The 57,671-nt window shown below is 72.4% G+C and carries 41 protein-coding genes (1 of these 41 running past the window's edge); 20 read left to right on the top strand and 21 right to left on the bottom strand.

Translation table 11 applies throughout. The features are described from left to right. Both AB0O21_RS07080 and AB0O21_RS07075 read right to left on the bottom strand, forming a co-directional pair. Window positions 1-838: the 5' portion of a SpoIIE family protein phosphatase gene (locus AB0O21_RS07080; protein WP_365167235.1), read on the bottom strand. Its footprint begins 1,244 nt before the window's first position; only the first 838 of its 2,082 coding nucleotides appear in the window; its start codon is at window positions 836-838; its stop codon lies off the left edge, out of view. Between the two features lie 117 nt (window positions 839-955). Beyond that, window positions 956-2,398: an amidohydrolase family protein gene (locus AB0O21_RS07075; RefSeq protein WP_365167233.1), complete on the bottom strand. Its 1,443-nt coding sequence runs from the start codon at window positions 2,396-2,398 to the stop codon at window positions 956-958. A gap of 284 nt (window positions 2,399-2,682) precedes the next feature. Here AB0O21_RS07075 and AB0O21_RS07070 point away from each other — a divergent pair, with 284 nt between their 5' ends. Then, window positions 2,683-3,252 carry a hypothetical protein gene (locus AB0O21_RS07070; RefSeq protein ID WP_365167748.1) on the top strand — a complete coding sequence of 190 codons (570 nt, stop codon included), beginning with the start codon at window positions 2,683-2,685 and terminating at the stop codon, window positions 3,250-3,252. Beyond that, entirely contained in the window at window positions 3,249-3,620 is a 372-nt protein-coding gene (locus AB0O21_RS07065; RefSeq protein ID WP_365167230.1) for a peptidase inhibitor family I36 protein, read from the top strand. The genes AB0O21_RS07070 and AB0O21_RS07065 overlap by 4 nt, the downstream gene beginning before the upstream one ends. A gap of 10 nt (window positions 3,621-3,630) precedes the next feature. Here AB0O21_RS07065 and AB0O21_RS07060 read toward each other — a convergent pair whose 3' ends face one another. Together AB0O21_RS07060 and AB0O21_RS07055 are read right to left on the bottom strand one after the other, a co-directional pair. Next, window positions 3,631-4,362, bottom strand: a complete 732-nt coding sequence (locus AB0O21_RS07060; RefSeq protein WP_365167227.1) for an SDR family oxidoreductase — start codon at window positions 4,360-4,362, stop codon at window positions 3,631-3,633. Window positions 4,363-4,522: 160 nt separating this feature from the next. Beyond that, window positions 4,523-6,340: an IPT/TIG domain-containing protein gene (locus AB0O21_RS07055; protein ID WP_365167225.1), complete on the bottom strand. Its 1,818-nt coding sequence runs from the start codon at window positions 6,338-6,340 to the stop codon at window positions 4,523-4,525. Between the two features lie 418 nt (window positions 6,341-6,758). Between AB0O21_RS07055 and AB0O21_RS07050 the strand changes: the two genes are divergently transcribed. Next, window positions 6,759-7,688, top strand: a complete 930-nt coding sequence (locus AB0O21_RS07050) for a HEAT repeat domain-containing protein (protein ID WP_365167222.1) — start codon at window positions 6,759-6,761, stop codon at window positions 7,686-7,688. 213 nt (window positions 7,689-7,901) lie between these two features. Beyond that, entirely contained in the window at window positions 7,902-8,645 is a 744-nt protein-coding gene (locus tag AB0O21_RS07045; RefSeq protein ID WP_365167220.1) for a hypothetical protein, read from the top strand. Window positions 8,646-8,653: 8 nt separating this feature from the next. Here AB0O21_RS07045 and AB0O21_RS07040 read toward each other — a convergent pair whose 3' ends face one another. From AB0O21_RS07040 to AB0O21_RS07030, 3 genes are all read right to left on the bottom strand, one after another. Continuing rightward, complete coding sequence (locus tag AB0O21_RS07040; RefSeq protein WP_365167217.1) at window positions 8,654-9,838, bottom strand: hypothetical protein; 1,185 nt, start codon at window positions 9,836-9,838, stop codon at window positions 8,654-8,656. 3 nt (window positions 9,839-9,841) lie between these two features. Then, entirely contained in the window at window positions 9,842-11,896 is a 2,055-nt protein-coding gene (locus AB0O21_RS07035) for a DUF6232 family protein (protein ID WP_365167215.1), read from the bottom strand. Window positions 11,897-11,997: 101 nt separating this feature from the next. Beyond that, on the bottom strand, window positions 11,998-12,933 hold the full coding sequence (locus AB0O21_RS07030) for a hypothetical protein (protein WP_365167213.1): 936 nt from the start codon (window positions 12,931-12,933) through the stop codon (window positions 11,998-12,000). A 422-nt stretch (window positions 12,934-13,355) separates the two neighbouring features. Between AB0O21_RS07030 and AB0O21_RS07025 the strand changes: the two genes are divergently transcribed. From AB0O21_RS07025 to AB0O21_RS07015, 3 genes are read left to right on the top strand one after another with little or no spacing between them, the layout of a single operon-like run. Continuing rightward, a complete protein-coding gene (locus AB0O21_RS07025; protein WP_365167211.1) occupies window positions 13,356-13,871 on the top strand; it encodes a sigma-70 family RNA polymerase sigma factor in 516 nt (171 codons plus the stop codon). Further along, complete coding sequence (locus AB0O21_RS07020) at window positions 13,868-15,733, top strand: hypothetical protein (protein ID WP_365167209.1); 1,866 nt, start codon at window positions 13,868-13,870, stop codon at window positions 15,731-15,733. Before AB0O21_RS07025 ends, AB0O21_RS07020 begins: the two co-directional genes overlap by 4 nt. A gap of 28 nt (window positions 15,734-15,761) precedes the next feature. Further along, window positions 15,762-20,354 (top strand): FtsK/SpoIIIE domain-containing protein, encoded by a 4,593-nt coding sequence (locus AB0O21_RS07015; protein WP_365167207.1) that lies wholly within the window; start codon window positions 15,762-15,764, stop codon window positions 20,352-20,354. Window positions 20,355-20,420: 66 nt separating this feature from the next. On the opposite strand, the gene AB0O21_RS07010 is transcribed toward AB0O21_RS07015, so the two are convergent. Genes AB0O21_RS07010 through AB0O21_RS07000 form a run of 3 tightly spaced genes read right to left on the bottom strand, consistent with a single transcriptional unit; the run spans window position 20,421 to window position 22,122 of the window. Next, window positions 20,421-20,762 (bottom strand): hypothetical protein, encoded by a 342-nt coding sequence (locus tag AB0O21_RS07010; protein ID WP_365167205.1) that lies wholly within the window; start codon window positions 20,760-20,762, stop codon window positions 20,421-20,423. Between the two features lie 30 nt (window positions 20,763-20,792). Then, window positions 20,793-21,101, bottom strand: a complete 309-nt coding sequence (locus AB0O21_RS07005) for a hypothetical protein (RefSeq protein WP_365167203.1) — start codon at window positions 21,099-21,101, stop codon at window positions 20,793-20,795. 52 nt (window positions 21,102-21,153) lie between these two features. Further along, complete coding sequence (locus tag AB0O21_RS07000; protein WP_365167201.1) at window positions 21,154-22,122, bottom strand: serine/arginine repetitive matrix protein 2; 969 nt, start codon at window positions 22,120-22,122, stop codon at window positions 21,154-21,156. 164 nt (window positions 22,123-22,286) lie between these two features. Here AB0O21_RS07000 and AB0O21_RS06995 point away from each other — a divergent pair, with 164 nt between their 5' ends. Further along, window positions 22,287-30,791 (top strand): hypothetical protein, encoded by an 8,505-nt coding sequence (locus AB0O21_RS06995; protein ID WP_365167199.1) that lies wholly within the window; start codon window positions 22,287-22,289, stop codon window positions 30,789-30,791. Beyond that, window positions 30,788-33,457 (top strand): right-handed parallel beta-helix repeat-containing protein, encoded by a 2,670-nt coding sequence (locus AB0O21_RS06990; protein ID WP_365167197.1) that lies wholly within the window; start codon window positions 30,788-30,790, stop codon window positions 33,455-33,457. The genes AB0O21_RS06995 and AB0O21_RS06990 overlap by 4 nt, the downstream gene beginning before the upstream one ends. A 29-nt stretch (window positions 33,458-33,486) precedes the next feature. Here the strand turns inward: AB0O21_RS06990 and AB0O21_RS06985 are convergent, their stop codons facing one another. Then, window positions 33,487-34,719 (bottom strand): sigma-70 family RNA polymerase sigma factor, encoded by a 1,233-nt coding sequence (locus AB0O21_RS06985; RefSeq protein WP_365167746.1) that lies wholly within the window; start codon window positions 34,717-34,719, stop codon window positions 33,487-33,489. 2 nt (window positions 34,720-34,721) lie between these two features. Next, complete coding sequence (locus tag AB0O21_RS06980; protein ID WP_365167195.1) at window positions 34,722-35,156, bottom strand: YciI family protein; 435 nt, start codon at window positions 35,154-35,156, stop codon at window positions 34,722-34,724. A gap of 206 nt (window positions 35,157-35,362) precedes the next feature. Here AB0O21_RS06980 and AB0O21_RS06975 point away from each other — a divergent pair, with 206 nt between their 5' ends. Both AB0O21_RS06975 and AB0O21_RS06970 read left to right on the top strand, forming a co-directional pair. Next, on the top strand, window positions 35,363-35,893 hold the full coding sequence (locus tag AB0O21_RS06975) for an EF-hand domain-containing protein (protein ID WP_365167192.1): 531 nt from the start codon (window positions 35,363-35,365) through the stop codon (window positions 35,891-35,893). Window positions 35,894-35,985: 92 nt separating this feature from the next. Next, on the top strand, window positions 35,986-37,230 hold the full coding sequence (locus tag AB0O21_RS06970) for a glycosyltransferase (RefSeq protein WP_365167189.1): 1,245 nt from the start codon (window positions 35,986-35,988) through the stop codon (window positions 37,228-37,230). Here AB0O21_RS06970 and AB0O21_RS06965 read toward each other — a convergent pair. After that, the gene (locus tag AB0O21_RS06965) at window positions 37,162-38,130 is read right to left on the bottom strand and encodes an NAD-dependent protein deacetylase (protein ID WP_365167186.1); all 969 of its coding nucleotides are present in this window, start codon (window positions 38,128-38,130) and stop codon (window positions 37,162-37,164) included. The two genes, AB0O21_RS06970 and AB0O21_RS06965, sit on opposite strands and share 69 nt — an antisense overlap. A 90-nt stretch (window positions 38,131-38,220) precedes the next feature. Continuing rightward, window positions 38,221-38,877, bottom strand: coding sequence for a hypothetical protein (locus AB0O21_RS06960; RefSeq protein WP_365167183.1), 657 nt, complete (start codon window positions 38,875-38,877; stop codon window positions 38,221-38,223). 205 nt (window positions 38,878-39,082) lie between these two features. Here AB0O21_RS06960 and AB0O21_RS06955 point away from each other — a divergent pair, with 205 nt between their 5' ends. The 3 genes from AB0O21_RS06955 to AB0O21_RS06945 all read left to right on the top strand — a co-directional run bounded on the left by AB0O21_RS06955 (window position 39,083) and on the right by AB0O21_RS06945 (window position 43,265). Beyond that, complete coding sequence (locus AB0O21_RS06955) at window positions 39,083-39,604, top strand: hypothetical protein (RefSeq protein ID WP_365167181.1); 522 nt, start codon at window positions 39,083-39,085, stop codon at window positions 39,602-39,604. A 27-nt stretch (window positions 39,605-39,631) separates the two neighbouring features. After that, window positions 39,632-40,594 carry a hypothetical protein gene (locus AB0O21_RS06950; protein ID WP_365167179.1) on the top strand — a complete coding sequence of 321 codons (963 nt, stop codon included), beginning with the start codon at window positions 39,632-39,634 and terminating at the stop codon, window positions 40,592-40,594. Between the two features lie 109 nt (window positions 40,595-40,703). Next, window positions 40,704-43,265, top strand: a complete 2,562-nt coding sequence (locus AB0O21_RS06945; RefSeq protein WP_365167177.1) for a PKD domain-containing protein — start codon at window positions 40,704-40,706, stop codon at window positions 43,263-43,265. A gap of 197 nt (window positions 43,266-43,462) precedes the next feature. Here the strand turns inward: AB0O21_RS06945 and AB0O21_RS06940 are convergent, their stop codons facing one another. Both AB0O21_RS06940 and AB0O21_RS06935 read right to left on the bottom strand, forming a co-directional pair. Continuing rightward, window positions 43,463-43,798: a YnfA family protein gene (locus AB0O21_RS06940; RefSeq protein WP_365167174.1), complete on the bottom strand. Its 336-nt coding sequence runs from the start codon at window positions 43,796-43,798 to the stop codon at window positions 43,463-43,465. A gap of 10 nt (window positions 43,799-43,808) precedes the next feature. Then, the gene (locus tag AB0O21_RS06935; RefSeq protein ID WP_365167171.1) at window positions 43,809-44,264 is read right to left on the bottom strand and encodes a heavy metal-responsive transcriptional regulator; all 456 of its coding nucleotides are present in this window, start codon (window positions 44,262-44,264) and stop codon (window positions 43,809-43,811) included. A 50-nt stretch (window positions 44,265-44,314) separates the two neighbouring features. Between AB0O21_RS06935 and AB0O21_RS06930 the strand changes: the two genes are divergently transcribed. Next, a complete protein-coding gene (locus tag AB0O21_RS06930) occupies window positions 44,315-45,337 on the top strand; it encodes an alkylmercury lyase family protein (protein ID WP_365167169.1) in 1,023 nt (340 codons plus the stop codon). A gap of 12 nt (window positions 45,338-45,349) precedes the next feature. On the opposite strand, the gene AB0O21_RS06925 is transcribed toward AB0O21_RS06930, so the two are convergent. From AB0O21_RS06925 to AB0O21_RS06910, 4 genes are all read right to left on the bottom strand, one after another. Next, window positions 45,350-46,747 (bottom strand): amino acid permease, encoded by a 1,398-nt coding sequence (locus AB0O21_RS06925; RefSeq protein WP_365167166.1) that lies wholly within the window; start codon window positions 46,745-46,747, stop codon window positions 45,350-45,352. A gap of 269 nt (window positions 46,748-47,016) precedes the next feature. Beyond that, window positions 47,017-47,538 (bottom strand): hypothetical protein, encoded by a 522-nt coding sequence (locus tag AB0O21_RS06920; RefSeq protein ID WP_365167164.1) that lies wholly within the window; start codon window positions 47,536-47,538, stop codon window positions 47,017-47,019. Continuing rightward, window positions 47,535-48,053, bottom strand: coding sequence for a universal stress protein (locus AB0O21_RS06915; RefSeq protein WP_365167161.1), 519 nt, complete (start codon window positions 48,051-48,053; stop codon window positions 47,535-47,537). The genes AB0O21_RS06920 and AB0O21_RS06915 overlap by 4 nt, the downstream gene beginning before the upstream one ends. 158 nt (window positions 48,054-48,211) lie before the next feature. Continuing rightward, the gene (locus AB0O21_RS06910; protein WP_365167159.1) at window positions 48,212-49,402 is read right to left on the bottom strand and encodes a cytochrome P450; all 1,191 of its coding nucleotides are present in this window, start codon (window positions 49,400-49,402) and stop codon (window positions 48,212-48,214) included. Between the two features lie 266 nt (window positions 49,403-49,668). Between AB0O21_RS06910 and AB0O21_RS06905 the strand changes: the two genes are divergently transcribed. The 3 genes from AB0O21_RS06905 to AB0O21_RS06895 all read left to right on the top strand — a co-directional run bounded on the left by AB0O21_RS06905 (window position 49,669) and on the right by AB0O21_RS06895 (window position 51,595). Continuing rightward, complete coding sequence (locus AB0O21_RS06905) at window positions 49,669-50,127, top strand: PH domain-containing protein (protein WP_365167157.1); 459 nt, start codon at window positions 49,669-49,671, stop codon at window positions 50,125-50,127. Between the two features lie 155 nt (window positions 50,128-50,282). Beyond that, window positions 50,283-50,630 carry a GntR family transcriptional regulator gene (locus tag AB0O21_RS06900; protein WP_365167155.1) on the top strand — a complete coding sequence of 116 codons (348 nt, stop codon included), beginning with the start codon at window positions 50,283-50,285 and terminating at the stop codon, window positions 50,628-50,630. Continuing rightward, complete coding sequence (locus AB0O21_RS06895) at window positions 50,627-51,595, top strand: DUF1648 domain-containing protein (RefSeq protein WP_365167153.1); 969 nt, start codon at window positions 50,627-50,629, stop codon at window positions 51,593-51,595. Before AB0O21_RS06900 ends, AB0O21_RS06895 begins: the two co-directional genes overlap by 4 nt. 96 nt (window positions 51,596-51,691) lie before the next feature. Here the strand turns inward: AB0O21_RS06895 and AB0O21_RS06890 are convergent, their stop codons facing one another. Beyond that, window positions 51,692-55,612 carry a CHAT domain-containing protein gene (locus tag AB0O21_RS06890; RefSeq protein WP_365167151.1) on the bottom strand — a complete coding sequence of 1,307 codons (3,921 nt, stop codon included), beginning with the start codon at window positions 55,610-55,612 and terminating at the stop codon, window positions 51,692-51,694. Window positions 55,613-55,710: 98 nt separating this feature from the next. Here AB0O21_RS06890 and AB0O21_RS06885 point away from each other — a divergent pair, with 98 nt between their 5' ends. Both AB0O21_RS06885 and AB0O21_RS06880 read left to right on the top strand, forming a co-directional pair. Then, window positions 55,711-56,064: a CATRA system-associated protein gene (locus AB0O21_RS06885; RefSeq protein WP_365167149.1), complete on the top strand. Its 354-nt coding sequence runs from the start codon at window positions 55,711-55,713 to the stop codon at window positions 56,062-56,064. Then, window positions 56,048-57,550: a CATRA conflict system CASPASE/TPR repeat-associated protein gene (locus tag AB0O21_RS06880; protein ID WP_365167147.1), complete on the top strand. Its 1,503-nt coding sequence runs from the start codon at window positions 56,048-56,050 to the stop codon at window positions 57,548-57,550. Before AB0O21_RS06885 ends, AB0O21_RS06880 begins: the two co-directional genes overlap by 17 nt. Window positions 57,551-57,671 lie beyond the last annotated feature (121 nt).

Raw genomic sequence — 57,671 nt, 5'->3', positions numbered from 1 at the left:
TGCCGATCTTGGCGCTGGCCTCGTTGATGAGGGCGAGGTGACGGCGTCCGGCTTCGGCGGCGAGCTGGGCCTGCTGCGATGCGGTGATGTCGATGAGGGTCGCCGTCAGGCCGATGGGGCGGCCGTCCGCGTCCTCGATCCGCACGTAGGAGCCCGACCACACGTGGTCGTGGTCCGGGTCGGCCGGGGTACGGCCGGTGCGGCGGGAGTCCAGGGCGGGTTCCCCGCTCTCGAGTACCTGCCGCATGGACTGCTCCATGTACGCGGCGTTCACGTCGGGCAGTATCTCCACCAGGCGGCGTCCGACGTGCGCCGCCTCGGGCAGGCCGTTCATCGCCTCCAGTGCCGGGTTGACGCGCAGGAACCGCAGTTGCGTGTCCAGTACCGCGATGCCGACAGGGGAGCGGGAGAACAGTCCGTCCCACACCGCCGACGAGCCGCGGATCCGGCGTGCCGCGCGGGCTTCGGCGGCGAACACCAGCACGGTGGTGCCGCCCCGGTGCCGGGCGGGCACCGGGCACGCCCAGATCTCCAGCTCCAGCGGACGTTCGTCGCGGTGCCAGGCGGTCACCGTCCCCATCACTCCGCGGCCGGTCGCCGCGCTCTCCCACAGCGACCGGCCGAGGCTGCGGTCCGCGCCGGGATGCAGCAGGTCGGCGATGTGGCGGCCGAGCACCTCGTGGGGGGTGTAGCCGAGGAGGTCCTGCGCGGCGTGGTCCCACCGGACGATCGTCCCGTCCCCGCTCGTGGCCACCACCGCGACGGGCAGGGCGCCCAGCCACCCGCCCGCGTCCCGGGCTGCGCTGGTGGTCACTTCGTCGAAGGGCACCTGCTCCATCGCTGCCGCGCTTCCGATGAGGATTCCTGCACGACCGTCGTCCTCTCCAGTATGGGCGTGCATCCCTGACCTGCGCGGCTGGAGCCGGTCCGCCCCGCCGGACCCCGGGGGTTCCGGTCAGGCGGCCCGGATGCGGGTGGCGGCGGCTTCGGCCTCGTGGACGACGCGGGCGGTGTCGACGTCGACGAGGCGGCCGTCGAGTTTCAGCGGCCGGCCGTCGACGTACACGGCATCGATGTTCTCCGGGCGTCCGTTGAAGACGATCTGGCCGACCCAGTCGAAACGGGGTGCGAAGTTGAGGGCGGCCGGGTCGAGGACGACGAGGTCGGCCCTTTTGCCGGGGGTGAGCGAGCCCACCCGGTCGGCGATGCCGAGGGCTTCCGCGCCGCCCAGCGTGGCCATCCGCAGGACGTCCTCGACCTGGGGGAAGACCCCGGCGTCCGTGGAGCGGGCGCGCTGGAGGCCGATGGCGGTCTTCATCAGGGCATGGAAGTCCGAGGTGTCGTTGGTTCCGCCGTCCAGGCCGAGACCGACCTTGACGCCCCGTTGGCGGAAGCGGGGCAGCGGCATGATGCCGGAGGCCAGGCGCATGTTGCTGAGCGGGCAGTGGACGGCCCGCGCGTCGTGGGCGGCGACCGCGGCGATCTCGTCCTCCGTGAGGTGGATCGCGTGGTTGAGCAGGAGGCGCGGGCCCAGGGCGCCGATGTCGGCGAGGACGCCCAGCGGGTCGTCAGCCCGCTGTTCGGGGCGTTCGAGGACGTGGGAGTTGAGCATGACGCCCAGCCCCTGGGCGGTTTCCCAGTGCGCGTGGTTGAGGTGGCGGACGGAGCGCGCCGCGTGGGTGGCGACCTGGAAGGAGCCCAGCGGCAGCGGGTCCACGAGTTCCCGCTTCACCCGGGCGACCAGCTCCCCGTCGGGCTTGGGCGGGTACATCGCGTAGGTGAACCGGACACCGGTGCCGGCCAGGGCCCTTACGTAGCTCTCGACCAGGTCGTACGCGAAGATGTCCACCCAGTCGACCAGGGTCGTCACCCCGGCCTGCACGGCGTCGAGGGCGGCGAGGCGGACGAAGCTGTGCAGGCCGGCGGGGGTCAGCCGGCCGCGCTGCGCGTCGGTACACCGCTGGAACCAGCCGAAGAGGTTGCCGTCCGTACAGCCGCCTCGGATGGCGGACTGCCACAGGTGGGTGTGCGCGTCCACGAAGCCCGGCATCACGAGCTTCCCGGACACGTCCTGGGTCCAGGTGCCGATAGGGGCCTGGAGGTTCCGGCCGACGGCGGCGACCGCACCGCCCCGGATCAGCACATCGGCATTGTCCAGGGCGCCCAGCGGGCCGGGCCCGACGGCCGGGTCCATGGTGAGCACCAGAGCCGCCCCGCGCAGCAGGACCGTGCGGGAACCGGAGTCGTGCGGGGCGGCGGCGTCGGGGCGGGCCGCCGCCGCAGTCGTTGTACGAGGGGTTGCGCCGAGCAGGAGCGGTGCGGAGGCGGCCAGCCCGAGGCCGGCGAGGAGGTTGCGGCGGCTGGGGGCCTGGGGCGTGGTGGGGACTGCTGACTGCATGGCGTAGTACCTCCCGAGGAGAATGACGGAAGGCCCGCCCGGGCAGCGCTGTGACGCAGCGTCAGCCGGTGGCGGGAGGTTACACGTAACATGCCCAGCGAGCGGGATCCCGATAGCCGTTGGTGGAATTTCTTTTCCGCGGAAGTCGTGTGGATGTCGTGTGGACGCCGTCCCCCGACCCGGCACGCCGCAACGTTTCTCCGGGTGAAACGCGCACCCAGTCGGGTGAGCCGGAGCACCCTGCCCTGTCGCGCGGGGCGCTCCGGCGACTAGACAGCGTGCTTGTGATCAAGGAACTGCCCACAGCCCGGACGCGCCGCTTACGCCCGGCCGGACGGCGACCGGCCGCCGTCGCCCTGGCCTGCGCGCTCCTGACGGGCTGCGCCGCCGGAGGCGCGGGTCCGGCCGCCGGCGACCCGGACGAGCTGGTCAAGGCAGCCGTCCAGCGCCTCACCGACACGTGCCTCATCCGCCAGGGCCTCGTCCCGCCGCGCAGCACGCCGGGCCGTCCGTCGGGCACCGGCGACGGGCGGGTCAGCGCGGCCCTGTTCGGTACGGGCCCCGCGGAACTCTCCCTCGCCCTGCCCACCGGCCACGTCGTACGCGCCCACACCGACGGCTGCCTGGCCGCCGCCCAGCAGCGCCTCTACGGGGACCAGCCCGGCTGGTTCCGCGCCTCGGTCGTCGTCAACAACCTCCGGCCCGAGGCGGACCACACCCACCGGGACCTCGCCGAGGTCCGGGCCCGCCACCGCGCCGAGATCGCCGACTGGCAGCGGCTGCGCGCCCACGCCGTCACCGAAGCCACCACCGTTCTCAAAACCCCACCACCGAAGGGAAACCCACCCGCATGAAGCGCTTCACCACCCTCCTCGCGACCGCTCTGATCACCTCGGCCGCGATCCTCGCCACCTCGGCGGGCGCCGAGGCGGCGGACTGCCGCAGCGGCTACTTCTGCGTCTGGGCGGACGCGAACTTCGACGGAATGAAGATCGAGCACAGCGGCGACGACCACTGGTGGGAGGGCGACATGTCCAATGTCGACTCCTCCTGGGCCAACCACGGCGTCTCCGGCCCCGGCGTACCGGACCACGTCAAGGTCTACGACGGCCGCGAGCTGACCGGCGGGGTCACCCTCTGCCTGGCCCCCGGACAGGAGGTCGGCTACCACGCGGGTGCCAACGACCGGGGCAGCTCCCACACCTGGTCCACCGGCTGCTGACGCCTCCCGGTCAGACCTGGCGGGCGCCGCCGTCCACGAAGAGTTCGATCCCGGTGATGTAGCTGCTCTCGTGCGAGGCGAGGAACAGCGCGGCGGCGGCCACCTCCTCGGGGCGGCCGGGGCGCCCGAGCGGAACGCGGCCCGTCGCCTCCTCGATGACCCCGGCGGGGGCCTGGGCCAAGGACGGGGTGGCGATCGGGCCGGGGCTGAGGGTGTTGACGCGGATTCCGCGGCCGGCCAGTTCCAGGGCCATGCTGCGGGCCATCGAACGGACGGCGGCCTTCGTCGCGGCGTAGACGCCGAAGCGCCTGGAGCCGGCGGAGCCCGAGGCCGAGCCGAGCAGGATGATCGAGCCGCCGTCCTCGAACAGGGGCAGAGCCCCCTGGACCGTGAAGAAGGCGGCCTTGAAGTTCAGGTCCGATGTCTGGTCGAACTGCTCCTGCGTGAGATCGGCGAGTCCGGCCGGCCGACTGCCTCCGGCGTTGGCCACCAGGACGTCCAGGGGGCTGCCCGCGGCCTCCACCGCCGCGTAGAGGCGGGCGAGGTCGTCCTCCCGGGTCACGTCACCCGGGACGGCGGTCACCGAGCTGCCCAATGCGGCGGCGGCCGCGGCGAGTTCCGCCTCCCGCCGGCCGGTGAGGAACACCCGGGCGCCCTCCCGGACGAAGCGGTCGGCTATCGCGAGGCCGATGCCGGACGAACCGCCCGTGACCACCGCGACCTTGCCGTCGAGCTGTCCCATGTGTCCTCCGCACGGTGGGGGCCCCGGACCCCGAGCGGGCGGGGGTGCGCCGAGGGTCGATCAGCGGCCGGACAAAGTCAAGGAATCTCCGGGCACACCCCCAACGGCCGCGGCCCCGCGAACCGGTGGGCTCGCGGGGCCGCGGGGGACTGTCCGGGGATCAGGGACAGGTGGCCAGGAGGACGGAGACGACCGTACAGGTGGCGGTCGCGCTGTCGTTGAGCGTGTTGGGGTCGGCCGGAGCGGACACCGTCCGGGTGGCGGTGACCGAGACGCGGCCCAGCGAGAGCAGGCTCAGCGGTACCCGGAACGTCTTGGCCGAAGCGGCGCCGTTGGCGATGGTGCCGTAGACGCAGGTGACGGTGGCCCCGAGGGCGGTGCACCCCGGAGACAGGGCCGTCGCGGACGAGCCCGGCGGCAGTGTCGCGGTGAGCGCGGCCGAAGTGACCGCACCGGGGCCGGTGTTGTGGGCGGTCAGGGTGTAGGTGAGGTACGGGACGAGGAGGCTCAGCCCCGGCTGCGCGGTCAGGTCCACGTCGATGTCGGCGGGCGGGAGCTGGTACGTGTACCGGCCCGCGCCGACCGCGGCGCTGGTGCCGCCGGGCGTGGTGACCTGCACGTCGACGGGGCCGGCGGCGTGTGCGGGCGCGGTGGCCGTACACGTGGTCGCGGTGCAGGACAGGCCGCCGGCCGGGTTGCCGGGGCCGAAGGTCAGCGAGGTGGCGCCGCCGAGGCCGGTGCCGTTGACGGTGACGACGGTCCCGCCGTCCGTGGTGCCCGCGGACGGGCTGAGCGAGGTCAACACCGGTACGGGGATGTAGGTGTAGCGGTCGGCGGGGGACACCGCGCTGGTGCCGCCGGGGGTGGTGGCCCGTACGTCCACACTGCCGGTTCCGGCCGGTGCGGCGGCGGTGCAGGAGGTCGGGGTGCAGGAGACGCCGGTGGCGGGGTTGTCCGCGCCGAAGGTGATGGCGGCGCCCGCCAGATTCGTGCCGGTGACCGTCACCACGGTGCCGCCCGCGGCGAGTCCGCTGTCCGGGCTGATGGCGGTGACCGTGGGCGCGTCGCGGTGGAAGGCGAAAACGATCCGGCCGTCTCCGGCGTTGGCTCCGTCGGTCAGGGTGACCGGTGACCCGGGAACCGTGCCGGAGACCAGGCTGGACCCGCCGCCTCCGCCACCGCCCCCGCCCCCGGTGGTTCCGTACCTGCCGCCGGCTCCGCCCCGGCCTCCGCCGCCGTACCCGGCTCCGCCGCGCCCGCCGGCGCCGGTCGGACTGAAGACGCCCTGCGCGGCGGAGCCGCCGGAGCCGTTCGGGTAGGCGCCGGGGGAGCCGGCCGCGCCGTCGTTGTCCGCGCCGGGCCCTCCGGTCCCCGCCGCCCCGCCGGAGGTGTCGGTGCCCGGGCCGCCGCCCGTACCGCCCTGAGCGTCCGGGACCAGTCCGTTGCCGTCGGCGCCCGCACTGCCGCTGTCGCCGCCGGCCGCTCCCGGGTAGGCCGGGGAGCCGATCCCGGGGCCGCCCGCGCCGCCGCCCGAACCCGCCGTCAGGAGGGGGGTGTTGGTGGCCGTGGTCACCACGACGAGGGCGCCGCCGGACCCGGGTGCGCCGAACTGCAGGTTCGCGGTGGCATGGGCGCCGCGCCTGCCGACGGTGACGTTGAACGTCTGCCCGGGAGTCGCGGGGACGTTCGCCACGAGGTGCGCTCCCTTGCCGCCCGGTGTGCCGTCGGAGGCGTTCCCGCCTCCGGCGCCGTCGAGGGTGACCACGGCGCCGGCCATCCCGTCGGGCACGGTGAGGCTTCCGGAACCCCCCGCCGTACAGGTGATCGTGGTGACGGCATCCGCCACGACCGGGGCGGCGCACACCCCTTCCGCCGCCGCCGGCACCGCCAGAACCGTCAGGCAGCCCGCGGCCAGCGCGGACGACGCGGCCACCGCCAGCAGCCGGTTGTGCCACCGGGATCTCGGTCTGCCTAACACGGCAGTCGATGACATCGAAGTGTCCCCCTCTCGTCTCCGCCCGGCGGCGGCCGGAGACGAAGACCCCTGGGAAGCCGCCGCCGGACGCTCCGGCACGAAGAACCGGAGCGCCGTTCCCCACGGCGCCGCCGACCCTTCGCCGGTATCGGGGACCGGTCGCGGGAGCGACGGCCCGGTGATACCGGCGGAAGCATCGCAGCGGCTGACGTGCGGCGGGCGCGAAACGCCGGATCGCCGCATCGGCCCTGCCGAAAACGCGGAACGACCGGCCCAGGCCTCCGGAACGTGCTACTGCTGCGCACTGGGTGCGGGGCTCCCTGACGAAGCGCGCTTCTCCCGAGAGGAGAGACGGGCCAGATCACCGATCGTGGACTATGCTCGCGGCTCGAACCATCTCTCGGCATGAGAAGAAGTACCGGTGGACAACAGGATCACCCGGATCCGAACCAAGCTCGCCCTGCTCCCGGACACGGAAAAGGCCGCACTCGGCCCCGTGCTCACCGAGGCACAGATCTCGGAGTTCGAGGACCGCCACGGGGTCCGGCTGCCCGAGGAGTTCCGCCAGTTCCTCACCCGGATCGGCCACGGCGGATACGGCCCCACGTACGGGCTGCTGCCGATGGAGCGGTGGGTCCGGCGGGCCGGCGCGGGACAGCTCGCCCAACCGTTCCCGATCGTCCCCGACCTGGACGTGCCCACAGGTCCCGATGACCGAGGCGAGCTCACGGGCTCCTTCCCCGGCACGATCACGGTCGTCTACCGGGGCTGCACCGACTACACCCTGCTCGTCGTCACGGGCCCGGGCCGCGGGCGCCTGGTCGAAGTCAACGCCGAGGGGTTCTTCGCTCCCCGCTTCCACGCCGACTCCGACTTCCTGTCCTGGTACGAGCGCTGGCTCGACTTCACCCTGACCGGACACCGCGACCTCAACCGGTTCGCCGACCAGATGGCCGGCGGCGAAGACCAGCTCGTGGCCACCCTCCTGCACGACGAACTGCCCACGAGGCGCCGAGCCGCCGCCTACACCTTCATCACCCACCCCGCCCTGAGCGCCCACCTGCCCGGCACACTGCTGCGGGCGCTGACCGCGGAGCCGCACCCCGCCGTCAGGGAAACGATCCTCCGCGCACTCGCCGCCCAGGGCGAAGGCGGCCGGGATCTGCTCGCCACGGCACTGGCCGATCCGGTCCCCGAAGTCCGCTCCCTCGCAGCCATCCTGATGACGACGCACACTCCGCAGGGGTGGGGCCTGCCTGCCCGGCGTCGCGAGGCCCTGACCCGGCACCTGGCGGACGAGACGGACGACTCGGTACGCGACGCCATCCACAGGGCGCTCAACCTGACCTGACGGCCGGTCCCACGATCGAGGCCGACGCCATACTGCCCGGCACACGTCCCGCCCTGGCCCCTGCGTCGGCAGGCCGGTGAACCGTGCCCGTCGCTCGACCGTAGAAGTCAGCGACGCCTGACTTCCGGTTTCCGCGGTCCCTGGGGGCGGCGTCAGCGAAAGCAACGAGCCCGGCCGGCTGCCGCCGGCGTCGTTCGCCCCATGGAGACTCCCATGCGCCTGCTTCCGTCCCACCGCCCGATCCCGCTCACCCGGACCTCGGCCGACCCCGTCACCTTCCTCATGGTGTCCCCGACCCACTGGAACGGAGTTCGTACGCCCGACGGGGCGCTGCGCGCGGACGCTCTCGTCCTGGATCTGACGGGCGGTGGCGACGGCGCCCCGGCAGGGGTGCCCGACGTGGTCGTGCTGCCCGGGCGGCCGTGCTGGGCGCTGGTCCGCAGGCCCTCGGACAGTGCCGGGGCCGAAGCCGCGCTGCGCAGCCTGGCCGGCGTGTTCGACGGGCTGATGGTCACGTGCGTGGCAGGAACGGAGCACCTCGACCAGGTCGCCGAACTGTGCCCGGGCACCCCGCTGATGCCGGTCATCGACAGCACCGAAGCGCTGCGCCGGGCGCCGTCGCTGGCACGCCACCCGGCCGTCGTGAGGCTCGGCTTCACCAGTCGTCATGCCTGCCAGGACTTCACGGACGGCATGCTGGGTGAGCAGAGCACGGCCGCTTGGGTCTACAGGATCATCGCCGCGGCCTCGACGGCCGCGGACCTGCCCGGCCCGGTCGGCGGGATCTGCCCGGGTCCGCAGGACCGTGTGGCGGTCGTGGGCGAAGCGATCCGGACGGCGGGCGCGGGCTTCACCGGATATTGCGTGACCCAGCCGGAACATCTGGCGGACGCAGCGGCCGCCCTGGCCTCGGCCGGCCGCGCCCGAATCGGGAGCCAGGGTGCGCGCCGTACCTGACGTGCTGCTCAGTGGGCCTGATCCGGCCTTCCCCGGCGCATGACGTCGCCGATGACCGAGGCGACGTAGGGGAGCTCCCAGTACGCGGAGTGGGTCCACATGCCGGTGCTGGCATGGTGACGCACGGGCAGGTCTGTCGGAGCAGTGCCGTCGTGCAACCGGAACACCTTGGAAGCGGCGAAGGCCAGCATGTCCAGCGGCTCCCACAGATTGGTCCAGCGGTTCAGGGAAGCGGGCAGCCGCACGGGCATGCTGCCTCCATACGGAGTCAGCTGCCCCCCTCGGGGATCGCACACGTGGAAGAAGGCCGACTGGGAGCCGAACGTGATCAGCGACTCGGTCCACAAGGGCACGGTGGCGGTGGCCATGTCGACGGCGATGACACCGCCCAGGCTGTGCCCCACGATGTGCACGGGCCGGGAGGGGCTGCGCCCGAGGCCGGGGTCCACCTCGTCGATGACCTGGCGTACGCGGGCGTGGACGGCCGCCTGGTGGCGCTGGTAGACGAGCACGTCGCCGAGGAAGCGCATGACGTCGGACCCGAACCGGTTTCGCACGGCGTGATTCAGCCGGCCGCCCACCGCCTGGGCGCTTGCGCCCGCGATACGGTCGAGATCGTTGAGCCGACGCCGTACCAGGGAGCGGAGACGGTCGCGGCGGTCGGCCTTCCCACCGCGCAGTCCGTGGTAGGAGTCGTCCCCGTCGGGATCGAGCTCCTCCAGGAGCCACCGCGCCAGGGCGCCCCCGGTCTCGCGCAGCAACTGCGGGTCGTCGGTGCGACGGAGCCACTCCGTGTCGGCCCACGCCTCCCTCACGTACTCGAGGATCTCATCGGGGTCGAGCTCGTGGTGGCCGCCGTCCCGCAGCCCCTCGTCCTGCTCCTCCAGCTGAGCGCGTACGGCGGCGTCGACCTGCGCCAGCTGCCGCTGTTCGTCGGTCGTTCCGGTGAGCACGGAAGCGGCGAGGTCCTCGGCCCCGACGGGGTCCGGTCCCGCGCCGTCGCGCAAGGTGTCCGGATCCGTCCGGTGGGTGGGCAGCGCGGCGGCGATGAACTGGTCCCGTGCACCCAGGTCGCCCCAGTGGACCGGCACCATGTCGACCTCGGCCGCCGCGGCGAGCGTGGCTACGGTCGCGGTGAACTCGTCCCGGTCGCGGTTGGCGACGCCGTGGATGACGAAGACCGGATCGTTCATGTGTCACTCCTCCGATGCGGTGATGTGCGCTGTCGCGGCCGGGCTGCCGTACACGGCGTACGCCAGCCACGTCGGATCGCCTCCGTGCAGGTCGCGGATGGCCTGCCGGGCCGCGAGCGAAGCCTGGCCGAGCTGCTGCCCGTGGGCGAACAACTGGTCGTAGAAGGTTTCGGCGAACTGCAAGGCGGATTGCGAACGCACGGGCCACAGGGTGCCTATGAAGGCGCCCGCTCCCGCCTTGAGGAACTGGGGCGCCCACCCGAGGCTCTCGCCGAACCAGTCGATCTCCCCGGCGCTTCGGCAGGCGTTGAAGAACACGAGGGGCCGATGCGGGCGCAGAGTGCGCAACTGTGCCGCCGACGCCAGGTCGATGGGGTCGAAGGGCCCGTCGGCCATGGACACGCACGAGCCGGATCCGGTGAAGGCGTTGTGACAGGCGAAGTGGATCAGGCCCGCCGGCCCGCCCTCGATCAGTGCGGTCAACGCCGCGCGCTCGGTCAGCACGCCGATGTCGGCCACGTCCTTCCCCAACTTGGCGCGCAGAGAGTCCACTTCATCCCAGGCATCGGGAGGGGAACCCGGCGGGACCACGAACGCCGCGCCCGGCAAACCGATGCTGCGGACTCGGTCCTGCCCCAACACCCGGCGCACCACCGGGAGCCACTCGGCCAGGAAACCCCGGTCCTCCCACCCCCCGTTCAACGGATACAGCAGTTCCCAGGGGACGATGTCGTGCTCCCCGAGAACGGTGAACGCCGTGACACGGTCGGCTTCGTCCCAGAACTGCCTCTGTACGGCCTGGGGCACTGCGGATGTCCAGAGCTGTACGCCGTGATTGCGCAGCCGGCCGCGCAGGCGCGGCGCATCCCCGCCGGAGCCGCCCGTCGCGGCGTCCTTCGCCGCCCGCCTCAGTTCGGCGTAGATCTGCTCCGTGGCCTTGCGGGGGTCCCCGCCCCGGAAGTGGAAGGTCTCCGGCGCGTAGAAGGTCTCACCGATCAACTGGAAACTGAATGTGCCTGCCGCTTCGTCCTTCAGGACCTGGAGCGTGACCTCACCGGGATCGAACGCCATCGACGGCAGCGGCGCATGGTGCCGAGGACCGTCTCTCGTGACGCTGCCGACTTCCACCGAGATCTGACAGGACACCTCGCCGAGGAACGTGCCGCCCCGGAAGGCCCGGACGGTCACCTGGTGCAGCCCCGGAGTCGGGGCCTTCAAGCGGAAGCGCAGTACGTCCGAGTCCCGGCCGGGCATGACGTGCAGTTCCTGCTGCAACTCGTCGATCACCACGAGGCCGGGCGCGTGAATGGTGATCACCACCCGGGCCCCGTCACGCGGATGGATGAGGAAGGGGCGCAGCCGCACGCCCCGTTTGCTGCCGTGGATGATCTGCACGTGCAGGGGTACTTCCCGACCGGGCGAGGTCTGCTCGGCCAACTCCACTACCAGGGACCGCTGTTCCCTCGAGAGCCCGGCGTCGGAGTCCGTACCGGGGGGCGCCGGTGGTAATCGGGAGTCCTCGTCCGCCGAGGTCGGTGTGGGCGGCGCAGTGCCGGCCTCCGGCTCCTTCGGCCAATCCGGCCTTGCACCGGCCACCCATGCCGGTGTGCCGGGGCTGTCCCCGCCGACGATCCCGGATCCGTGCTGTACGCGGGGGTACCCCGGCCGGGCGTGGCGCACTTCGTAGGTCATCTGAGCGGCATCCGGGTGGCTCATCGCCTTGGTGATCTCGAGGACGAGCTGCTGGATCTCCCGGCTGTCCGTGGACCACACCACGTCGTGCGGAGTGCCGAAGTTGCTGAGGATCAGACCGTGCAAGGCCGGTTTGCGGATGGTTGCGATGAGCTGCCGGACCAGCAGTACCTCCGCGGCGATCGGGATGAGCGTCCAGACGGCTCCGACCGAAGCCGCCAGACCTCCGCCGACTGCCAGGCAGATGAGTGTGCGTGAGATGAATCTTCTCCATACCGCGCGTTTGTCGACCTCCACTACGCCGGTTCCGACATGGGAGATGCTCTGCAGGGGGTACACCTCGTGCCCCACCTGCAGCAGACCCATATCCACTCGTACCTGGACTGTGTGGTGACGGGGTTTCACCGTCCGACTCCTCTACTCGGTGCGGGCGGCGACTACGATGGCGCATCGGCGGCGCCGGTCGCTCATACCGTGAACCGCACGGCTTCCAGCCAGAGGGCGTTGTCGAGGGTGCCGCCGAAGATGAACTGCTCGGGCCGCTGGTCGCGCGGGTCGTGGCAGGCCAGTCCGCCCCAGCCGTGGTTGCGGACGTGCGCGTTCTGGCAGATCGAGCCGTTGCCGACGTTGATGACGAAGCCCAGCATGTACGGGTAGTCCTTCGCGGTGCCCCCGATGTACATGTCGATGCCGTCGGCCGCGCTGCTCCACGGGGTCTTCCACTCCTCGCGGTACACGAAGGCGTTGGCAGCCGTGCCCTTCGTGCCGGACACCGCGATGTTGAGGGCCTTGATCCGCTTGCTCTGTCCCTCGGTGCCGGCCGTGGCGCCGTCGCACACCGTCTTCTGCCAGCCGATGCCCTCGACGAAGGCCCGGTAGCAGATGTGCCGCCCGGATGTCTTTGCGGCGAGTCGCGCGACCGTGCCCGCCGCGGTTTCCGGCGCCTGGGGGAGAGGCGCCTCGGAGGCCGGGGCTGCGGTGCGGCCCGCGGCCGGCGTGGCTCGCGGCGGTGCGGGGGCGGGCGGCGGCGGAACGGCCGGGGGTTGCCCGGTCGTCGGCTCGACCTTCGGTGTGACCTCCGCCGCGGCCTCCTTGGTGGGGGCCTGGGGGGTAGGGGAAGGAGAAGGGGGCTGTGTGCGCGGCGAGGGGGACTGCGGGGCCGCGGGTATCTCGCGTACGGCGGCGGTCTCGTGCGCGGTACCGAAGTCGAGGGCACCGGTCCCGGCCAGCGAGGCGAGGAGGAAGACGGGCACGGAGACCGCGACCGTCCAGCCCAACGTGGTCCAGACGCGGCGTCCCGGTGTCAGGCCGCGAGGTGCGCGAACGGGCCGGCGGCGGAAGGCGTCGGTGAAACTCTGCTCGGGGGGTTCGGGTTGCGACGGTGTCCTTGGCTGCGGGGTCATGGATCCTGAGGCTCCATTCGGTTGGTCACGGTGGAGACTGATCGTCGATCTGCGCTGGGCGGCGGGGTCGGGCGCGGTGGCTCCGCGGCCCCGCCACGGCTGGTGCTCCGTCGTGATCGGGTTCATCCGACGAATGGTGCGGTCAACGGCGGACCATGGCGCCAGGGTAACCGCTGACACCCGATGGCCGCGGCGTCTCGGCGTCCTGCTCGGTGATCACCCGTGGCAAGAGTGACCAAACCCGCCCAACGCCCCCTGACCTGGCATGTGCCATTTCGGCCTTCGCGAAGATCTGAGCTTTTCCTAAGCCCGAACATCCGATTTCTGTTCTATGTTGACCGCGTGTCACCGGGCAACTGGTCTCCGTACAAGGGGACTTCAGGGTGCCGCTTCGCTGTCTTCCAATGGATTGTGGGGCAAAGATGACGGAAGCTCGCGGTACATCGGGTTCTCCTCCGTCCACGCTGGCGGCCGAGCGCCATCGGGCCTTGCTGATGAGGTACGCCAGCCGGCTGACCGACGGGGACCGCTGCCGGGCCGAGGACATCGTTCAGGAGACCCTTCTGCGGGCCTGGAAGAAGGCACCGGTCACCGGACCGGGTGACGACGAACGGCTGCTCGCCTGGCTCTACACCGTGGCCCGCAACCTGTCCATCGACATGCACCGCCGGGACCGCTCGGTGCCGATGGGGGCCGTGCCGCCGCAGTTGCTCAACCGCGCCGCGGACGGGGACCTCGCGGAACAGGTGGTGAACCGGCAGGTGGTCCACGAAGCGCTGACCGGGCTCTCGGACGACCACCGGGAGGTCATCGTCCGGATCCACCTGTGCGACGGGTCCGGCGGCGAGACCGCACGGCAGATCGGCGTCTCTCCGGGGACCGTCAAGTCCCGTACGTATTACGCCCTGCGCGCCCTGAGACGGGAACTGGCGGCGTGAACACCATCGATCCGGTCAGATGGATCCTCGATCACCGCGCGGTGATCGTGCAATGGACCGTCGTGACCGGTGCGGCGCTCCTGATCTTCCTGCTGGTCCGGTACTTCGTCATGAAGAAGCTGGGTGGCTGGCGGGCGGCGTGGCGCAGGCTCATGCGGGAACTGGCGGTCACCGCAGCGGCGTTCGCCTCGCCGGTACGCGCATGGCTGCGCTACCGGAGGGTGCTGCGGATGCTCGTCCGGCGCCTCGGCGACCCGGAGAGCTGGCGCGACGCCGAACGGGCCCTGGCCGTCGCCCGGCTCGCGGCCGCGCCGGCCCGGCCGTACGCCGCGCTCGTCGACGACGGCCATGTCACCGTGCTGCTGGCCGGGCGCCGGCTGCCGGTGCCGCCGGAGCCGTGGGAAGCCGACGAGGAAGCCCCCGGGGAGTGGACCGTCCCCCGGTCCGAGCTGCCCGCGGTGGTCCCCGAGGCGGGCCTCAACCGGCCGGTCATCGTGGCGATCGGAGCCGAGGACGCGCCGTCCGAATGCTGCGCCTTCCTGGACACGGCATCGGGGCCTCCGGTCCTCGCGCTGGACGGCGACCGGCGGGCCGCCGCGGCGCTGCTGCCCGCACTGGCCGCGCAACTGGGCGTGCGGCTGCCGAGCGGCCAGGTGATCGTGGCCGATGGAGTGCTCCGCGGCTTCCCCGCCGAGCCGGTGCGCGAGGCGTACCGCACGGCGAAGGACACCCCGGCCAGGCTCGGGATCGCGCCCTTCCTGGTGGCCCCGGAACTGCCGGACCCGCTGCCGCCCGAGCTGGCGGGGCCGCCCGGGGACGTCCCGCTGATGCGGGTGATCGTACGGGGGCCGGGACGCGGCTACGTCCGGGGGCTGTACGCCGACGGGGTCGGACAACTTGCGGTGCCCGGTACGCCGTTGCTGCTGATGGCCCACGCGCTGCCGCGCGCGGTGGCCCGCACGCTGAAGCGGATTCCGCCGGTGCACCCGCCCGCGCCGACCGCCGACGGAGCCCTGGGCCTCTTCGAGGAGTTCGAGGAGGCGGACGAGGCCACGGCCGCCGGAACGGAACCGGAACTGGAACGGGACCTGGACGCGGGCGTTCCGGCGACCTCGGTCGGGGCTGCCGCCATGGGCTCAGGCGCCCGGGCCGCCCGGGAGCCGATCGGAGCCGCTCGGGGCGCTGAGTCCGTCGGGCCGGGGACCTCGCCGGCCGTCGGCCTGCTCCCGGCCGCGGAGCCGGCCGGTGACCCGGACGCGGGGGTTGCCCCGGCGCCGGCGGGCGGTCCGGACCCCGATCCGGACCCCGATCCGGGGCCGGAGCCCGGCGGTGACCCTGACAGCGGACCCGGGTCCGGCACGGGAGGGCAGCCTGATCCGGACCCGGGCACGTCGCCCGATCCAGGCAGGGACCCCGACCCGGGCACGTCGCCCGATCCAGGCAGGGACCCCGACCCGGGCACGTCGCCCGATCCGGGCACGGACCCCGACCCGGGCACGCCGCCCGATCCGGGTTCGGACCCCGACCCGGGTACGGACCCCGATTCGGAGCCCGGTACCGGGCATGCGGCGGCGGGCACCGGTGAGGTTCCGGATCACGGCAGCGCGCCTGCGACGCCCCTCATCTGGGCCGGATCCGATCCCGACCCGGGGGTGTGGACCGGGTTGGCCGGCTCCGCGCCCCGCGGCCCGGGTGCCGAATCCGGCGCGGGCGCCGGCACCGGTCCGGAGCCCGACCCGGTGCGATCGGGCCCGGCACCGGGAGCCACCGAGGCCCCGCCCGGCGCGGAGCCCGAGGGGGCGGACCCCGACGGATCCGATCCCGACGCGGGGGTGCCCACCGGACCCAGCGGTCCACGATGACGCGGCTGTAACCAGTGCAAGGAGTTCCGTGAGACTGACCATCTCGACCGTCGACCCCCGCGGCCACCTCGCGGACCACATGCTGGACCTCCCCGACGGCGCCGACGTAGCCGCCCTCGGGGAGGCCCTCGGTGCAGCCGAGCTCTTCCTCGACGACCGCCCCCTGAGCCCCGACCTCCCCGTTCGGGCCAGCGGTCTTCGCGAGGGCTCGGTGCTCGGCCTCGGAGCCCCGGTACCACCCCCGGCCGCGGGCTCCGAGGACTGGCGGCCGCCCGCCTCCGACCCGGTCCTCGTCGAGATCCGCCACGTCGGCGGGCCGGGCGCGGGCCGGGTCTGGCGGCTCGGCCCCGGTGTTCACGAGGCCGGCACCGACCGCGGCTGCGCGGTGCGCCTGCACGCGGGCGGGGCACCTTCCCTCGGGGTCTGGATCACCGTGGGCGCCGACGGAGCGGTGGACTACCGGCTGCCCGACGACGCGGACGAGACGTGCGGCCTGCGCAGCCTCACACCGCCCCCGCCCGTCGACCCCACCACGGGCACCCCGCTCACCGCCGAGGAGCCCGCCGGACCCGAAGACGGCGGGCCGGGCGGCCACACCCCGGAACCCGCACCGCCCGGCCCCGACGGCAACCCCGAAGCCCCCGCGGTCCCCCCGGCCGGCCAGCTCCCGCCCCCCGACGACGGCTCGGCCGAGTGGCCGCCGTACGCCGACCTGGCCCTCGGCGACCACCTGCTGCGCCTGTGCCCGCCGTTCGAGGCAGACGCCGCCGTCAACACGGCCGCCGACGGCATCGGCATCGAGTACAACCGCCCGCCGCGCATCGCCCCGCACCTCGACGCCGAGTCCATGTCCATGCAGGGCCCGCCCGAGGACAACACCAAGCGGCCCTTCCCGTTCCTGATGATGATCTCGCCGCTGATCATGGGCCTGGTCATGGTCTTCATGTTCCGCAGCCTCTACTTCCTGGTCTTCATCGTCCTGACCCCGCTCATGGGCCTCGGCAACTGGGTGACCTCCCGCCGGACCGGCCGCCGGCAGTATGAGGAGAACCTCCGGGTCTACCTGGTCCGCCGCGCCTGGCTGGAGCTGGAGATCCGGCAGGCCGCGCTGGAGGAACGGGAGCTGCGCGCCGAGTCCTTCCCCGACCCGGCCTCCCTGCGGCTGACCGCGACCGGCCCGGGCAAGGGCCTGTGGCAGCGCCGCCGCCGCGACCCCGACCACCTCACCCTGCGCCTGGGCACCCTGACCCGGGCCTCCCTCAAACGCATCGACGACAGCGCCCGCGAGGCCAACCGCCGCAAGGTGCACTGGCGCCTGGCCGACGTCCCCTTCGGGCTGGAGCTGGCCCTGCACGGCGTGGTCGGCATCAGCGGCTCCGGAACCGCGCCGCGCAGCCTCGCCTGCTGGGCCGTCGCCCAGGCCGCCGTCCTGCACAGCCCGCGCGACCTGCGCATCGTCGTCCTCACCGATGACGAGCACGCCGAGGCCTGGCAGTGGGTGCGCTGGCTGCCGCACCTGCGCTCCGGCCGCCCCGGCGGCGCCGTCGTGAGCCTGGGCAACGACCCGGAGACCACGGCCCACCGGGTCAACGAGCTGATGGGCGAGATCCAGGCCCGCTCCGACACCGATGCCTCCCCGATGCGCCACTTCCTCCAGCGGGAGCCGGACATCATGGTGGTTCTCGACGGCGCCCGCCGGCTGCGCGACGTCCCCGGGGTGGTCAACCTGCTGACCGCAGGCCCCGAGGTGCGGGTGTTCAGCCTCTGCATCGACGAGCGCGAGCGGCTCCTCCCCGAGGAGTGCACCGTCGTCGTCACCACCCACGGCAACCGGCTCTCCGTCCGCGCCTCGGGCGTGCCCGAAGTGACCGACGTACGCGCCGACCTGGTCGAGAGGCGCTGGTGCGAAGAGGTGGCGCGGGCCCTGGCACCGATCCGCGACGTCACCGTCGACGGCGACTCCGGGCTGCCCGACGACGTCCGGCTGCTGCCGCTGATCGGCCACGAGCCCCCGGACCCGGCCGCGATCGTCAAGGCCTGGGCACGCCGTCCGGCCTCCGCCGGCTTCGTCATCGGCTCCGGGTACGAGGGCCCGCTCACCCTGGACCTGGTCCGCGACGGCCCGCACGGGCTGATCGGCGGCACCACCGGATCCGGCAAGTCCGAGCTGCTCCAGACGATGATCGCCTCGCTGGCCGCCGCCAACCGGCCGGACGAACTCGCCTTCGTCCTGGTCGACTACAAGGGCGGCAGTGCCTTCCGCGAATGCGACCGGCTGCCCCACACCCTCGGCATGATCACCGACCTCGACGGGCACCTGGTGCGCCGGGCACTGGCCTCCCTCGACGCCGAACTGCGGCGCCGCGAGATCCTGCTGAACGAGGTGGAGGCCAAGGACCACCCGGAGTACCGGGCCAAGCGGGCCCGCAATCCGCGGCTGCCCGCGCTGCCCCGACTCCTCATCATCATCGACGAGTTCGCGACGGTGGTCCGTGAACTGCCCGAGTTCGTTCCCGGGCTGATCAGCCTCGCCCAGCGAGGCCGTTCCCTCGGCCTGCACCTGTTCCTCGCCACGCAGCGGCCCGGCGGTGTCGTCAGTGGCGAGATCCGCGCCAACACCAACCTGCGGATCTCGCTGCGCGTCATCGACCGGTCCGAGAGCCAGGACATCATCAACGCACCGGAAGCCGCCGGGATTTCGCCGAACAACCCCGGCCGCGCCCTGGTCCGGCTCGGCTCGTCCGCGCCGATGCCGTTCCAGACGGCCTTCGTCGGTGCCGAGCGCGGCGGCCCGGCGGCCGGTGGCGCGGAGCCGGGCGACCGGCTCGCCCGGCCGGTCCGCAGCACCGAGCTCACCTGGCAGCGCCTTGGCCGGACACCGGTGTTCAAGGAACTCGCCGACGAGGACGGCGAGCCCGTCGGCCTGCCCTCGCCCGAGGAACTCCCCACCGACCTGCGCGCCCTCGTGGACGCGCTCATCGAGGCGACCGACCGGCTGGAGGACTACACTCCGCAGCCGAGCCCCTGGCTGCCCCCGATGGACGACGTGATCGCCCTGGAGGACCTGCCGCCCGTCCCGGAGCCCGAGGAGGGCACCCTCCCGCTCGTGCCGTACGCCCTGCTGGACCTGCCCGAGCTCCAGGAACGGCGGCTCGGCGCGATCGACTGGTCCGTCTTCGGCCACCTCTACGTCATCGGCGCCCCGCGCTCGGGCCGTACGCAGGTGCTGCGCACCATAGCCGGCGCCACCGCCATGGCCATCGGCAGCCACGACGTCCACATGTACGGGATCGACGCGGCCGGCAGCGGACTGGCCGCGATGGAGGCTCTCCCGCACTGCGGGGCCGTGGTCTCCCGGCATGACACGGAGCGGCTGGAACGCCTGGTCACGCGCCTGATCAGCGAATTGACGAGGCGTCAGCGGCTGTTGTCCCAGTACGACTGCGCCGGCCTCACCGAACTGCGCGCCAAGGTCTCGCCCGCCCGGCGGCCCGCGCACATCGTCGTGTTCATCGACGGCTGGGACGCGCTGAGCCAGCTGATCGACGACTACGACGGCGGCCGCGTCTACGGCGAGGTGGTGCGGCTGCTGCGCGAGGGCGTCGCCGCCGGCATCCACGTCATCGCGACCTCCGAGCGCGTCCTGCTCGGCGGCCGGGTCGCCCAGCACAACGACAAGCGGCTGCTGCTGCGGCAGGCCGACCCCAGCGACTACCACATGGTCGGCATGGGGCGGGACAGGATCCCCGCCCATGTTCCGCCCGGCCGCGGCTGGCACGCGCCCGGCGGGATCGAGGTGCAGATCGGTCTGCTGCCGACGGTCTCGGCGGACCGCCCCGACCAGGGTGACGCCCTGCGGGCGATCGGCAAGCGCACCACCGCGCGGGACAGCGCGGTCGGGCCCGACCGCAGGCCCTTCCGGATCCGCGAGATGCCCGGGCTGATCGGCTTCCAGGAGGCCGTCGACCAGGTGCCCAAGCAGCAACTGCGTCCATTGTGGGCGCTGCTGGGCCTAGGCGGTGACGAAGTCAGGCCGATCGGCTACGACTTCCGGGACGGCGGCGGTTCGTTCGTCGTGGCCGGCCCGCCGCGCACCGGCCGCAGCACCGCGCTCGCCGCGATGTCCGTGTCCCTGCTGCTGGGCGGCACCCAGCTGATCGTGATCACGCCGCGCGAGTCGCAGCTGAGGCGGCTGGCCGCCCACGACCTCGCGCACGTCTTCCGGGAGCCGGACCCGTCGCCGGAGGCGCTCACGGAGGCGCTGGACTCCTTCCGCGGCAAGCCGGTGGTCGTCGTCGTGGACGACGCGGACCTGCTGCTCGCCGCCGACGCCGACCAGGTGCTGCGCAAGGTAGCCGCGGCGGGCCGGGACCACATGCAGGGGCTGCTGCTGGCCGGGCTGCCGGAGTCCATGCATTCGATGGGCTGGGTGGGCGTGGCCCGGCGGGCCCGGCGGGGGCTGCTGCTCGGCCCGAAGAGCGTCGGCGAGGGCGACATCATCGGCGCCCGCCTCTCCGGCGAACAGATCCGCATGCCGCTGACCCAGGGCCGGGCCTGGACCTCCGGCGACGGCGGCGGAGCGGTAGCGGTACAGGTCCCCCTCACGGTCCTGGAGGGCTGACCCGCCGGCAGGCGCAGCACGCCGACGCCCCCGACCGCCGTGCGGTCGGGGGCGTCGGTCTGACGTCTACTTCCGCGCGCCCGCCGCCATCTCGGCCTGGGCCTTCCGGATCGCGATGGCGAGTTCGCTGTCGGACTGCGCCATCCCGTCGGCGATCTTCTTGAACGTTTCCGCGAACGTCTTGATGTTCGCCGCCGAGTCCTTCATCTGGCGGCTGAACTCGTAGTACGCGTCCTTCATGGCCGGGCTGGCCTTCTCGAAGACCAGGCCGTTCTGGAGCAGCCCGCTGACGACGCCCTCCAGGCTGACCAGCTCTTTCGAGATGTCGGACAGCTTGGTGGCCATGTTGGCGCAGCCCTTTTGGATCTGGTCGAAGTCGAACACGACATCGTCGGTACCGACCGGCATGGTGATGCCCCTCTCCGCCGCCGTTTCCGGTCAGCCGTTGCTGTTGACCTGGGCCGCCATCTCGCCGTCCATCTTCTGCACGGACTCCTTGATCGCCTGGAACTGCTTGGCGAAGCCCTTGATGGCCTCCGTCGCCTGGACCAGCCCGGTGTTGAACTTCTCGTACTGCGTGGTGAGCGCCGGGCTGGTCTTCTCCAGGACCAGGGCGCCCTTCAGGAGTGCGTCCACCTCCTTCTTGGCCTCGGTCATACGGGGGACGAGCGTGACGTCGACGCTCGTGTTCAGCAGGCCTGCCACCCTGTCGATCTCGTTGTAGGACAGGCGGATGTTGGCAACCATGCGGGGTGTTCCTTCCGGTCGTTCACTGTCGTCGAGAGGGGTGTTCGCCGAGTCAGGAGGCGATGGTGGAATCGGCGGGTTCGTCCTCGGGCTTCGGCACCTTCACCCACTGGGCGGTCGGCCCGGCGCGGGTGTACTCCGTGGTCTCGGTGCCCTCGACGACCTTCATCGTCCCCGAGCCGTCGGTGTTGATCACGACCGTCGACACGCTGGTTGAGCCGTCCGCCCCGGTGGTGGTGATCGTGTAGTCGCGCGCGTCGAACGGCTTCCCGCCGCCCGGCGGCGTCACCATCTCCGGCGCCCCCTTGTACTCCGTCGTCGTGGTGTACGTCTGGCCGTGCGCCGTGACGGTCGAGGTCTCCTTGATGATGTTGTTGTCCTTGTCCACTTCGAGCTTGACGTCGATCGAGCCCGACGAGGTCTCCTGGCGGTAGTGCAAGGGCGGGGTGTCCGAGGGCTTGGGCGGCTGCGGGCCGGGCGGCTTGGGCGGGTCCTTGTCGTCCCGCCACGCCTGGCACCAGCCAGGCGCGCCGTCGGCGCTGCACACGTCGGAGATGCTGGCGCCGGGGTGGTCCCGGAAGTACTCGGAGGCGCCGATCTTCTTCAGATAGGCCTCCCATTTGTCCCGGTCCGAAACCCACTGGTCGTAGGCCTTCTTCTTGTCCTTCCACTCCTCCAGGCCCAATGACTTGGTCATCAGGCCGGCGCCCGCCGCGATTTGGGAATCCGCCGCGAACCACGCGTTGGACACGCCCTTGAAGAGGTCGGCCAGCTTGTTGAGGCCTTCCTTGGCCTGACCCTGGCGCTTCTTGGAGGTGGTGTAGAAGTAGTTGAACTCGGCGGACATGTCGTACGTCCCGAGGATCCGGCGGCGCTCGCTGGCCAGGGCCTCGCCCGTGTCGTGGTACGAACCGCTGCCGCTCCCCGTGTTGGCCTCGTCGGCCATGTCCCGGAGCTTCGTCTGGACCTTGTTCAGCAATCCGTAGTCGATGGCGAAGTCGGTGACTATCTCGTCTGCCACGCCCGGCCTCCTTCCTGGTGCTCCTTCATTCCGTCTACGCTGCGCGGGCCCGTACGGTTCAACCGCGCGCGGAAAAAGCCGAGTTCGGCGGTGAACCACCGGCGGGGCCGGTGCGTAGAGGAGGTGAAGGGCAGGCGCCGTGCGAGGAAGGGGGGTGGCCGTTCATGGCCCGACCCACCGACTGGTCCGCCCTCGGCATGACCGAGGACCCGACCCCGGGCGATCCGGACGAGATCGACCGGATCATCGCCTCCCAGCTCGCGCTGATCGAGCTGGCGAAGACCATCGAGGGCGGGCTCGACGAGGTCCTGAACACTTCCTCCCTCGCCTTCAAGGGCAAGACGGCGGACGCCATCCGAGGAAAGATCAACGGGCGGATCCGCGGCTTCGTCACCTCCTTCAAGACGGCGCACGAAACCTTCCGCACCACCATGCAGACCTACTCCGGCGTGATGCGCGAGCAGCAGCGCAAGACGGAGGAGGCGCTGAACGCGGCGAAGGCGCTGAAGGAGGACGACAAGGAGGGGCGGGAGACACACAAGAAGGCCGCCCAGGCGGCGCAGGCGACGTTCGAGACCGCCTCCTCCACCGCCGCCACCGCGCTCTCCGACGCCGCGACCGCGATCGCCTCGCCCGTGGACGACTGCGCGGAGGTCTGGAAGGTCCTCACCTACATCGCGATCATCCTGATCATCCCGGCCATCTTCACGGGCGGCACCCTGGCCCTGGCCGTGTTCGCCCTCAACATGAGCCTGATGATCAAGACGGCGATCGACTTCCACAACGGCGACGCGTCCGTCACCGATCTGATCCTCTCCATCGTCGGCGTCATCGCCCCCACCACCAAGGGCCTCAACGTCTCCGCGGCCTGGGGCGCGCTGAAGGGCTTCTCCAGCAAGGCGTTCACGGGCTTCAAGAACCTGGTCCTCGGCGGCCCCAACTCCTTCGGCCTGTTCATCCGCAATGGTCTGCACATCGGCGACGTCATGAGCGGGACGTTCACCTGGGTCAGGGCCGGCGTGTTCACCGGGCTGAAGTTCGACGCCCGGGGACTCCAGGCCGGCCACTTCATGGGCGGCAGCGGGCGGGCGTGGGGGTTCATCCCGGTCGCCACCGACCTCGCGGTGATCAACATCGCCGGTGCCGGGGCGTTCTTCGGGGTTCGCAGCTTCATCACCGGGCTGAACGGCATCAAGTCCGGCGTCACCGCCATCGCCGGCGGGCTCAGCGGCTGGAAGGGCCTGCGCCTGATCCTGCCGGTGGCCGCCGACGAGATGGGCCAGGGCATCGGCCTCGCCATCAAGATCGGCTTCTACGACCGCGGCCTCCTCGGCATGTACCGCTACGGCGCCTTCATCAACGGCAAGTTCATCGGCGACCTCGGCAAGATCTCGGGGGTCGCGGGGGCCGGTTCCCACTTCTTCGGCGAGGGCGGCGCCGTCGGCGGCTCCGGCCTGATCCGCACCGACGGCTTCACGTTCTCCCCCTCCGGCAACCCGTTCGGCGCCGGGGGCCCGGGCATGGGCACCTGGCCGGGTTTCAGCGGAACCGGGATCTTCACGGGTCCGCCGCCCAGCCTCTCCGTGATCGTCCCGCAGGGCCTCGACATCCACCTCACGGCGGCGGGCGGGCTCGTCAACATCGGCCATGTGGACCTGCCGCCGATCGACGCCCGGCTCATCGACCTGTCGACGCTGGGCACGACCGGCAACTTCCACCTGCCCACGCTCGGCCCGGTGACCCCCATCGGCATCAACGGCACCTCGGTGAGCCTGCCCGGCCTCGGCTCGATCCCCGCGTCGCTGCCGGCGGTGCACACCCAGGTCGACATGCCGCAGCTCGGCACCACCGTGGGCGCGCTCCCGGCGACCAGCGTCGTCACGCCGGAGCTGAACGGCATCACCGGGGCGCTCGTACCGGTGAACGTGTCCACGCCGTCGCTCCCCTCCCTCGGCCACATCAGCGTGCCGTCCCTGGGCTCGGTGGGCGGGGGCGAGATCGGGCTCATCAACACCCAGCTCCCCGCCGTCGACGCCCAGCTCGTGGACCTGCCCGCGGTGGGCGGCCTCGGACAGGTCGGCGAGGTCCAGCTGGGCCAGGTCAACCTGCCCTCCCTGAGCGTCACCACGCCCCAGCTCGGCGCCACGCCCGGCGGCCTGGGCGTCGGCGAACTCTCGGCGCCGCAGGTCGGCGCGCACCTCGGCGAGGTCTCCACGCCGCAGGCCGGGGCACACCTCGGCCAGACCTCGATGCCGGGAACGGCCCCGCACGTCGGCGAGGTACCGAGCAGCACGAACATCCAACTCGGCGACGCACCGGGCACGAACGTGCACCTCGGCGACGGGTCGAACGCGAACGCGAACGTGCACCTCGGCAACGGACCGAACGCCAACGTCCAGCTCGGAGACATGACCGGACCCCAGGCCCACCTCGGGGACCTCGGCACGCCCCGGACCGGCGCGCTGGACCTCGGCCACGTGGACATGCCGGTCGCCCACACGGGCGCGGTGAACATCGCCGCGCTCGGCGGCGGAGGCGCTTTCATCCCGTCGGCCGCCGCCTACCTCGATGAGCTCATCTCCCAGGTCCACGCCGCCGCCTTCCAGCCCCGGGTGAATGTCAACCACGGCGTGGTCCTCGACCTCCAGCACACCTTCACCAACCTGCCCGGGATGCCCGGGGTGGAGGTCCGCGTATCGCCCGGCATCCAGAGCGGCAGGCGCGTCGACATCGAGGTGGACACCCCGCAGGGCATGACCGGGACCATAGGCACCCGGCACGTGCAGATCGGCACCCAGGACGTACTGCGGGTCGAGCACACCAACCTCGACGGCAGCATCCGACGCCTGGACTACGCGCTCGACTCGCGGGCCGGGCACGCCCTGATCGACGACCAGATCATCGACCCCCACGTCACCGGGGGCGGCCCGGCCGGCAGCGCCCTCGAACTGCAGCCGCTCCCACAGCCCGGCAACGGGACGGTGCCCGCGGCCGCCGGCGGCGCGATCCCCGCAGCGACCCCTCCGGTCGTGCACGTGCTGCAACTGCCGGGCCTGAACAACACCTTCGCCCAGGTCGAGACGAACGCGACCGGCGCCATCACGGGCGTACGGGGCATGCCCGGCGGGCACCCGGTCACCGTTCAGCACCTTCCCGGCGCGGGCCCCGCCGGGGTGGACGTCGTCCGGGTCGAGCACATCGCCGTCCCCAATGTCGAGGTGCTGCGCTGGGACTTCACCGCCAACCAGGCCGGCGAGACGCTCATCGGCAGTGAGCGGCGCTTCCAGCTCAGCGGCGGGGCGCTGGACGGTACGACCGTCAGCCTCACCCTCAACCCCGACCGTTCGGTGGGCAGCATCCGGCACCTCGGAGCCGGTGACGCCGTCCTGCCCACCGGCGCCCGGCCCATCCTGATGAACGGCGCCGGCCTGAACATTCCGGCCGCGAGCGGCTCCGGCTTCCTCCTGTACAACCCGGCGACCGGCCTGCAGACCCACACCGGCATCGTGCTGACCGGCCCCGACGGGGTGCCGAACGGCCTGCACGTGCTGATCCCGCAAGCCGAGCCCGCAGCCGGCGCCGCCGGGGCCGGTCCGGTGCCCGCGCCCCGGCTGACCGGCGCCGACGGCATGACCGGGCTGGGCACGGTCACGCCCCACGGCGACGTGTTCCACGTGAACCCCACCCCGGCCCCCGGCGCCGTCCCCGCCCCGCACATCGCCGTGTACCGGGCCGACGGCACCTTCTCGCACCACGCCCTGCCGGTGCCCGCCGTCACCCTGCCGGGCGGCGCCGGGGCGGCCTTCGTACGGCTCCCGGACGCCCCCGGCGGCGCCCCGCAGCTCGTACACGCCGACGGCGGCACGATCGACGGCGCCGGCGTCCACGCCCAGGCGGGCGGCGGCTTCCGGATCGACCACGGCGGCCGGCACATCGCCGTCGACCCGGCCGGTGTCCGCACCCACGACGTGGTCACCCTGCAGGGCCCGCACGTCCCGGCCGACGGGCACTTCGTCTTCACCCCGGTCGGCACCCCGGACACCCCCGTTCCGCAGCTGCGGACCGCGGGCGGCGCCGTCGCCCCCGCCGCGGGCCAGATCATCCGGGTGGACGGCACCCTCCACGTGGACCTCGGCCAGCACCGGTTCTCCGTCCACACCCTGGACGGCGCGTTCTCGCACGAGGCCGTCGCCATCACCGGGCTGGCCCACGTACCGCCCGGCGGCGCCTTCGTACGGGACACCCCCGGCAGCGGCGCCGCCCCGCAGCTGGTGCGCGGCAACGGCACCGCGATCGACGGCGCCACCGTCACCGCGCAGGGCCCGGGCGGATTCCGGATCCAGCACCGGGGCCAGCACATCGCGGTCGACACGGGCGGCGTCCACACGCACGACGTGGTCCCCCTGTACGGGGTGGGCGTCCCGGCCGGGCAGTACGTCTTCACCCCGGTCGGCACCCCGGAGACGCCCGCGCCGCACCCGCGCGACCTGGGCGGCGGCGTCGACGACACCGTCGCCGTCCAGCGGGCCGGCGACGAGTTCCGGCTCACCGACGCCCACGGCACCATCCGGGCCTTCGACACCGGCGGCGGCGTCCTCCTGCGCACCGACGTGCCGGTCACCGGCGGCTCCGCCCTCGACGGCCATGTCATCCGTACCAGCGCGGGGGGCACCATCAGCCTCCTGCGGCCCGACCTCCAGCCGCTGCCCGGAGGCCAGGCCCTCGCGCAGACCGGCCTGCCGGGAGGCGGCTTCCGCGTCGAACACGGCGGCGGCCGGCTCGTGTTCGACGCCCACGGCGCACACACCCACAACCCCGTCGAACTGCGGGGCATCACGGGCAACGGCACGGGACACTACGTCTTCCACCCGGCCGGCGCGGCCGGCGCGGCGCCGAACCCCCACCTCAAGGACGCGGCCGGCGCCGACCTCCCCGACACCGTCACCCTCCGCCCCGACGGCACCCTTCAGGTCACGAGCCCCGGCACGATCCGCGTCCACGGCGCCGCGGACGGCCAGTTCCAGTTCCACGCGTTCCCGCTCACCACCGCCGGCGGCGCCCAGCTGCCGGAGCACATCGGGGTGTACCCGGGGGGCGCCCTGCGCAGCCTCGACCAGAACCTCGACCCGATCGACGGCGCCGCCGTCACCCCGCGCCCCGGCCACGGCTTCCACGTGGCGGGTGCGAACGGCGAGTTCCGGCTGTTCGACGGGGCCGGCCGGCTCGACGTGGACGTCACCGCCACACCGGGCGGCGGGGGTTCCTTCACGGTCACCACGGCGTACGGCGACCCGTTCCAAATGGTCCCGCTCGGCGACGCCAAGGGGCTCGCCAACCCGTCGATGTCCCGATTCGTCGACACCACTGCGGGCGGGCTCCGCCTCCTCGACGGCAACCTGGGCCCCGTCCACGGCGTGACGGTCACCCGGCACCTCGGCGGCGGCTTCCGGCTCGACGGGTTCGGGGGCTTGCGGCAGGGCGAGTTCAAGCTGTACGCCGCCGACGGCACGCTGGAGATCCAGCGGATCAACGTCGTCCACGAGGGCCAGATCAAGCCCGATCAGCACCTGGAACTGAACCACGTCGCGCAGATGGGTGCACCCGGCGCACCCGCGAACACCTGGGAGCTGGTCCGCACCGGCGACGCAGCCCCGCCCCCCGGCCGGCACATCGCCAAGTGGTTCGAGGGCGGCGTGATCAACCCCAAGGGCCTGACGCAGGGCCGGATCCACCTGACCACCCACTCCGGCACCACCGTCTTCGAGTCGCGGCCGCTGCCGAACGGCAACACCCTCGGCTCCTTCCAGTCCAGTGCCAGCGCCTCCATCTCCGGGTTCTCCCTGACGAACCAGCGCGGAGTGTGGAACGAGATGGACGCCGCGGGCAACCTCGTCCGGCACGGCACCCGGCACTGGGGCGAGAGCTTCCGCTCCTGGTTCGACTCGACCGACACCAGCGGTGTCGCCCGGGTCATGCACTTCCAGCAGCTCCCGGACGGCGGCCACGTCATCGGCACCACCGACCGCGGCGCCATCACCCAGAGCCTGGGCAAGGGCACCTGGTTCCGCTTCGACGCCGACTTCAAGCTGATCGCCCAGGGCGACCGCAAGTGGGGACAGGTACGCGGCTTCACCGACACGATGAAGCACCCCCTCACCGGCGAGACCGTCGTCATGCACGAGAAGTTCGGCCGTTTCCAGCCCAACACCCACGACGTACGGAGGCTCTTCCAGCAGGAGATCGGCGCCGACGGGATCCCCAAGACGACCTCGGTGTCGCTGTCCGCGCCCGGCAAGGAGATCGACAGCGTCAAGGTGCTGGAGAACGGCGACGTCCTGGCGGTCAAGCGGATGGCGGAGCAGCGCCCGCCGATCTGGTACCGCTTCGTCCTCAGCGGCGAGATGTGGAAGACCGACCTCAGCAGCGTGCCCTGGTTCAAGAACGACAGCCTGACCCAGTTCAGCGAGTGGTCCGTCAAGTCGGGGGCCGGCGCCGCCCTGGGCGATCTCTCCCACGGCATCCGCCTGCTCACCCAGAACGGCGCCCTGACGGACATCGCGAGCAACGGCCACATCGTCCGCGAGATCCGGAAGCTGATCAACGGCAACGACCTGACCGTCGGCAACGTCAAGGTGCCCGACGGCCCCGACGGCAACCCTGTGAACATCCCGGCGGGCTATCTGCCCTTCTCCGAGGGCGTGGGCAAGCTCCAGGGCCACCGCACCTTCAACCGGCCCGACTTCGACGCCCCGACCGGTGTCGACGTGGGCCGGATCAAGTGGCAGGACCGGTACACCGCCGACCTCGACGACGGCGACTGGTTCACCCCGAACGCCACGAAGCGCTGGGAGGTCGCCCGCACCGGACTGAACGACGGCACCGTCGTCGAATACCGGCCGCAGCCGGCCATCCGGCCCGACGGCGAGGCGGGCAACGGCGACCTCGCCTTCCGCCGGCAGTTCCACATGTACAACGGTGACTGGACCAAGTACGACCACCACGGCTACGTGGTGGCCCGCTCCGACACCTGGCCCACCGTCGGCGGCGGCCACGGCGAACTGATCATCAACGCGCACGGTCCGAGCACCGGCCGGATGAGCTGGTCCGACGCGGCCGACCCCGCCGGCACCATCGGAGGCCCCCGGCTCACCGCCCACGCCCGCGACATCAACCCCTACGGCTGGGACCGCGAGTCCTACCAGGACTTCACCCCGGACCTGCGGCTCATCCGGGACCACCAGCTGCTCGCGGACGGCACCACCGTCGACGCCTGGCGGGTCAGCCGGGCCGACGACGGCACCGAGGTCTGGAACTGGCGCAAGGTCGACGTGCACGGCAACATCAAGGACTTCGGCACCGGCCCGGGGGACCAGGTCCGGCGGTGGATCGACTCCAACGGCACCGTCCTGCCCGGCTGGAGGAAGGACGCCCGCTGGTCCGACCACGTCGTCAGCCTCGGCAACATGAAGATCCAGGAGATCCCGGCCAAGCCCGACGCCGGCGTGATCCAGAACCTGCTCGGCGACAAGCCCTTCCGGATCCGCGAGTTCGTGCCGGAGCCGGGCGGGACGTTCAACCCCCACGTCTGGAAGGAGTTCGACACCGGCGCCGTCGTCCGCGAGAAGAAGCTGCTCTCCAACGGCACCTACCTGGAGAGCGAGACCTGGCAGCAGCACTGGCGGCAGTACGGCCCCTCCGGCCTGAACGTCACCTCCGAACGGGCCCCCTCCGGCTTCGTCTACGAGACCGACGCCTTCGGCAAGCTCACGCTGGTCGGCCGCGAGACCGACTACGTCGACTGGGCCAACCAGTACCGCGGCTACTACCGGATGCTCAAGGACCCCAACCGCTGGGAGTTCGGCCCCGCCGTGGGCGGCGAGTCCACCTACCGGCCGTTCCTCGTCAAGGCGGGGCTGCAGCTCGCCGTGGAGATGGGCCACGAGTTTGCCGTCGACTTCTCCGTGAACCTCCTTCTGCTGGCAGCCGGCATGGCGGCCGGCGGAGCCAAGATCACCGCTCTGGAGCTCGGCAAGACGGTCTACAACTCCATGCTCGGCGCCGCCATGAAGGGCGCGGTCACCGCCGCGCACCAGGCCTACGGCCGCGGCACCCCGTGGAAGAACGGCCTCAGCCACATCGACTACGGCTTCCCCTACCAGCGCCACCCCACGGACGACAACTGGCGCGGCGAGTGGGCTGGCCACGAGAAGGTCGCCCGCTGGCGCGGCACCACCTACGACATCGTCGTCGGCGCCGCGGCCGGCGCCGTGGGCGGACTCGTCTCCGGTGGCTCCACTGCCGCGATGTTCGGCGTCAAGAACGCGGCGGGCGAGATCGTCAAGCTGAGCCTCTCGGATGCCGTGGTATCCGGCCTGATGGGTTCGCTGGGCGGCTTCATCGGCGGCGCGACCCTCGGCGCGGCCCGTTCGGTCGTCCACCTGAACATCGCCGGGCGCTGGTACCACCGCGCGGGCGTGATCGACATCTTCCTCGTCCCGACCCTCGGAAAGATCATGGACAAGTACTTCGCCGCCTCCGTCACGGGGCCCTTGGTCCGCGACTTGATCAAGCCCAGCTGGTACCTGCTGCCCGGCCCCTCCGGTGGATCCGCCCCCGCCGTCCTCCTGATCGACCCCGACTTCTTGCCGCAGGGAGCCGTCACCCCATGACGACCAGCACCACCGCACCCGCCACGGCCCCCGCCGCCGGCCCGCCGCTGCGGGTGGCCGCAAAGGGACGGGGCGGCCACCGCACCCTCGCCTCCGCACTCGCCGCGGCCCCGGCCGGCGCGGTCATCACCATCGCGCCCGGTGTCTACACCGAGTCCCTGCGCCTGGAGCGCCGGGTCCTGCTGGAGCCGGAGTACGGATCGGGAACCGTGCACCTGCGCTCCCCGGGCGGCCCCGTCCTCACGGTCACCGCCCCCGGCTGCGAGCTGTACGGACTCGACCTGCGCGGGTGCGACCCCGCCGAGGCCGCCGTGCGGGTCGCCGACGCCGCCGGGCTGACCCTCACGGAGTGCGATCTCGGCGTCGGCCGGATCGACGTGCTCGGTTCCCGGCAGGAGGCCGGAGCGCGGGCCAACGCGGACCTCACGTTCGCCGACGACCTCGCCGCATCCCTGCGCGACCCGGTCGGCGGCGGAGTCCTGCTGGTCCGCCACAGCCGGCTGCACGACGCCCGGCACGCCGCCGTCCACCTCGAAGGCGATGCCCGTGCCCGCCTCGAGGACACCACCGTCGACACCGTCGACGGCCTCGGGGTGGCCCTCGGCGGCAGCGCCGTCCTGCTCGGGGAACGCCTTCGCATCAAGGGCACCGCAGGCTCCTCGGCGCGCGCCCGCGGCTCCTCCCGGGTGCTGCTGCGGGACGCCCGCCTGATCGGGCCCGGCCGCCACGGCCTCCTGATCGGGGACGAGGCGGAGGCGCTGCTGGAGGACTGCCGGATCACCGACCCGGCCCGCTCCGCCGTCCACGCCGACGCTGCGGCGACCGTCGGCCTGAGCGACTGCAGGATCACCGGATCCGGGACCGACGCCCTGTCCGTACGGGATTCCGCACAGCTGACGGTGCACGGCTGCTGGGTGCTGGACACCGACGGGCGCGGTCTGACCGTGGGGCAGGACGCCACCGCCCACGTCACCGACACCCTGATCGCCCGTACGGGGAAGGGAGCCGTCCACCTCAGCGGCCGGGCCCAGGCCGCCCTCGCCGGCTGCCGGATCACCGTCAGCGGCGAGCACACGCTGACCGCCACCGACACGGCCCGTGCCGAGCTGACCGAGACCACGCTCGCCGACGCCGCCGTCTGCGGCGTCCACACCGACGGCCAGGCCGGCCTGGAGCTCCGCGGCGGCCGGATCGAGCGCGGGGAAACCGGCCTGCGCCTGCGCTCCACCACCCCGGCAACGGTCCACGGCACCACCGTCACCGGCGCCCGCAAGGCGGGTGTCGAGATCGGACCGGACGCCCCCGCCACCCTGGAGGGCGTACGGATCCAGGACACCGGCAGCGCCGGCGTGGTCCTGGACGCCGGGGCGCGGCTCACCCTGGAGGGCGGCGCCATCGAAGGCTCCGGCGGCAGCGGCATGGTGGTCGCGGTCGGCGCCGAGCCCCGGGTGCGGGCCTTGCGGATCGACCGGGCGGGCAAGAACGGCATCGTCTTCGGCCCGGGGGCGGGCGGCGCGTTCGAGGGCTGCGACATCAACGCTGCCGCGTTCCCCGCCCTGCACATCGGCAGGGCGGCCGCACCGACGTTCACCGGCTGCCGGGTGCTGGACTGCGGGCAGGACGTCGTGCTGGCCGAAGGCGCCGAACCGGCCTTCGAAGACTGCGTATCCGTCCGCGTCAAGAACCCCGCCCTGCCCACGACGACCGGCGGATCCTTGCCGGCCGCCCCGCCCCCGTCGGCCCCCGCGGCCCCGCCCCGCAGGCCGTCGCCCGGAAACCCGGCGGCGCAGGGCGATCTCACGGACCCCGCAGAGCTCGCAGACCTCGGCGAGCCCGAGCCTGCCGGGGAGACCTTGGAGGAACTGCTCGCCGAACTCGACGAGCTGGTCGGCCTCGACGGGGTCAAGCGGGACGTCGGAGGCATGGTCAAGCTGATGCAGACGGTACGGCTGCGTCAGCAGGCCGGCCTGCCGGCACCACCGCTCAGCCGCCACCTCGTCTTCGCAGGGAACCCCGGCACTGGCAAGACCACCGTGGCCCGCCTGTACGGGCGGCTGCTCAAGGCCCTCGGACTGCTGGAGCGCGGCCACCTGGTGGAGGTCGACCGCAGCGCCCTCGTGGGCGAGTACGTCGGCCACACGGGCCCGAAGACCACGGAGTCCTTCAACCGGGCCCGCGGCGGGGTGCTGTTCATCGACGAGGCGTACGCACTGGTGCCCGCGGGGGTATCCAACGACTTCGGTCTGGAGGCCGTGGCCACGCTGGTCAAGCTGATGGAGGACCACCGCGACGAGGTGGTCGTCATCGCCGCCGGATACCCCGGGGACATGGAGCGCTTCGTCTCCTCCAACCCCGGTCTGTCCTCCCGCTTCTCGCGGAGCCTCCTCTTCGCCGACTACAGCTCCGCCGAGCTGGTCCGGATCGTGGAACACCACGCGCAGCGCCATCGTTACGAGCTCAGCACCAGAGCCCATGAGGCGCTCGGCCGCTACTTCGACGCGGCCCCGCGCGGCGTCCAGTTCGGCAACGGACGCGCGGCGCGCCAGGTCTTCCAGGCCATGACGGAGCGCCAGGCCCTCCGGATCGCCGAACTGACCGCTCCGGGAGAGGCCCAGCTCGTGGTCCTCGACGAACAGGACATGCCCGAAGCGAATCCGCCCGCCTGAGGCCTGCCCACGACGGGGAGCCGGCCCGGTCAGGGATCGAGACGGGCCGCCCTCGTCTGGAGGTAGCGGCGTTCGGGGAGGCTGAGGGTGGTGCGGGCGGCTGCGCGGTAGGCGTCGGCGGCGGCCTGGCGGGCGCCGGTGCGCTCGAGGAGGTGGGCGCGGACGGCGGTGAGGCGGTGGGAGTGGGCGAGGCGGGGCTCCAGGGCGGTCAGAGCGGCCAGGCCCGCCTCCGCGCCCTCGACCATCGCCAGCGCGACGGCGCGGCCGAGTTCCGCCATGGGGTCGGGAACCGGCGACCGGTCCACCAGGACGTCGTAGAGGGCGAGGATCTGGGGCCAGTCCGTGGTGTCGGGGCCCGAGGCCGCGTCGTGGAGGGCGGCGATCGCGGCCTGGAGCTGGTACGGGCCGGGCGGGCCCTCCGTCAGGGCCTCCTCGACCAGGGCCGTGCCTTCGGTGATCGCCGCCCGGTCCCAGCGGGCCCGGTCCTGCTCGTCGAGCGGGATCAACTCGCCGTGCGGTCCCGTACGGGCCGCGCTGCGGGCCTCGGTGAGCAGCATCAGGGCGAGCAGGCCGGTCACGGCGCCCTCGCGGGGCAGCAGCCGACGGGCCGCCCGGGTCAGGCGGATCGCCTCGCGGGCGAGGCCGGCGCGGTGGAGGGTGGGCCCGGAGCTGGCCGTGTAGCCCTCGTTGAAGATCAGGTACAGCACCTGGAGGACGGAGGCGAGGCGCGCGTCCCGGTCCTGCGCGCCGGGCGGGTGGAAATGCCGGTCGGCCCCCGCCGCCCGCAGCTTCGCCTTCGCCCGGCTGATCCGCTGGGCGATCGTGGCCTCCGGCACGAGGTGGGCCCGGGCGATCTCCGCGGTCGTCAGGCCGCCCACCGCGCGCAGCGTGAGCGCGATCCGGCCGGCGGGCGGGAGAACCGGGTCGCAGCACAGGAAGAGCAGGGTGAGCGTGTCGTCCTCGGCGGGCGCGGCACGGGCCTCGCGCGGTTCGAGGCGCACGGTCCTTTCCTCCCGCCGGGCTCGTGCGGCTTCCGCCCGCAGCGCGTCCGTGAGGCGCCGGGACGCCACCCGGATCAGCCAGCCGCGCGGATTCGCCGGCACCCCCTCCCGCGGCCACTGACCGGCGGCGGCGAGCAGCGCCTCCTGTACGGCGTCCTCGGCGGCGTCGAAGTGTCCGTACCTGCGCACGAGCGCGCCGAGGACCTGCGGCGCGTGGAGCCGCAGCAGGTCCTCGACGTCCCGCGGAACGGGCAGGGGCACGGTCAACCGATCTCGCCTCCGCCGAGCTCGCTCCCGTCCGCCTCGCCGATCTGCCGGATCACGACGGGGTAGTCCGGCGAACCGGCCGGCACCGGGCACCGCGCCACCCGCGCCGCGATCTCGGTCACCCTCTCCAGGCTCGCGCAGTCCAGCACCCAGTACCCGGCGAGCACCTCCTTCGTCTCTCCGTACGGCCCGTCCGTGACGACCGGCCGCCCCTCCGAGTCCGCGGTCACGAACCGGGTCCTCGCGGGCTCGACGAGCCCCTGCGCGTCGACGAACTCCCCGGATTCCGCCAGGTCGTCGTTGATCGCGTTCATGTACGCGAACATCGCCCTGAGCTCTTGCTCGCTCCAGGCGGGGCTGTGCGCGGAGGCCTTGCCGTTCATGGCGTCGTAGTCGGCCTGAGCGCCCTGCACCATCACCAGGTACTTCATGACGGTCTCCTTCACGGGCTGCGGTCCCTTGCGGGGTTCCTTGCACAGGAGACGTCGGAGCGGGATCGCATGTCTCGACACCTCACCGGATCTCACCGGTACGGATTCACCCCGGAGGTGCGAACGGTCCCGAGCCGCGCCCGGTGACACGCCCCCTGGTGCGGGAATCCGCCGGTACGGGGAGGGGCCCGGCCTAGCCTCGCTGTATGAGTACCGAGAAGGTGGCAGTGGCCGACCGGATCTTCGATCGGCTGGACACGAACGGCGACGGAGTGCTCGCCGAGGACGACTACCGGGCGAGTGCGGAGCACGTGCTGCGCTCGTACGGCATGGGGCCGAGCTCGCCCAAGGGGCGCGCCCTGATCGAGGCGAACCTCCTGCTGTGGCAGCACCAGGCCGAGCTCGTCGACCGCGATGGCGACGGGAGGATCACGCGGCAGGAGTACCGGGAATGGATGAGCTCCCTCCCTGCTTCGGAGTCGGGCAAGCCCTCGGGATCGCCGGAGGTGATGGCCGTGCTGCACGCGCAGTTCAACGTGGCCGACCGTGACGGAGACGGAAGGATGGACAGCCGCGAGTTCGCGGTGTGGCGGGGGCTCAAGGGTGTGTCGGTGCGGGAGGCGGAGGCCTCGTTCGAGCTGATCGACTCGGACGGGGACGGGACGATCAGCTGGCACGACTTCAGCGGCGCGGCGAACCAACACGGCCTGGGTGCCCTGCTGTTCAGCCCGAACTAGGCCGCGCGGCCCACCGGGCCGGGCGGGGGTTCTCCAGGACCGCCCCGCCGCGGCCGTTGGCGAGCGGGCGGCGAAGTCGCCAGACTGGGGCCGTGCGCGTACTGATCGTCACGGCCGGCTCCTGGGGCGACGTCGCCCCCTACACGGGTCTCGGTGTCCACCTGCGGGACATCGGCGGCCACGAGGTGGCCATCGCCACTCACGCCCGCTTCCGCGACGCGGTCACCGGCCACGGCCTGGGTTTTCGCCCCCTGCCCGTCGACCCGCGCGACGAACTGGCCTCCGCCACCGGCCAGGACCTGGCCCGCGCGGTCAGCGTCCCCCTCGCGCTGGCCGCCGTCCTGCGGATGGCGCGGCAGTTCATGCCCCGCCTCGCCACGGGCGTCGCCGACGCCGTGGGGCAGGGCGCGGACGTGCTGCTGGCCTCCACCCTCACCGATCCGATGTGCTGCACGCTCGGCGAGGCGCTGGGCATCCCCGTCCTCGGCGCCTACCTCCAGCCCATCGCGCCCACCAGCGCCTTCCCACCGCTGGTCACCCGCGTCCGCGGTCTCGGCGGGTACGGCAACCGGCTCGCCGCCCACGCCGTGTGGCGCGGCGCCGACCGGATCTTCGCCCCGGCGGTCAAGCAGCTGCGGCGCGAACTCGGCCTCCCGGTCAGCCGCTTCGGCTCCGGCGGGCCGCTGAGCCTGCCGCGCGAACGCACCGTGCTGCACGGCTTCAGCCGGTACGCCGTGCCCCGCCCCGCCGACTGGCCCGCCGGGCACCGCGTCTGCGGGTACTGGTGGCCGGCGACCCCGTCCGGCTGGCAACCCGAGCCGCGCCTGCGGGAGTTCCTCGACGCGGGCCCGCCCCCGGTGTTCGCGGGCTTCGGCAGCTTCGTCACGCACGACGCGGGGCGCCTCACCGACCTCCTCGTGCGGGCCCTGCGCGCAGCCGGGGTGCGCGGCATCATCCAGTCGGGGTGGTCCGGTCTGGCCGCCGAGGGCGATGACCTCCTCACCGTCGGGGAGGTCCCGCACGCCTGGCTCTTCCCCCGCACCGCCGCCGTGATCCACCACGCCGGCGCGGGCACCACCGCCGCGGGCCTGCGCGCGGGCGTGCCCGCCGTCCCCGTGCCGGTCCAACTCGACCAGCACTTCTGGGCGGCCCGCCTGACGGCCCTGGGCGTCGCGCCCCGCCCCCTGCCCTACCAGCGCCTGACGGTCGAGGCCCTCACCGCGGCGATCCGTACCGCGACCACCGCCGTCCCCCTGTCCCGGCCCCGCTCACTCGCCGCCGACCTCGCGCGGGAGAACGGGGCCGACGGGGTACTGGCCGAGCTGGACCGGCTCTGAGGCGTCGGTCGCTTCGCCGTCGACCGGGACGTCCAGTCGGTCGGCCAGGGCGGTGAGCGCCGTACCGAGGGGGAGCGACACCCGGGTGACGGCGTGCTGGTCGCCGCGGGTCGGGTCCCGGTTGACGATCAGTACGGGCTTCCCGGCCCGGGCCGCCTGGCGGACGAATCGGAGCCCGGACATCACCGTCAGCGAGGACCCGAGGACCAGCAGTGAGGTCGCCGCGTCGACCAGTTCGCGGCAGTGCTCGACCCGCCGGGGCGGAACGGCTTCGCCGAAGAACACCACGTCCGGCTTGAGGACGCCGCCGCAATTCGAGCAGGGCACCACGCGGAAGTCCCCGACCTGTTCGTCGGTGAGGTCGGCGTCACCGTCGGGGTTCAGCCCCGCGGCCACCGGTTCGAAGCCGGCGTTGGCCTCTTCGAGCCGCCGGGCGAGGTCACGGCGCGAGCTGAGGGCGCCGCAGGAGAGGCAGACGACCCGGTCCAGGCTCCCGTGGAGTTCCACCACGCTCTCGCTGCCGGCGGCCTGGTGCAGGCCGTCGACGTTCTGGGTGATCACACCTGAGAGCAAGCCGTGCCGAGCGAACGCCGCCACGGCCCGGTGCCCTGCGTTGGGCCGGGCGCTGCCGAACGTGCGCCAGCCGAGGTGACTGCGCGCCCAGTAGCGGCGCCGGGCCTGGGCGCCGGCCGTGAAGGCCTGGTAGGTCATCGGGGTGTGCCGGCTCAGGCTCCCGTCCTTGCCGCGGTAGTCGGGGATGCCCGACTCCGTGGAGAGGCCGGCCCCGCTGAGCACCAGCACACCGCCGGCCCTCAGCGCACCGGCGACCGGCTCCGGGTCCGTGGTGCCGGGCGGCAGGTCCCCGGTGGGCGTCCAGCTCAGAGTGGGGCGCATGCGCATGCCGCCAGGGTACGGAACCGGCAGGACGGCGGCACAGCGCGCACGTCACGCACAGCACCCGCACGGCCGCTTCATGCCGGCTCTGCCTGCTCAGGTTTCGTACCAGCCGAGGGCCCCGGCCTGCTCGGGAGGGTCGAAGGACTGGTGCAGGGCCACGAGCGCGGTGATCAGGCGGGGGTCGAGGTCGTCGGCCCGTACCTGGTAGTTCTCGGCCATGCCCCGGAAGACCAGGCGCGTGCGGCGGGAGGCGTCGCGCCAGGTGATCCGGCGGGGCGGGCGGAAGCCGCCGTCGTCCCCGGTCATGAAGGTGGATATCAGGCATATCCAGCTCAGCAGCAGCCCGGTCGGCCACCACACCGCCCACCACGCCAGGCGGCCCTGGTGGCCGCGCAGGGCCGGCCCCTGGACCGGCTCCACGGTCCACCGGGCCCGGCAGATCCGGAAGGCCGGGCGGCGCCGGTAGGTGATCCGCCCCAACGCGACGCCGTGGTGGTCTTCGACGCGGTAGACGACGGGCTGCCCGGTCGCCCGTGAGCCGGGCCGTTCGGTGCGCACGTACGCGAGGGGGATGTCGCCGTCGGCGAGGACGCGGAAGGAACGGGTGCCGGGATGCATGTCGTGCTCGGGGCCGTAGGCGTCGCGGTTCAGCCAACCCGCCCCGGTCAGCTCGCCGTTGCTCTCCGTGCGCAGTACGAACGGCATGCGCGCCCGGTAGCCCACCGAGTACGTTGCAGGCCCCCGGGTCATGGCCTCCCCTTCCTGGCGTCCATCGATCTCCGATGCCTTCGCCGCCGGGCGGTCCGCCCGCCAGGCGTCCGGCAAGATCAGAGAACGTAACCCGATCGGCCATGAGGGACAACTCCAGCACCGGTCAGCGCACCGGCGGGTCTTCAGGCCGGCACCGAACGGCACGGGGGAGGCCGTCCGCTCTGCACCCCGCCCCGCTGTCATCATGGCGGGCGTGACGTCCTTTGAAGCGATCCCCAACACCGGCCGGGTACAGGAACGTTGGCGTGGCCGAGAGGCGCCCTACGGGGACTTCATCGTGTTCTCCGACGGCTCGCTGTCAGTGATGAAGCTCATGAGGTTCTCCCGGCACGACCAGCGGGACGACCCCCGGGCCGAGGACTGGCAGTGGTGGGAGCTTCTACGAGCCACCGCGTGGACCCCCAGCGACTGGATGGACATCGACTTGACGCACGCCTCGTCCACCTACCTCGGGAGCCGTGCCCTGAGCGGCGAGGCACACGACCACGGGAGCATCGGCTGGGTCGCCCTGACCCGGGAGGGCGACGAAGGCGTCCTGGAGTGGCTGGCAGTCTCCTGCTCCTCCAACCCGTTCGCCGAGGTCACTTTGGACGCGACCTCGGTGACCGCCACCAGTACCTCAGGCCGTATCTGGACCTTCCCCCGAGACGCCCCGCAGCACGTGAAGATCACCGTGGATCCCGTCTACCCCTGGCCACGCGGCTGAGCCGGTTGCACATGGCAGACTGGGCCGATGTCCCTCGAATGGCTGGGTGAGACCTTCTGCCTGACCGCAGTGCTCGGCTTGCCGGCAGGTGAGGCGCTCGTCCGCTCCGGAGCCCTGGCTCCGCCCGCCCTCATGACGCGGGAGGAGGCGCTGAGCCGGGCGCGCGACTTCGACGCGGGCTACCCCAGGCTCTGCCTCGCCGCGCAGCACGCGGCCGGGGTGCTGCTGCTCGAGGCGGCCTCCGCGGAGTTGGAGCGGGCCGAGGTGCTCCGTGCGCTGTCCAAGGGCACTGCGGCACTGTCGGTGTCACGTACGCCGGAGAGCTGCATGGTGTCGCTGGCCGAGGACGGCGTGCTGGTCGCGGGCGTGGACGCGGCCCGGCCGTACCTGAGATGGGGTGCCGATCCCGGACGGCTGTCGTTGGAGGGGGAGGGGGCGGACGCGGCGTTCGGTCTGCTGGCCGCCTTCACGCCGGAGGCCGGGCATGCAGCCGCCCGGTTCGCCGGTCAGGTGCCGGGCGCCGCGCTGGTGGCCCTGCTGGACGACCCGCCGGCCCCCGCCGTCCATCCGCTGAGGCTGCGCGACCCCGAGCTGGCCTCGCGGCTGGACCGCGCGCCCGCCGGCGTCCTGCGTGCGGTCGCGCTCGGCCAGGCGTGCTGGTGTACCGAGCAGGCCGGCGTGGCGGGGGAGCCGCAGGTCGTGGCAGCGCTGGCGGGCGGCGTGCCGCGGCGGGTGTCGGACCACGAGCCGCTCGGCCTGCGGATCCGCGCGTGGAACGAGGAGGGCCACGTCGCCGGCGCGTCGCTGGCCGACCCGCTCGGGCGCGAGCGCATGCCGCAGGAGCGGCGGCGCCTGGCCTTCCTCCGGGCGGCGGCCGGCAGCGCGGTGCGCGCGGCGCTCTTCGACGATCCGCTGGCGGCCGCCTTCGGGACGCTGGCAGGCGAGCTGACTGAAGAACGGCGGGCCGAGGTTCTCCGCCAGATGAATTGACCGAGGGCGTCGGCCGTCCGGAGAAACATCCGCTGATCAAGATTGAGGGTGTTAGGTTGACGCCGTTTCACTCCCTGAACTTCCTCAACCAACGGGAAAGTGAAGGCACATGGGCTTACGCAGCTCCAAGAAGAGAATCGTGGTCCTGGCGTTGGCGGCGGTGCTGGGGGCAGCACTCACGCCGCCGGCCACCGCCGATCCGGTGGCTGCCGCGGCCGCGCCGGCAGAGGGATCGAAGGTCACGCGCGAGGTCCGGGTCAGCTTCAGGTACGCCGACGGGACCACGCTCACCGCGGACCAGCTCCGGGCCAAGGTTGCCGCGTCGACCGAGCCGCTCACGCCTGAGCAGGCGCGGCGCGAAGCCAACGAGGTAGCGGTCGCCACCGGCCAGAAGTCCTACCGGGATTCCGCGGAGTTCGGTGACGGCGAGCAAGGCCGGCACGACGAGAGCGGGCTCACGGCCCTCGGCGAGCCCCCGGACGAGCCCGACGGCACGTTCGTCGACAACTGCCTGTCGCTGCCCGGCGCGGAGAGCGCGGTCGGCCGGATCCACAACAGGTTCCAGTACTGCCAGCGCGGCACGATGGTCTTCGACTACTGGACCATCCACACCAACAAGCCGCCGGAGCACGAAGGCAAGACCGAGGCCGTCTACAACATCATCGGCCTGTCCAGCAACCAGACGCGCAAGGCCCGTATCTACTTCCGGATCGAGGAGGACTCGGTCGACTACGACTGGGGCCTGATCGACAACTGGACCACCGCGCCCGACCAGTCCTTCGTCGCGGTCGGCGACTGCCGCGAGTCCCTGACCTACTGCCACGGCGCGTTCTCCGGCATCGACCGCACCTGGGGCGACTGGGACCGCGGGGATTGGGCCAAGTGGGACATCTACTCCCATGAGAACCAGTCGACTTACCAGGACAAGGTGCTCTACCACAGGTGGTTCATCAAGTTCACCTCCGGCGAGGAGGGGGACTTCAAGATGCTCGAGGACGCTTACACCCCCGACCGGCAGATCCGCTGCGACTCCGCCACCTACTTCCCGCGCGCGCCGCAAGCCTGCGTCTTCTCCGAGGTGCTCCCTCACATCACCTACTCCACCGGCGACAGGGACATCGAATCGGTCGCCTTCCACATCAAGACGGCCCAGGACTTCCCGAACGACACCTATCCGCTGCTCGTCCCGGACGGCGTACCGAGGCCGCGCGACAAGAAGATGCCGGGCCGCCTGGGCAGCGCGAGCGACCCGGGTCTGCATCGCTACGACCCGGCGAACACCACCGTCTCCAGATCGAACGAGGCGCACAAAGAGGCCGCCTGCTACCGCACCGGCACCGAGCGGGACTGGTACGTCGACCTGTGGCTGCCCAGGAAGCCCGAGCCGCCCGCCGAGCAGTGCGACGAGTACCCCTTCGCCTCCACGATCGAAGGCGCCGCGCACCCCGACTGGGACTTCTCCGTCCGGCCCGTACCCCAGCGGCAGAACTCCGTCGCGGGCGGCAGGCTGGGCGCCTACTACACCGGCGACCGCATCCTCTACACGTCGACGGATCCCAACGCGGCCGTCCAGGACGAGTTCTGGGTGGACATCACCGACGGCGGCAGCGGCGGCTCACTTCCCGCACCCGTCAACGAGCCGCCCACCGTCAATGCGGGGGCGGACGTCACCGGTGACGAGGGTGCCCGCATCACGCTCAACGGCTACGCCCACGACCGCGAGTCCACGCCCGCACTGACGTGGACGGTGAGCTCCGCCTCCGGCACCGACGCGGGCGCCGCCTGCGTGGTGGCGGACCCGCACGCCGCCCGCACCACCGTCACGTGCAACGACGACGGCGAGTTCGTGGCGACGCTGACGGCCGACGACGGCGTCAACGGCCCGGTGGGCGACCGCGCGAACGTGACCGTGCGCAACGTCGCCCCCAGGGTCGCCGGCTCCGGCGGCTCGCTGCGCACCTCGGCAGCCGCCGGCGCCGACCTGGCCGGCTTCGGCCCCGAACCGTGGTCGGTCTACCGCGCCGGGACCGACGTCACCGTCACCGTGCCGGTCAGCGACCCCGGCACGAATGACAGCCACACCTGCGTGGTCGTGTGGGACGACGGCGTCCGCGAGGAGTTCGCCGCCACGGGCAAGAGCTGCGACCGTACACACCGTTACGCCCACCCCGGCATGTACACGATCGCCGTCACCGTCACCGACGACGACCTGGGCAGCAGGAACCGGCAGACCATGGTCGTGGCCTACGACCCCGACGCCGGATTCGCCACCGGCGGCGGGCATCTCGCCTCGCCCGCACCCACTGAAGGCAAGGCGCACTTCCAGTTCAACCCGAAGTACCTGCCCGCCGACGCGGGCCCGGAGCCGGGCAACGGCAAGGTCGCCTTCCGCGTGCAGGGGACGGACTTCGCAGTCGACTCGGACCGCCTCGAGTGGCTGGTGGTGACCCCCGACGACCGGCTCGCCGTGAAGGGCAAGACGGCCGACGGGCGCGGGTTTGTGCTGTACGGCTACGACCCGGGACGGTTGCGGATCGTGGTGTGGGATCTGAAGACCGGTGCGTACCCGGTGCGGGCCAAGCTCTACGACAACCGGCCCTCGCTGGAGTACGACCTGGACCTGGCCGATCCCCAGGGCATCACGGCGGGGGCGGTGCGGGTGCACAACTGACCGCTGGTCCGACGGGAGGGCCCGCCCCGTTCGCCGGTTCAGGCGACCGGGGCGGGCTCTGCGGAGCCGTGAGCGGATCAGCCCTCGCCGGTTGCGATCAAGCCTTGTCGCGCCGGCGCCGGAAGGGGCCCGGCTTCGACGGCACACGCACCAGGCGGGCCTCGTCGTTGTACCGCGAGCAGGTGTCGGGGCTCGGGTCAGTTGCCGCGAGGTGCGTACATGATCACGGCCATGCCGCCGAGGCAGACCAGGGCGCCGATGACGTCCCAGCGGTCGGGGCGGTAGCCGTCGGCGATCATGCCCCAGGCGATGGATCCGGCGACGAAGATCCCGCCGTAGGCGGCGAGGATGCGGCCGAAGTTGTCGTCGTGCTGCCAGGTGGCGACGACTCCGTACAGGCCGAGGGCGATGACGCCGGCGCCGATCCAGATCCAGCCCTTGTGTTCGCGGATGCCCTGCCAGACCAGCCAGGCGCCGCCGATCTCCAACAGCGCGGCGACGACGAACAGGGCAACGGAACGAGCGACAACCATACGGGCGACCCTACCGGGGGCGGCCCCGGTGATCAGGACGGGCAGCGCGCAGCACGCGACGCGACGCCTTGCCGGGGCTCAGGATGGTGCAGATATCGTCCGCGCCGCAGGCTGCGGGGTCGGTGTCGGCCGCGCGGTCGGCGAGTGAGCGCAGTGCCGTGCGGGCGGAGGTCAGCTCGGCGATGCGCCGGTCGATGTCGTCCAGGTGCGCGTGGATCAACGTGCTGACGTGGGTGCAGGGGGCGTGGCCGTCGTCGCGGAGGGCGAGGACCGAGCGGATCTCGGCGAGGGTGAGGCCGGCGCTCTGGGCTTCTCGGACGAACCGGAGCCGAGTGGCCGTGCGGTCGGGGTAGTCGCGGTATCCGCCCGGGGTTCGCGGTGGCGGGGGCAGCAGGCCGCTGTCCTCGTAGAAGCGGATGGTCTTGGTCGTCAGCCCTGTGTGGGCGGCGAGGTCGCCGATGCGCATGCCTTCAGGCTAGTCCTTGACCTTCCACCCGACTGGAAGGTCTAGCGTCGGTGGTGAGGGAGAGGTACGAGGAAGCGGAGGACGAGCGGATGCGGATCACGGTGCTGACAGTGGCGGACTGCCCCCACGCCCAGCCGGCCCTGGAGGGGGTGGTTGCCGCGCTGGACGGCCGGGAGGCGGAGGTGGAGCTGGTCGAGGTCCGCGATGAGGCCGAGGCCGCCCGGCTGGGCATGTACGGGTCGCCGACCATCCTCATCGACGGCACCGATCCGTTCGTGCCGCCGGGGGCGGTGCCGAGCCTGTCGTGCCGCCTGTACCGGGACGCCGACGGCGCCGTGTCCGGGGTGCCGGAACTGGCCGCCCTGCGCCGGGTCCTGGCCGGGGCGGCGGTGCAAGGACAGGGAGCGGGTGAGCCGGACTGCTGCACGCCGCCCCCGGACGCCCTGGATGTCGTCGGCCGGGCGGGCCGTGGGCGCCGCGCGCCCGCCGAGCGGGCCCTGCGGGCGGTGCACCAGCAGGTACTGCGGCACTTCGCGGCCACCGGAACAGCACCCGATGCGGAGGCGCTTCGGGGGGCGGCGGCCGGGGCCGGCCGGAGCGCCGCCGAGGTGCTGGCCGAGCTCGCCGCAGAGGACTTCCTGACCCTGGACGAGACCGGCAGGATCCGCGCCGCCTACCCGTTCTCGGCCACCCCCACCCGCCACCGGGTCCGCCTCGCGGACGGGACGGCGGTGTGGTCGATGTGCGCGATCGACGCCCTCGGCGTCACCGCCATGCTGAACGAGGACGTCCTGATCTCGTCCGCCGACCCGGTGACCGGCGATCCCGTCACCGTCACCTGCGCCGCGGGGGCCATGCGCTGGGAACCGCCGAGTGCGGTGGTGCTGGTCGGACAGCGCCCCGAAGGCGGGCCCGCAGCCACCGCATGCTGCGACGCCGTGAACTTCTTCACCGACGTGCACAACGCCCGCAGCTGGATCCGGCAGCACCCGGACGTACCCAGCCGCGTGCTCGACCAGCCGACCGCCGAGTACGTCGCCGGCCAGACCTTCGGCCCGCTGCTCCTTCCGTGAGCGCCCGGCCGCTCAGCCCGCCTCGGCGCGGGCCTCTACGTCCTCGATCCCGGACGGGCGGCCGGCCCGGACCCAGCGAAGGTAGAAGACTCCGGCAATGAGCAGAGTGGCGGCCAGCGAGAGGATCGGCCAGCCGCGGAGCAGGTTCACCACGAGGGTGAAGGCCACCGCGGTGGCGGCCAGGGCGTTGACCCAGGCGAGGACGGGCTTGGACTCGGCGCGGGCCATCCGGGCCATGGCCAGGAGGCCGACGAGGAAGCTGACGAAGACGGCGACCGCGTAGAAGAGGACGAGTTCCTGCTCCTCGCCTGCCGCGGCCACGATGATCACGGCGGCGGCCGCCAGGTAGACCACCGCGGACCAGTAGGGGGTGTGGTGCCGGTTGACCCGGCCGAGGAACGACGGCAGCACACCTGGCCGGTCCGCCGTCCCGGCCAAGGCCTTCAGCAAGCCGGGCCCGGCCTGGAAGGAGGAGCTCGCGGCGGCCAGGAGCAGCAGGGAGCTGGTGAGCTGGAAGGCCCCGTAGAGCCGGCCGGAGCCCACGGCGGCCTGGGCGATGTCCGCGATCTGCGTGGAGTCCTGGCCGGGAATGCCGATGTGCAGGCGTACGGCGAGCGCGGTCAGGCCCAGTGTCAGGCCGCCGACGATCACCAGCAGCAGGGCGAGCGTGCCGCGGCCGAACCGGCGGCGGTGGGTGACGTCGAGCTGGCCGAGCTGCGCGATCGCGGTGGACGGGGCCTCGATACCGGTGGCCAGGGCCATCGCCACGGGGAAGGCGAGCACCACGGCGATGGCCGCCGACCGGCCCGGGTCAGACGCGGCGGGCGCCGTACCCGCCCCCTGCGGGGCGACGAAGCCGTGGACGAGGACCGCGACGGACACCAGCACGAACAGCACGGTCATCACGGCGAACAGCAGACGCCCGCCGTGGCCGAACCACGTCAGCCCCGCCACCACCAGCAGCAGGAGCAGCGCCAGGGGGATCCGCCAGGCCGCCACAGAGGGGAAGAGGGCGATCAGGGCGCTGGCGGCGGCCGCGATGGAGATCCCGATGGTGAGCACGAAGTCGACGACGAGCGCGCCGATCGGTACGAAGGTCCAGCGCGGCCCGAAGGCCCGTCCGGCGGCGGCTGCCGCGCCCCCGCCCTTGGGGAAGCGGCGTACGAGCTGCCAGTAGTTCGCGGTGACGACCACGACCAGCCCCACCACCAGCGACATGGTCGGCAGCAGCAGGGCGAGGTCCCCGTGCAGGGCCCGCAGGGCCGCCTCGATGGCGTACGCGACGGACGAGACGGGGTCGGCGATCACGGCGAAGGCGAACGCGAAGAACAGCACCGAGCGGCGCGGTCCGCGAGGGGAGGCGGGGCCGGGCAGGGGAGCGGGCGCGGCAGGCTGTTGTTCGGCCGTCACGAGGGTGCCTTTCGGGCGAGAGCCAGGCGCATGGACAGGCCCGTGCGTACCCGACCGCCGACCGGACTTCCCGGCACACCAGGCGTCAAGAATACGTCAGCAGTACGTCAAGGCGTAGCCGAAATGCGGTGCCCGCCAGGCCATTTGCCATGCCTGGCGCAGCTCGGTCGTCCAAGCGCGGGCCGTCGCGCTGGTCAATGCCATCGAAGCGGGTCGGCAGCAACCGCAGCGCAGCACGCGGGCTGAGCCCCGGAGAACCCGGTGAGCGATCAGGGCATGCCAGAGGCGCGGAAGACGGTCCGGGCGGTCTCGGCGTCGATCAGGCGGCAGAGCCGCTGGAGGGGCCGGCTCCCCTCGCGCAGGGTGCCTCGGCTGAGGCTCGTACGGATGTCCTGGTCGAGGAGGTGCCACAGTGGCGGGTTCGCGGCGAGGACGCGCGGGTCGATCTCGGCGTGGTTGCCGTCGAGGTCGCGCAGGATCAGCCGCTGGGCGACGCCGTCGTGCCAGGCGACCGAGGCGAGCCGGTCGGTGTGGACCGTGCGGCGGCGGAACAGGCCGCGGGCGGTGAGCAGGCCGGGAACGGCGGACACCTTGGTGGGCCAGAGGATCACGAAGAGGAGGAAGCCCAGGCCGACCCACAGGGCAGCGCGCCGGCCGCTGAGGGCGCCTGACATGCCGTCGACTCCCAGGAGCAGGACCGGAAAGGTCGCGGCCACCGCCACCGCCGCGCGGGCGTCTTCGGCCCACCGGGTGTCGGCAACCCGAGCCGGCTGCCGGGTCGTCGTCGTCACGACGCGAGCTCGCGGAGGTCCAGCGGGAGCCGCCACAGGTTTCGGCGGTGGACGGAGTCCAGCTCGGCCTGGAGCGGCGAGGGCGGGACGGTCAGTACGGGGCAGGGCGCGTGGGACTGGCAGTAGCGGGCCACGGAAGGGCGCAGCCGCCGTACGAGAGAGCGGGAGCCCGTGCCGACGACGATCAGGTCGTCGGCATCCCGGGCGGCGTCCACGAGTGCGGCACCCGGGGTGCCCCGTACGGTGAGGCCCGCGAGGGTGACTCCCGGCCGCACCGTGCCGAACGCCGTGTCCAGGGCGGCGCGGAGCCGCTCGACCGCTGCCGCCCGGCACGATGCTGTGGGGAAGGCTCCGCCGCCGTGGCGCCCCAGGCGCGTGGCGCCGCCCGGGGCCTGCCAGGCGAGGACGACCCAGAGTTCGGCGTCGCGGAGCCGTGCCTCGGCGGCCGCCCGGTGCAGCGCTGTCAGGCTGCCCGGGCTGCCGCTGACTCCGGTGACCACCCGCTGATGTCGCACAGCCCCCACCACGCCCGCTCTCTCCGCCTCCGTGTCCCTATGAAAGGGGCACGGAGGCGGCTGGAGGCCGTTGTTGACGGCTTTCTGACGCCTGGTCCCACGACCCTTACGGGTCTCTGATGGCGGGGGGCCGCGAACTCACCCGCACCGGCTCGCGGTCACACGTCCCAGGTGACGGGGAGGCTCTTGACCCCGTAGATGTCCGCGGTCTCCGGGCGCACGGCCACGTCCTCGGCCGGTACGGCCAGGCGCAGCGTGGGGAAACGCTGGAGCAGAGCGGTGAACGCGACCCGCATCTCGACACGGGCCAGCTGCGCGCCCAGGCAGAGGTGGATGCCGTGGCCGAAGGCCAGGTGTCCGCCGTCCTGCCGGTTGAGGTTGAGCAGGTGGGGGTCGGCGTAGCGTTCGGGGTCGCGGTTGGCGGTGTTGTACGACAGGACGACGGTCGTGCCGGCCTTGATGGTCTGGCCCCCGACCTCGACGTCCTCCAGCGCCGTCCGCATGAAGGACTTGGCGACGCTCAGGTACCGCAGCAGCTCCTCGACGGCCTGGTCGATGAGCGCGGGATCGGCGCGCAGCGCGGCCAGTTGCTCCGGGTTCTCCAGCAGCGCGAAGGCCCCGAGGGACAGCATGTTCGCGGTGGTGTCGAACCCGGCCGCCAGCAGGATCAGGCTGATCCCCTTCAGCTCCTCATCCGTCAGGTCGCTGTCGGTGAGCTCGCTGAGCACGTCGTCGGTGGGGTTCGCGCGCTTGGCGACCACCAGCTGCGCGAGGTACTCCTGGGTCGCTGTGTAGGCGGCCATCAGCTCCTCGTCGCCGGTCTCCCCGTTCATGAACTTGTCGATCTGCTCCTGGAAGGAGGCCCGGTCCTCGTACGGCACCCCCAGCAGCTCACAGATGATGATGGTGGGTATGGGCTTGGCGAACGCGGTCACCAGGTCGGCCGTCGGCCCGGCCTTCTCCATGGCGTCCAGGCACTCCGTGGTGATCTGCTCGATCCGCTCGGTGAGCAGCCGCATGCGCCGCGCGGTGAACTTGCCCACCAGCGGCTTCCGGTAGCGGCTGTGCTCCGGGTCGTCCATGAGGAGGAACTCTCCGGGCGGCGCCGGAGGGAGCTCGAAGTCGACGACGTTCAGGAGGTCCCTGCGCGAGCTGAACCGCGGGTCGGCCAGGACCGACCTGACCAGGTCGTATCCGGTGATCATCCAGCCGGGCTTCCCGCCGGGGTGGGTGTAGTGGCTGATGGGTCCGTGGCTGCGGGCTTCGGTCAGCTCGGCCGGCGGGTCGAAGGGGCAGCCGGGCTGACGCTCCGTCGGCAGTGTCGTGACGGTGTGGACAGATTCACTCATGGCCGTTCCTCATCTTCCGACGTTACGTGTTCGGTGCCTTTCGAAAGCTACGTTGCGTTCAGGATCACGTCAATGATCATTAGGCATAACTCCAGGTGGGCCAAGGTGAATTGATGCAATGGGCTGGGATTGAATGCAATGTCTCGTTGCAATGAATGGCGACGAAGGCAATGGTGGCGAAGGTCGGGGGGATCGCCGGCGCATCGCGGCCGAACTCGCGCAACGGACCTCTGTGTTGGTCGGGCGGTGTGGCTCAGAATGCGGGCATGGACAGCCAGGGTGGGGACTCGGTTTCGGTGTGGCGGGTGGGTGGGGCGGCTCGCGCGGCGGGCTGTGTGATTCCGGCTGTCGTGGGGGTGAAGGCGCTCATCGGTTGGGCCGTGTGGATTTCGTCTCCGGGAGCGGACGCGGCACGGTTGGCTGGGCTGTGGTCAGGGCTGACCGCCGGTGTTGCATTGTTCTTTTGGTGGGCGGTTCTCCGGGTCCGGCTCGAGGTCGGCCCTGACGGGATCGTGGCGGTCAACCCGTGGGGGACCCACCGCCTGGGGCTGGACGAGGTGGCTTCGGTGAAGCTTGGTTCCTGGGGTGCGGAGTTCCATCACGGAGACGGCTTCAAGACCACGGCATATGCGTTGAGCGAGCTGGCTGCGGGAACCTCGCAGGACCGGCGCTTCGCGGAGCTGTTGGCTGTTCTGGAGGCAGGCCCCACTTCCTTGCCGCGGTGACGCATCACGGAGACGGCCCTCAGGGACTGACCGGGCGTGGTGCGTGGGAGGTTCCGCCGCGGAGTGAATCGCACGGGCGGGCGCGCGCCGATCGTCCCGGTGGCCCGTTGAGACGCCCCCCTTATGAAGCCCATGGTGCTAGTCTCATTAGCACCATGCTGTTGAGACTGAACATCGCAGACAACCGCCCTCTGCACGAGCAGGTGGCGGGCGCGATCAGGCGTGCCATTGCCGAGGGCGAGTGCGGTCCGGGTGACCGGCTGCCCTCCGCGCGCGATCTCTCCCAGGCGTTGGGGGTGAACGTCAACACGGTTCTGCGCGGTCTTCGTGGACTGCGCGACGAGGGACTGCTGGAGTTCCGGCGCGGTCGCGGTGTGACCGTGGCCGAGGGGGCGGGGCAGCGGTCGACGATGCTCGATCGCGTGCGCGAACTGGTCGGCGATGCGGCGCATCTGGGCTACAGCAAGGCCGATCTCATAGAAATGATCAGGGAGTTGGCATGAGCGAGGGGACGGAGCGGAAGCTCGGAGTGCGGTGGGGTGTCGCGGCCTGGGCCGTGGCGGTCCTGGCCGCGCTCGTCGTGCTTCCCTGGACCGCGAGTGACCGGCTGCCGGATCGGCTGGCGACCCACTGGGGTGCCGGCTCCGGCGGACCGGACGGCTCGATGCCCCTGTGGGCGGCCGCGCTGTTCCCAGCGGCGCTCTGGCTGGTCCTCGTACTGCTGGTCGTCGTGCTTGCGCGGCGGAGTGGCGGGGCGGGGCCGGCAGCCGTTCTCCTGCCGGGCGGTGTCCTCCTCGCCGGTGCGCAGGCAGCCATCGTCCGGGCGAACCTGGATCACGCGGACTGGCAGCAGGCCGATTCCGTGACTCCATGGGCCGTGGCGACGCTCGGCGCGGCGGCCTCGGCGGGGCTGCTCGGCTGGGCGGTGACCCGTCGAGGTCCGGCTGCCGCATCTCCCGTGCCTGCGAGCGGTCCGAGCATGGAGATTCCGGCGGGCGAGAAGTTCGTGTGGCTCTCCCGTACGACGAACCCGTGGCTTGCCTGGACCGGGGCCCTGGCCGGGCTGGCCGCGCTCGCTGCGGCACTCGTCGCGGTGAGCGGACTGGTCGAGGTCCCGTGGGCGGCCGTCGCACCGTTCGCCGCGGTCTCCGTCCTGGTCTTCGCTTGCGCCTCCGTGCAGGCGCGCGTCACCGAGAGTGGGCTGGACGTCGCCTTCGGCCCGCTCGGCTGGCCGGTACGGCGCTGGCCCGCGCAGGACATCGAATCGGCGCGCACCGAAAGCCGTACTCCCGCTCAGGTGGGGGGCTGGGGGTACCGGCTGAGCGGCCTCGGGACGACGGTGATGCTCCGCGGCGGCGAATGCCTGGTCATCCGTCCCCGCGGGGGCGGCGAATTCGCGGTGAGCGTCGACGACGCCGAGCGCGGCGCCGCCCTGCTGAACGCCCTGGGTACGCGGCGCACACGCTGAGCCGTCAGCCACGGCCCGCGGCAGATGCAGCGCGGGCGCCGGCCTCCGTACGGTGCGCGGGTCCTTCTCCGGCCGCGCCCTCGCGACGACCGGGGGTCAGGGGCCGGTGTGCAGGTACGGGGCCCACAGAGCGGGCGAGTCCGGTCGGGAGCGGCGCAGGTTCCGGATCGCGGTGTGCAGAGCGGCCGCGGCGGGGAGGAGGCCGTCGGGGTCCTGCGGGCTGTCGGCGAGGGTTTCGTAGAACGCGCGAGCGACCTGAGGGGCGCGCAGGTCGCTGATCGACCACTGGGTCGCGATCACGTGGCGGTATCCCGCGAGGTGGAGGCCTCCCGCCAGGTGCGCGAACTCATCGGCCAGGGAGGCGACCCCGCCCGCCGTCTCGCAGGCGGAGAGGAATGCCAGCTCCGCCGCCTCCAGTTGCAGTGCCGTCACCTCGCGCAGAGTGATCACGTGGTCCGTGCAGTGCAGCGCGCCACCGGCGAGGGAGTACGAGGAGCCGTGGCCCGCGAAATGCAGCCAGGTGTGGGACGGAAGGCACGCGAGGACCGTGTCGCGGGTCGCCTGGGGGCCGATCACGGCCGTCATGCCGGTGAACCGCTCGCGCAGGGCGCCGATTTCCGGGACCGCGTGACGCAGTTCCGTCATGCCGTCCGCGTTCGGCACGGCCACGCCCAGCATCTGCGGCGGGGTGCCGGCCGGGCGTCGGCCCGCCTCCAGGAGGGAGCGCAGGGTCGGGGCGTACGAGCAGACGGCGCGGTCGAGGAGGTTCGTCCGGGCCGGGGGAGAGCCGTCGCCGCCGGGTGCAGGGCAGAGGCCCGCGGCGTGCAGCGGGAGCATGGTCAGTGAGCCGGTGGGACACCACCACAGCCGGGGCGGCACGTCGTCCTTCGGGTGGGCGGGCCAGGCGAGTGCGACCAGGACGGGTTCGGCGATGTCGTTCCACAGGGCGGCGAGCAGGGACCGCAGGGCGTCGTTCCGCTGATGCGGAGTGGTTTCCTCCGGGCCGCGGAACGTGGTGATGAGGTCGCGGGTCCAGCTGTTGACGACGGGGCGGGAGATCCGTTCGAGGCGGACGAGCAGGGGCGCGTCGGCCTCGGCCGTCACCACCAGGGCATCGCTGCGGTGACGGCCGATGTTGACGATGACGACCGGGCCGCCCCGCGCGGCCCCGCGCAGCCCGGCGTAGGGGCGGGGACGCAGAAAGTCCGGGACCAGGAGCCGCGCCCGTTCCAGCAGGCGGTCCCATGTGGCTGCCGCGTCCCGTCGGCGCTGGGCCTCGACCGCCACCTGGTGGGCCGAGAGGTTCCGTGCCATCCCGTCGGCGCCCTCCGTGACCGCGTTGTCGAGCCTGCGCCGGACGTCGTCGAGGTCCCGGGCCAGTTCCGGGGCCAGATCGCGGAGCTGGTCCAGGCCGGTACGGGCGTCCAGGGCCTGGGCGAGGAGGACGCCGCGCCCCTGTTCGAGGAGCTCCACCGCGTGCGCGAGGCGGCCCGTCTCGATGGCGACGGCCGCGGCGTCCGAGGCGAGGCCGTTCGTGATGGACAGGAAGTGCTCGCGGTCCGTGCGCTCCAGGCCGTGCCAGGCGGCCTGGGGCAGCAGTTCGACGGCGTACGCGTAGCCGGCCAGTGCCTCCTCCCACTGTTTCTGCGCTGCGGCCACCGCCCCCCAGCTCTTCGCCGCGACGAGCCGGAGACGGACGATGCCGGTGGCCCGCGTGGCAGCCTCCCGGAAGATCTCGATCGCCTCGTCTGCCCGGCCCGCTCGTTGGAGGGCGTCCCCGAAGTGCAGCAGGCAGCCGTCGCGGCTCGTGCTGTCGGGAGGGCACAGGTCGACGGAGCGGCGGCCGACGTCGACGGCCTCGTCGAGGTCCTCCTGCCGGCCGAGCAGCACGTACCTGTCCGTCAGCATCTGGCACAGGTTGGACAGGAACTTCACCTGGTCGGAGTGGCCCGCTGATGTCGTGGCGATGGCCCGTCGGACGGAGCTGACCGCGGTTTCGAGGTCGTCCGGATTCCGGGAGCCGGTGAAGCGCTGATGGATGACGATGGCGAGGTTGGACAGGTTCATCGGCAGCCGGAGCGACTCTGGCGGGGTGGCTGCGACCGCGGCGCGGGCGTACCGAACGGCCTGCTCCAAGTCGTCCGGGCGACGGTGACGGCTGTGGGAGGTCTGCAGGGCGAGGCTGAGGTTCGCGAGGAGGCGGTCCTGGTACGGGTGGTCCGGCTGGAGCAGCTCCATGCCCTCGGCGCAGGCGGCGACCGAAGCCGTGAGGTCCGCGACGTCCCCGGAGTCGTGAAAGCGGGTCAGCAGGGAGGAGCCGAGACCGCTGAGGTACATCGCGCGGTGTGCTGTCGAGAGCAGGTCCGACTGCGAGGCCTCACGTTTGGCGTCGATGGCGCCGTTGAGGTCTTCGAGTCGGCCGCCGTGCTCGTAGCGCGAGTGGAGAGCGTTCCCCAGCCCGGTCACCATGGCTGCTTTCGTGCTGGGAGACGTCCCGCGGGCCCGCACGGCCTCCCGGGCGAGGGCGACCGCCGTGTCGAAATCGGAGCCGGTGCCGGTGTGCTGTCCGCGGGCCTGCAACACGGCCACGGCAATATGCGCGGCCAGAGTGCGGGGCAGCGTGTCGGGGGTTGCTTCCCGTACCGCCCGCAGGGACAGGGCAGCGGCTTCCTCGAGGTCGGTGCCGTTCCCACGGTCCTCGAAGCGGTGCAGCAGGGCCTCGCTCAATACGGTCCGCAGCAGGGCGGCCTCGTCGCTCCCGTTGGTGCTGAGGGAAAGGGCCCTTGTCAGCAGATCGACCGCCTCGTCCAGGGTCGCCGGGTCCGCCGTGTGCTCTTCGTACAGCGTCAAGAAGGCGGTTCCGCGCATGAACAGGGCTGCGGGGAGACCGGGGTCGTGGTCCTGGACAGTCCCGGCGGAGGCTTCCAGGTGCCGCAGGACGGAGTCGATGTCGCGGGGATCGGGGGCCCGTTGGTGGCGCTGCATCAGGCTGAGCAGGAGCAGATCGCGGATCTGGGCCTCCGCAGCGTCCTCCGTACCGTGGTGACCGGAGCGCAGGAGCTGCTCGCAGAGGGCGATCGCCTCGTCGAGGTCCGCCAGGTCGCCCGTCTCCTGACTGCGCAGGCGCAGAGCCGAGGCGAGGCACAGGACTTCGAGCACGGCCAGGGGGGCGTCCGGCCCGCCGTGCGCGACCGCCGTGCGGGCGGCTGCGACCACCTCGTCGAGGTCGGTGCCCACGGGGGTGCCGTTCGCCCGCGCCGCCTCGATCCGCAGCAGCAGTCCCTGGGCGAGCGATCCCCACGCCTGGGCGTGCACCGGCTGGCCCGAACGGGACAGCCGCAGGGCCGCGCGGGCCGACTCGATCGCCTCGTCGAGGCGGGCCGGGACCTGAGTCCACTCAAAGGTGCCCCGCAGCAGCTCGGCGAGATTGACGTGGGTGACGGCGGTCAGAGGGTGTCCCGGCGGCAGCGCGGCGAGGGCCTCGTGGGTGGCTCCGAGAGCTGCTTCACAGTCCTCGTAGGCCTGCATCCGCACCGCCTTGGCCGTGAGCATCTGGCTGAGGTTGGCCCGGCGGCCCGGCAGTCGCTCGTGGTCCGGCCGGGTCGCGGCGATGCTGCGGCGGGCCGCTGCGACGGCGGCCTCGATGTCGGCGATTCGGTGGCCGGTCTGGTAGCGCTGGGAGTAGGCGAGTGCGAGGTTGGACAGCTGCTCGTCGAGGAACGCATGACCGAGGGCCTCGCCCTCCGCCACCGCGGCGGCGCTCACCGCGACCGCCCGGTCGAGTGCGGAGGCGTCACCGGTCAGATCGAACCAGCCACGCAGTGACCGGCCCAGCTCGGTGAGGCAGACCGGCCTCTCGCCCGAGCCGGCCGGCAGGCTTTCGAGTGCGCGGGACCACTGGAGCAGGGAGGTCCGCAGTGCCTCGGGGTCGTGCAGACTCTGCCACCGCTCGAAGGCCGCCAGAGCGGCCTGGGCCGCCGCGCGCGCCTGCCGCAGGCGGCCCGGAGCATCAACCATGGACAACTCCCCGTTGTCGATGCGGCAGGTGTGTGATCCGTCTCAACTCTCCTATGATGGCACGCTGTTCGTGCTGCTGGACGTTGAAGGGGGAGCCCGTGAGCGACTGGTCGGACGCACGGGAGGACGCACGTTTCGTCCTCGCCGCCCTATCGCGCGGTTCCGTGGCCGAAGCCGGGGCATGGGCCGAGGCGCAGACCGTGCTGGTGGAGCTGGAGCAGGCGCTGGACGCCGAGGATCCGGACGGTCTGCGGCGTGCGGCGTCCAGGCTCGAAGACTGCGTCGCGGGCGAACGGATGCGGATGGTCGACGGGCAGGATCCGCGGACGCCTCCCCCGCCCGCGCTGGCGGAGCGCCTCGACCGGCTCGTCGACCGGATCCGGACCGCGGGCGAGCAGGACACCGCCGGGCCCGCCGGCCCCGGCCGGTCGACGGATGACGATGCCGCCTAACCGCTCCGAGGGCCGTGCCCTGATCGTCCATGCCTTCGCACACCTGAAGGGGGCCGCCACGGACGAGGGGAGTGGTGCCGCGTCCCTGAGACGGATGTGGTCCCAGCTGCACGACCGGCTCGGCCTGACGGACCCCGTCCCCGGTTACGGTTCCGCCGAACTCCCGGCCCTGGCGCCCCTCCTGCGATCCGGCCCGGCCTCCGGGGCCCGGCTGCTCGCGGCTCGTCAGTGCACGGGGCCGCACGCCGCGCAGGGCTTCGTCTCCGTGCGCCACGATGTCATCGGCGTCACCGTGGCGTTGTTCCCGTCCCAGGGCATGTCCTGGAACGCTCTGCGCACACGGTGGGACGCGGCCGTGACACCGCTGCCCGAGGAGATCGCACTCGGGCTGACCTTCGTCTACCGCGCCCTCGACAGCGGAAGTGCCGCGCGCAGGCCCGAGCGGCTGGCGGGACTGCTTGCGGACGCTCCCGTACCGGGACGCTTCGGCGGAGCCTGGCGGCGGGCCGCCGACGGGCACCTGGTGCTGTTGTCGCATGCCTCGGTTCCCGGGCCGCGCGAGGCCGTCGTGGTCGGGGAGGCGGCGGATGAGGACGCCTACGACTCGTGGCTCTGGCACGTCGCCACCAACGGGGCGGCGGCTCCGTTCGCCCGCTACCTGGAGGGCGCCGCCCGGATGCATCACCACACGGCGGTTCACCGGGACCGGCAGCACGATGTCCGGGAGCTGTGCCTACGCCTGTCGGGCGCCTCGGAACGGTTGGCCGGGATGTGCCGTGAGGTCCTCGCGGGCGGCTCGGGACCCGGCGAGCTGCTGACGGCCGAAGCCGAGCTCGCCTCCCTGTACGTCGGCGACCAGGGGCTCAGCCAGGCCCTGCGGGACCTCCGCGAGATGCGGAGCTCCGTGCGGATCACCCTCGACACGATGGCCGGTGTGCTGCCGCCGGATTCCGGCGGCGGATCCGGCGCCGATCACGAACTGGGGCGCGGTCTCGTCACGCTCCTGGACGACGACATCGCCCACGCGGAATCGGTCAAGCAGGAGGCGGACGAGATCTCCCGGACCACGGCCATGGTCGTCCAGCAGCGCCTGCACCTGCACCAGCAGCGGACGACCGTGGTCCAAGGGGCGGTGGTCGGATCCCTGCTCATGGCCCTGGCCGCCATCCAGGCGTTCGGCTACCGTCCGCCGCTGCCGGGCAGGCTCCACGCACCGCTGATCACCTGGTTGTCCGTGCTGGCCCTGCTGCTGCCGGTTCAGCTGCTGCGCTGGCGGCGTGCGGACGGCGGTCGTCGCCGGGTGAGCTGGTTCGACCGGGTGTCAGTGATCTCGCTGGGAGCCGCGAGCGGCTGGCTGGGCGCCTCCGTCGCGGCCTCCCTCCTGACGGGCGCCGCCGCACCGGCCCTGTTGAGCGGCGGATGCGCCCTACTGCTCGCACTGGCCGCGCTGCTCGCGGACCGGGCCTACGCCGCGCACTCCGTCTGAGAACGCCCGACCTGGGCCAGGGCGGTGCCTAGTGCTGTGGCCGGAAAGGTTTGCCGGGTCGCGGTGTCCGGTGCGGTGCATCGCAAGGCGGAGGGCCGCGGCTCGTACTGGACGTACTTGC

It is taken from the genome of Streptomyces sp. NPDC091371 (assembly GCF_040684275.1).
GTDB lineage: Bacteria > Actinomycetota > Actinomycetes > Streptomycetales > Streptomycetaceae > Streptomyces.
The sequence above is the reverse complement of the archived record's forward strand: the minus strand, read 5'-3'. Positions and strand labels throughout refer to the sequence as shown.

Excerpts from the sequence above, each read along its gene's own strand:
- AB0O21_RS07075 (WP_365167233.1), bottom strand. The coding sequence starts at position 2,398 with ATGCAGTCAGCAGTCCCCACCACGCCCCAGGCCCCCAGCCGCCGCAAC.
- AB0O21_RS07065 (WP_365167230.1), top strand. The coding sequence starts at position 3,249 with ATGAAGCGCTTCACCACCCTCCTCGCGACCGCTCTGATCACCTCGGCC.
- AB0O21_RS07060 (WP_365167227.1), bottom strand. The coding sequence starts at position 4,362 with ATGGGACAGCTCGACGGCAAGGTCGCGGTGGTCACGGGCGGTTCGTCC.
- AB0O21_RS07045 (WP_365167220.1), top strand. The coding sequence starts at position 7,902 with ATGCGCCTGCTTCCGTCCCACCGCCCGATCCCGCTCACCCGGACCTCG.
- AB0O21_RS07040 (WP_365167217.1), bottom strand. The coding sequence starts at position 9,838 with ATGAACGATCCGGTCTTCGTCATCCACGGCGTCGCCAACCGCGACCGG.
- AB0O21_RS07035 (WP_365167215.1), bottom strand. The coding sequence starts at position 11,896 with ATGGGTCTGCTGCAGGTGGGGCACGAGGTGTACCCCCTGCAGAGCATC.
- AB0O21_RS07030 (WP_365167213.1), bottom strand. The coding sequence starts at position 12,933 with ATGACCCCGCAGCCAAGGACACCGTCGCAACCCGAACCCCCCGAGCAG.
- AB0O21_RS07025 (WP_365167211.1), top strand. The coding sequence starts at position 13,356 with ATGACGGAAGCTCGCGGTACATCGGGTTCTCCTCCGTCCACGCTGGCG.
- AB0O21_RS07010 (WP_365167205.1), bottom strand. The coding sequence starts at position 20,762 with ATGCCGGTCGGTACCGACGATGTCGTGTTCGACTTCGACCAGATCCAA.
- AB0O21_RS07005 (WP_365167203.1), bottom strand. The coding sequence starts at position 21,101 with ATGGTTGCCAACATCCGCCTGTCCTACAACGAGATCGACAGGGTGGCA.
- AB0O21_RS06995 (WP_365167199.1), top strand. The coding sequence starts at position 22,287 with ATGGCCCGACCCACCGACTGGTCCGCCCTCGGCATGACCGAGGACCCG.
- AB0O21_RS06990 (WP_365167197.1), top strand. The coding sequence starts at position 30,788 with ATGACGACCAGCACCACCGCACCCGCCACGGCCCCCGCCGCCGGCCCG.
- AB0O21_RS06980 (WP_365167195.1), bottom strand. The coding sequence starts at position 35,156 with ATGAAGTACCTGGTGATGGTGCAGGGCGCTCAGGCCGACTACGACGCC.
- AB0O21_RS06975 (WP_365167192.1), top strand. The coding sequence starts at position 35,363 with ATGAGTACCGAGAAGGTGGCAGTGGCCGACCGGATCTTCGATCGGCTG.
- AB0O21_RS06965 (WP_365167186.1), bottom strand. The coding sequence starts at position 38,130 with ATGCGCATGCGCCCCACTCTGAGCTGGACGCCCACCGGGGACCTGCCG.
- AB0O21_RS06960 (WP_365167183.1), bottom strand. The coding sequence starts at position 38,877 with ATGACCCGGGGGCCTGCAACGTACTCGGTGGGCTACCGGGCGCGCATG.
- AB0O21_RS06955 (WP_365167181.1), top strand. The coding sequence starts at position 39,083 with ATGGCGGGCGTGACGTCCTTTGAAGCGATCCCCAACACCGGCCGGGTA.
- AB0O21_RS06950 (WP_365167179.1), top strand. The coding sequence starts at position 39,632 with ATGTCCCTCGAATGGCTGGGTGAGACCTTCTGCCTGACCGCAGTGCTC.
- AB0O21_RS06945 (WP_365167177.1), top strand. The coding sequence starts at position 40,704 with ATGGGCTTACGCAGCTCCAAGAAGAGAATCGTGGTCCTGGCGTTGGCG.
- AB0O21_RS06940 (WP_365167174.1), bottom strand. The coding sequence starts at position 43,798 with ATGGTTGTCGCTCGTTCCGTTGCCCTGTTCGTCGTCGCCGCGCTGTTG.
- AB0O21_RS06935 (WP_365167171.1), bottom strand. The coding sequence starts at position 44,264 with ATGCGCATCGGCGACCTCGCCGCCCACACAGGGCTGACGACCAAGACC.
- AB0O21_RS06910 (WP_365167159.1), bottom strand. The coding sequence starts at position 49,402 with ATGAGTGAATCTGTCCACACCGTCACGACACTGCCGACGGAGCGTCAG.
- AB0O21_RS06905 (WP_365167157.1), top strand. The coding sequence starts at position 49,669 with ATGGACAGCCAGGGTGGGGACTCGGTTTCGGTGTGGCGGGTGGGTGGG.
- AB0O21_RS06900 (WP_365167155.1), top strand. The coding sequence starts at position 50,283 with ATGCTGTTGAGACTGAACATCGCAGACAACCGCCCTCTGCACGAGCAG.
- AB0O21_RS06895 (WP_365167153.1), top strand. The coding sequence starts at position 50,627 with ATGAGCGAGGGGACGGAGCGGAAGCTCGGAGTGCGGTGGGGTGTCGCG.
- AB0O21_RS06890 (WP_365167151.1), bottom strand. The coding sequence starts at position 55,612 with ATGGTTGATGCTCCGGGCCGCCTGCGGCAGGCGCGCGCGGCGGCCCAG.
- AB0O21_RS06880 (WP_365167147.1), top strand. The coding sequence starts at position 56,048 with ATGACGATGCCGCCTAACCGCTCCGAGGGCCGTGCCCTGATCGTCCAT.